Raw genomic sequence first — 57,671 nt, 5'->3', positions numbered from 1 at the left:
CGGCGGGGAACGGCGGCGGCTGCAGCTGCTGCGGCTGCTGGTCGGGGAGCCGAACGTGCTGATGCTGGACGAGCCCACCAACGACCTGGATACGGACACGCTGGCGGCCGTGGAGGACGTGCTCGACGGCTGGCCGGGCACGCTGGTGGTCGTCTCGCACGACCGCTACCTGCTGGAACGGGTGACCGACCACCAGGTGGCGCTGCTGGGCGACGGCAAGCTCCGCGGGCTGCCCGGGGGAGTGGACCAGTACCTCGAGCTCCGCGAAGCGGCGCTCGCCGGCAGGCCCGCGCCGTCCCCGGGCGGCGCAGGCGCCGCCGCACCATCCGCCGGCGCCGTGCACAGTGAAGCCGACAAGCGTCAGGCCAAGAAGGACCTCAACCGGATCGAGCGCCAACTGGGCAAACTGGGCCAGCAGGAGGACAAGCTCAAGGAGCAGATGCACAAGGCAGGTGCCAAGGCCGACGTCGACTTCGCCGGGCTCGCGGAGCTGAACCGCAAGCTGCAGGAAATCGCCGAGGAGAAGGAAGGCCTGGAGATGGAGTGGCTGGAGGTCTCCGAGATCCTGGAGTGATCCCTCGGCTCAGGACGACCTGCCGCTGTTCCCCCAGAGGCCCGCGTCGCGGATGGACTGCTGGATCTTGCTGGTTGCCGAGAGCAGCGCCTCGCGCTCCGCGGCCGAGAGCGGATCGAAGACGTTCTCGCGCACGAAGCTGACGTGGCCGGGGGCGGCCTGCCGGATGGCATCCCAGCCGGCGTCGGTCATCGAGATGTTGAAACCCCGCGCATCCGTGGCACAAGCCACCCGCTCCACCAGTCCGCGGGCTTCCATCCGCTTGAGCAGGTGGGACAGCCGGCTGCGCTCCCAGTCCAATTGCTGCGCGATGTCCCGGGCCCGCATGACGCCCTCGTCCGCCTCCGACAGGGACGCCAGGACCGAATACTCCACGCCGGACAGGTCGGAGTCGCGCAGCAGCTGGCGGTCCATGGCGGACTCGAAGCCCCAGAGCAATTCCCGGAAGGCGCGCCAGATCTCTTGCTCGTGATCGTCCAGCCAGCGGGTGTCGGAGTTCACGACTGTCACTTCCTCGTCTTTGGTTGACAATTCAAGTTTCCGCCCTGCATAATTGACGTGTCAACAAAACCATGACGTGTCAACAATGTTGGCACGTCGGGACCAGACCTCGAAGGGGTTATTTATGACCAAGATCGCTATCGTTACCGGCAGCACCCGTCCGGGTCGTGTCAACAAGCAGGTTGCCGATTGGGTTCTCGCCCAGGCCGCCGGCCGCACCGACGCCGAGTTCGAGGTCGTCGACATCGCCGACTTCAACCTGCCCCTGCTGGACGAAGCTTACCCGGCTGCCTACCAGAACTACCAGAACGACCACACCAAGGCGTTCTCGGCCAAGATCAGCGAGTTCGACGGCTTCATCTTCGTCACCGGCGAGTACAACCACACCGTTACGCCGGCCCTGACCAACGCCCTGTCCTACCTGAACGTCGAGTTCAACAACAAGGCCGCCGGCATCGTTTCCTACGGTTCCATGGGTGGCGCCCGTGCCGCCGAGCACCTGCGCAACATCCTGTCTGAACTGCAGATCGCCCACGTGCGCAACCAGGTCATGTTCTCGCTGTTCACCGATTTCGAGAACTTCGCCGACTTCAAGCCGACCGAGCAGAACGCCGGCACCCTGGCTCCGATGATCGACCAGCTCATCCCGTGGACCAAGGCCATGGAGTCCGTCCGCGCCGCTGCTGTCGCCGCCAACTAACCTGCAGCCCCGGCGGCATCGCGCCGCTTGACGCTCCTCATCGCAGGGCGCTCCGGTCTTCCCGTCAGGGAAGCCGGGGCGCCCTGCGCCGTTAAGGCGGGGACGGCCGGAACGGTGGCACCGGCGGGTAGGGTTTCGTTGGTACCGGGAGAGGGAGGGACACGTCGTGGACGCAGGAAACGCTGCGGCCGGCCTGCGGGGGAGGACCCACAGCCGCCGCCGGATGCTCGACCATCTTGAGCAGGCCGCCTCGGCAGCAGGCTTCCGCCTCGACGAAGACCAGCACCAGGCCGCCCGCCTGCTCGCCGAAGCCGTCGCGCCGCTCCGCGCCGGCCTGCCCGCGTTGCCGGGCTCGCGCCGCGGGCTGTACCTCTGGGGTCCCGTCGGGCGGGGCAAGAGCTGGTTGGCCCGGGCATTCTTCGAGGCCGTCGACGTGCCGGACAAGCAGCGCTGGCACTTCCACGACCTGTTCCGACAACTGCACGCCCTCCGCCGGGACGCGCAGGACCCGGAGGCCAGGCCGCCGGGCACCAGCGCCATCGAGGTGGCCATCGACGGCTTGCTGCGCGGCTGCGCCCTGCTGGTCCTGGATGAATTCCACGTCCACGATCCGGGGGACGGCCAGTTGCTGGCCCGGCTGCTGCGCGAGATCCACCGCCGCGGCATAGTGCTGGTCACCACCTCGAACTATCCGCCCGAGCGGTTGATGCCCGGCGAGGCCTTCCATGAGCTGTTCGAGCCCACCATCGCCCTGATCCGCCGCACCATGCACGTTGCCTCCGTCGCCGGGCCGGTCGACTACCGCACGCAGCCCGCCGGTCGGGCCGACGCCCGGTTCGACGACGGCGGTGCCCGCCCCGGCCGGTTCGACGACGGCGCCATGGTCGTTGCCCCGGATGGTCCCGGGGACCCGCGGATTGCCGAGGCAGGTCTTGACTGGCCGTCCGCGGCAGAAGCGCGCGAACTGCGGCCGGGGAGCTGGCCGCTGCCGGTCCTTCGGAGCACGCCGGCCGAATTGTGGTTCGATTTCCGCGACCTGTGCGAAGGCCCCACGGCCGCCTCCGACTATCTGGGCCTGCTGGCGCATGCCGCCCACTGGATTATTTCCGGTGTGCCGGCCCGGGAAGCGATCAGCATGAACGGCTGGCAGCGCTTCAGCAATATCGTGGACATCCTCTATGACGCCGACGTGCCGTTGACGGTCATCAGCGCGGAGCCGCTTGACCTGGCCCCCTCAGCCAGCCCGTCCGCCGTCGACATCTCCCGCATTGCCAGCCGGTTGGGCACGCTCGGCCGGGTGGGTGCCGAGCCCTGACTGCCTTTCCCGCCGGTCGCGCCGGCGGGACAGCGCTACGCCCAGCAGGCACACCCCGCCGCCGATGACGGCCAGCACGGTGGGCGTCTCGCTCAGGAACAGCCATCCCAACACGATGGTGACCGGAGGAACAAGGTAGGACGAAACGCTCAGTTGCCCGGCCGGCATCCGGGCCAGGGCATAGGCCCAGGTGCTGAAGGCCAGGGCCGTGGGCACCAAGCCCAGATACACCACGCCCAGGGTCGCTTCGGCCGGAGCGCTGCGCAGGTCCGCCAGGAGGTCACCGGCAAACGGCAGCGACGAGAGTGCACCGATGCTGCAGGCCAACCAGGTGACCTGCCCGGCGGGCACGCTGCCCAGGGCAGGCTTCTGGAGCAGCACCCCGGCGGAGTACGTCACCGCCGCTGCCAGCGCCCAGAGCAGCCCGACGCCGCCGGCGGCACCGCCACCGGTGCCGAAGCCGATCATGACGACTCCCGAGAAGGCGACGCCGGCGCCGATGGCCAGCCACCGGGGGATGCCTTCGCCCAGGAACAGTCCGGCGCCCAACGCCGTGAGCACGGGTGCGAGATTGACGATCATGGCGGTGGTGCCGCCGTCGAGCGTTTGCTCCGCGGTGTTGAGGGCGAAGTTGTAGACGCCGAACCACAGCAGGCCGCAGCCGACGATCAGCAACCACGCCCGGCGGCCCGGCCTCACCCACGGCCGCCCGACCAACAGCAGCGCCAGCGCGGCCGAGCCGATGGCGAGACGCATCAGGCTGAGCGGCCCGGGCCCGAAATGCGGCAGCACGCCGCGGATCACGACGAAGGCGCTGGCCCACGCCAGGACCGTCACGATGATGGCCGCAAGGACCGAAAGCGGGACGGCGGCGATCCGCGGGACGTGTGTCATGGTCGCAACGCTAACCCAAGCGGCAGTGCAGCGGCCGGGGCCGGAGCGGAATGTCCGCTTCCCGCGCGAGGTGTCGGGGCCGGCACCGGCCCTGCTGCGGCCAGGCGGGCGCGTCTCACCGGGTCTGCCGTTTGGTGGTCCGCACGCCGACGACCAGCCCAACCGCCGCGGTGAGCACCGCCGCGACCAGGCCCCACAGCGTGTCCGAGCCGATGGCGCCCGCGAACAACTCCCGCTCGGCATTGACCAGATAGGTGAGCGGATTGAACCGGCTGAGCACCTGCATCCAGCCGGGCCCGGCCTCTACGGGAAGCATGATGCCGGAGAGGATCATCAGCGGGAACAGCAGGGTCTGCTGCACGCCCCAGAACACCCATTCCGTCCCCTGCGTGACCAAGGCCAGCGTGTAGGAGAGCGCCCCGATGCCGACCCCGAAGATCCCGAGGATCAGCAGGCCCAGCAGGACCTGCAGCGGATGGAAAACGAACCCGAACGGGATGCAGACCACGGCGATGAGCAATCCCTGCGCCACCAGCGGCGCCCACTCTTTCAGCGCCCGTCCGATCATGAGCGAGGAGCGGGACAGCGGTGTCGCCAGGACCCGCTCATAGGAGCCGGTCATCAGTTCGTATTGCAGGTTGGAGCCGGTCATGGTGGTGCCGAACAGGGAAATCATGACGACGACGCCCGGGAGGAACCACTGGAGCGAGCTCTCCCCGCCGAAGGCCTCGGCCCCGACGGCCGCGCCGAGCAGGGGGCCGAAGAGGGCCAGGAAGATCAACGGCTGCAGCAGCGAGAAGATCAGCGAGAACGGATCCCGCAGCACCAGGAGCAGCTCGCGCCAAAAGACAAACTTGGTGTCCCGGACGACTTTACCCAGGCCGGGCTTGGTCACAGGGGCGCTCCCGCTGAGGTTTGCCGCGTCTGTCCGCTGCGGTTGCATCAGGCCTCGGATCCTTCCCGCAGGCTGCGCCCGGTCAGTTCCAGGAACACGTCGTCGAGGGTCGGCGGGTTGAGCTGGAGCGACGTCACCGGGGCGCCGGCATCGTCGAGCGCCTTGAGCAGCCCCGGAGCCAGCCGCGCGCCATCGGTGAGGCGGACGCGGAAGCGGGCGGCGCCGTCGTTGCTGCTTTCTTCGAAGTCGCCGTCCGCGGCAGCGCGGCCGAGGATGGCACGGGCGGACTGGGCGGAGTCCCGGGAAACCTCCACGGCCAGCAGGTCCCCGGCCAGGTTGGCTTTCAGCCGGGCCGCCGTATCGTCGGCAATGATGCGGCCGTGGTCAATGACGATCACCCGCTCGGACATGGAGTCCGCCTCGTCCAGATAGTGGGTGGTCAACACGATGGTGGTTCCGTGCTCGGCCCGCATCCGCATGATGTGCTCCCACAGGTTCGCCCGGTTCTGCGGATCCATCCCCGTCGATGGTTCGTCGAGGAACAGCAGTTGGGGCGAATGCATGAGCCCCAGGGCCACATCCATGCGGCGGCGCTGGCCGCCGGAGAGCTTGACGACCGTCCGCTTTTCCAGTTCCTGCAGGTCGAGCGTTCGCAACAGTTCGCGGGCGCGCGACCGGGCGTCGGCGGCGTTCATCCCGTAGAAACGGCCCTGCATGACCAGCTCGTCGATGACGCGAAAACTGTGCCCGCCGCCGTTGCCCTGCCCGATGTAGCCGATGCGTGAACGGACCCCTGCAGGGTCGGCCGTCACATCCACGCCGGCGACGGTGGCGCTGCCCGAGGTGGGCCAGAGCAACGTGGTCAGCATCCGCAGCGTGGTGGACTTGCCGGCGCCATTCGGGCCCAGGAAGGCCACCAGTTCGCCGGGCGACACGTCGATGTCGACGCCCTTGACCGCCTCCACCGTTTCCTTCTTGTTTTTGAAATGTTTGGTGAGTTTGTCCGTATGGATCACCGGGGGCTCCCAGTCGTTGCGATGGAAAAACGCTACGCCCGCCGAGAGCCTGGAGTCTACGGACACGAAGCCATCGCGGACAGCCTCGGTCCTGGAAGCACGCACCGGCCTTTCGGGGCCGGCTACGGGGGAGGGGGTGCGCGCCGGAGGCAGGACGGAACCTCCCGTCGTACCGGTGAGAGCACTGCTACTCTTCATTCATAACGTCGGGGGGCCGGGACGACGCCGGGCCGCGTTCAATGCAGGAGGAATGCAGTGCGGACCGTTGCAGGTGAGCCCGGGGCGGCAGCGCGCCCAACCGTACTGGTCGGCGCGGTGGACCCTGAGACCCGCGGGTTCCTGCGCAGCGTCCTGAGCGATGCCGGCATATCGGTCGCGGCGTTGACTTCCGCGGCCGAGGTGTTGGCCGAGGTGCAGCGCAACCCGCCCGACATCCTCTTGGTGGACGCCGCCGACATGTCCCTGGCAGGGATGGAAGCCGTGCGGCGGCTGTCGGACAGCCAGCCGGGCGCGCAGTGGCGGGTGATGCTCATGGCCACCGAGGACGAGCTGCACTTGGTGGAGCGCGGTTACGAGCTGGGCGTCTCCGACTACCTGATCAAGCCGCTCACGGCCGCCAGTGTGGTGAACCGTGTCCGCGTGACCCTCGCGAGATCGGAACACCGGCGACGGGAACGCAACGGGGTGGCCGTCCTGCGGGAGCGGATCCGGAATGTATCGGACGGCATTCGCAGTACGAACGACCCGGATGAAATGATCAACCTCGCGTTGTGTGGCATCGGCGAGGCCTTCGAAGCCGACCACGTCTGGGTGCGTACCCTGGCGGACGAACGGGTGCCGCATACCACCGCTCAATGGATCAGCGAATCCACCCAGGGCTCCATGCCCTACCGCAGCGACGAACAGGTGCTGGAGCTGTCCTCGGCGCTCTGGGCCAAGCACAGCGTGCTCACGTCGGCCGACGACGGCGGCATCGACATCGCCGCATATCCCCATGTGGCCGAATGGCTCGCCACCCCGCGGGGCAAATTGTCCCTGCTCGCGCCCTTGGGGCAGGGCCCGCAGGCTTTCGGCTTGCTGTGCCTGATCCGCACAGGGCAGCCGCGGCCATGGTCCCCGGCCGAGATTTCACTGCTCCAGCACGTAGCCGGCAACCTGGCCCACGGTCTGATCCAGGGGCACCTGATTACAGTTCAACAACAGGTCGTGGAAAAGCTCCGCGAGCTGGACCAAGCCAAGTCGAACTTCGTGGCAACGGTCAACCATGAGCTCCGGACTCCGTTGACCTCCATCGCCGGGTACCTGGAGCTGGTGCTGGACGGAGACGCCGGTGAGGTCCCGGAATCAGTGGCGCGGATGCTGAAGATCGTGGGTCGCAATGCCGCGCGGCTCCGCGAGTTGATCGAAGACATGCTCACCCTGTCCAGGATGGATTTCCAGAGCAGCGGGTTGAAGACGGAACCGGTGGACCTGCCACGCCTCCTGCGCACGGTTTCCACCGCGCTGGAGCCGGTGGCGCAGGCCAAGAACGTAAAGCTGGTCGGTGAGGGGCTGGACAGCCGGCTCGCCGCTGACGGCGATACCAAGATGTTGGAGCAAGTCTTCACCAACATCCTGTCCAATGCCGTCAAGTTCACGCCGCAGGACGGGGAGGTGCGGGTCACGGTCGGCCTCGGCGGCGAGAACGACGACGGCGTCCCCTGCGCCGTGGTCAAGGTCGCCGACAGCGGGATCGGCATCCCGGAAGAAGACCTGCCCCAGCTCTTCTCGCGTTTCTACCGGGCATCAAACGCCCATGCCATCCAGGGCACCGGCCTGGGCCTGGCCATCGTCAAGGGGATGGTCGACCAGCACCGCGGCGATATCTCCGTGGAGTCGAGGGTCGGCATCGGCACGACCTTCACGATTACACTGCCGCTGTATTCCGGACCGAAACAGCAACCCGCCGACGCTCCGGACGCAGTGGCTGTCTCTTAAGCCACAAAGGCCGTGGCACGCGTCCGAAGATGCATGCCACGGCCTGAGCGGCGAGCGGGAATCCCGCTCTATTTACTTACTTAGTGCGGCCAGTTGCCACTCTGGATAGAGTAGCCGCCAACGACCAGCGACGGCTTGCTATCAGCGGCTGAGGCAGCCGTGGCGCCGGTAACAGCCAAAACTGCTGCTAAAAGTACTGATGCCGTAATTTTCCTCATCGGGGCTCCCTCTTGGTTATGCACAGTTTTGCAAATCTATGCAGCGGTGGTGACATCGACAAGTGTACATTCATGGCTACCTATTCACCTAGGGGTTAAACGACACACAGGGTGTCTTCAGGCCGGCGGGGCGGCCCCCGGAATATGATCGTATGCGGGTGGGAGTACGAGCTATCGCCCGGCCATTAGCGTTTGGAGGATTCGCACATGGTGTCGGCCGATCCTGAGGGAAGCACAGTTTTTGCTCAACTGCGGGCTCGTGAGGCTTTCGCGCGCAGAGAATATGCGCAGGCGCTCAACCTCGCGAAGCAAGTATCTGCAAGGGCTCTAGCTGCCGGCGATGATTCTACGTGGTGGCAGATGACTATGTTCCAAGCTGATTGTCAGCGGGCAATGGGACTTAATCGCGCCTGCATTGATACGGCTGCGCTCTTGCTGGAACATCCACTAACGGTTGGGTCGGCCGAGCTTCAGTGTCGAGCACTAAACCTCTTGTCCGACGTTAGCCAAGCGGTGGGTGAACTTGAACAAGCGGTTGGATATGGTGTCAGGGCCGCCAGGATTGCTCGCGGCGGTGAGGTGCCGCAGGACCTGCGTATAGGTTCCTTGCTGGCACTCATTGCTGCCTTGGCGGAGAGCGACCAATTGGAACGCGCTTGGCAGGAAAGTCAGCAACTCATACGGCTGATTGACACCACCGTCGATACTCAAACGGCAGGAAAGTGTTATTGGGTCGCGGGGAACGTCGCTTTCCTTAGACAGCAGGCTGCCGATGGGGTGAAGTATCACAAGCTGGCGGCTGAGCATCTATCGCCTTCGAATGATCTCGCTCTTTGGGCATGGTTCAACCGCGCTTCGGCGGCTATGAGGTTGACGGCCGGTATCGCCGACACAGAAACGGCCGATTGCATGGAACGTGCTGAACTCGCGGCGACCATTATCGGTACGGATGACGGGGACCTCTTCAAAAACATGCTCAATCGTGCGCATTGGCACTTTCTTAACGGTGAATCGAGCAGCGCAATTGAGCTGCTGACGTCGATTTGTGCGCAGTCCTCGGCGATGGCACACCACACGGCGGGTGAAGCAAATATGTTGCTTGCCAAAGCCCTTCAGGAACAAGGTGATGGTGCATCGGCCCTACGCCATTTGAAGGACAGCCAAGCGTATTTCACCCAAGCCGGCGCCAAGGATCGGGCGGCGCAGGTCGCGGCTGCAATCGCCGAGTTTCCGAAGGCTTCGTAACATGCATTCTTCATCGTGTCATTGAGCGTGTCGTGAACTCCGTTCGTTTACGCTGTGAACAATTGGCAGTTCTGAAGCAGTAAGTTCTGGATTTGTTGGACGGGAGCGAAAGCTTCCACCGAATCGTTGGAGAGCGGATGCACGTGCTAGGTCATGGCTGGCCCGAGAGGGTTGCAGGAGCGGTATCCAATGACGACGCGGCCGCATGAGGCGCGTGGTTGACGCGGCCGATGCCGTTGCAGCCGATGTGATCTGTGCCGGCGACGGCATCATCAGCGTCGATCTTCCGCGCGGAGCAGCCTTCACCGACGAAGTCGCGGCCCGCACGTCAACGAAACTTCGCGTGCTTTCCGGCGGCCATCCTTGCCGCGTCCTGATGCGGATGACGGGCGTCACCTCGATTTCCCGCATGGCCCGGTCGATGCTGGGGCGGCAGACAAACGCATCCGCCATTGCCCTCGTGGGCGAGTCTCCGGTAGACCGCGTGATCGCCAACTTCGTGCTGGGAACCGAACCGTCCGAATGCCCGGTCCGCTACTTTGACTCCGAACCACAGGCCCTCGCGTGGCTGGAACGGGACAATGCCGCATAATCCCGATCCTCGGCTCCAGCAGTTGGTCGACGGGATGGTTCGCCTGGCCGGAGGCGATCTGACCACCAGGATCGCCCCCTCCCCGGCACGCGACGATATTGACGCCGTCATCACGGGCGTCAACCTCTTAGCCGAGGAACTGCAGCTCAGCTACATGGAATTGGAACAGCGCGTCGAGCAACGCACGGCCGAACTGCGTCAGGCCCATCGGGACATGAGCCGGATGGCCCTCACAGATGCCTTGACCGGGCTGGCGAACCGCACAGCCCTGGCCAAGGACATGGACGTAGCGCTCGATGATGCGCGGTCCGGCCAGCGCGCCCCGGCTTTGCTCCTGCTGGATTTGGATTCCTTCAAGCAGGTCAACGACAGTTTTGGCCACGACGCCGGCGACCGCGTACTCACCGTCGTGGCGAACAGGCTGAGGTCCGTCGTGCGCGATGGCGACACGGTGGCACGGCTGGGCGGTGACGAATTTGCTGTCCTTCTTCCGCGCGCGACGACGGACCTCGCGCTCCAAGTGGCCCAGCGGATTCTGGGCGTGCTCAATGACGAAATCCAACTGGACGAAGTCACCGTCTGGCCCCAGGCCAGCATTGGCGTCCGGGTGGCAGATGCGGGACAAACCGCGCAGAGCCTGCTGCTGGACGCGGACACGGCCATGTACGAGGCGAAAAAAGACTCTCAGAACCGCACCAAGGTCTTCCAGTCCCACATGCTCCAGGCGCGCCAACTGCACAATCAGATGGCGTCCGAACTCCGCGGCGCCATCGCGACCGGCGGTTTCGAGCTCGAGTACCAACCGGTGGTGGATCTGTGCACGGGCCTGCCGATCGGGGTGGAAGCGTTGATCCGGTGGAACCACCCGGTGCGTGGACGGGTGATGCCGACCGATTTCATCCCCATGGCGGAACAGACCGGCCTGATTGTTGACCTGGGCCGGTGGACATTGTCGGCGGCCGCACACCAGTTTGCCCAGTGGTCCGCCGATCTGAACCTGGACCCGGCGTTCCAGATCCGCGTAAACCTCTCGGTAGCCGAGCTCCAGCGCATCGACTTGGTGGAGCACGTTCGGGGCGTCTTGCGGGATTCCGGGATGCCGGCCGAGTCGCTGGTGCTGGAAATCACGGAGACCGGTTTGGTTACCGGGGGAGAAGTCGAGACCTACTCCTTGCTTGCCCTTCGCAAGCTCGGGATCGGCATTGAAATTGATGACTTCGGAACCGGCTACTCATCGATCAGCTACCTGCGCCGGTTGCCCGTTGACATGGTCAAGGTGGACCGGTCCATCATTGCTACGCATTCAGCCGACGGCTCCCAGCAGGACTTCATCGGTGCCGTACTTCAGCTCATTCGTGCTGCGGGGCTGGACGCGATCTTCGAGGGCATAGAGACGCGGGAACAGGCCGAACAATTGCGCGATCTTGGCTGTAGCGGTGGCCAGGGGTTCTACTTCAGCAAGCCGGTGTCGGCAGCACTCATGACCCGGCTGTTGCGCAGCGGTGCCAGCCTGCCGGCGGCCCTCGAGCCATCCTGTGAAGACGTACCAAGCCTGGCGACCGGGGCGGAGTGACCGGCACGGATCCCATGTGTCGGCGGCCCGTGCCGCCGAGTCGCATCGAGGTTGGCAAACGTGGCAAAATGGACACTTGTGCCACCGGGTCAGTGTTCTTGGTGGCACGGTCCGCCCTGGTGTAATGGCAGCACCCCGGCCTTTGGAGCCGTGGAGTATAGGTTCGAATCCTATGGGCGGAACGACCACCGGCCGGTAAACCGGAGGTGCCGCGGCAGGTAGGATGCCGTTAACCCAAATGCACCGGCCACACCGGAATCACCGCAGCGAGGAGTGCTACTTAGTGAGCCCCCAGGACGTCCCTGAACAAAACGTCACAAACGCTTCAACACCGGCAGCGGTCATCGTCCTGGCCGCGGGGGCGGGCACCCGGATGAAGTCCAAAAAGCCCAAGATCCTGCATGAGATCGGCGGCGTCTCCATGGTGGGCCACGCGCTCGCTGCGGCCCGCGGCCTGGCACCCGCGGTGCTCGCCGCCGTCGTACGCCACGAGCGTGACCAGGTGGCGGAACACATTACTTCGCTGGATCCGGACGTACTGATCGTCGACCAGGACGAGATCCCCGGTACCGGGCGCGCAGTGGAGGTGGCGCTGGAGGCCCTTCCCGCCCAGCCGGACGGACCCGTGGTGGTCACCTACGGCGATGTTCCGCTGCTGACCACGGCGCTGCTGAAGGAACTCGTGGCCGAACACGCCTCCAGTGGAAATGCCGTTACCGTGCTGACCGCGGTCCTCGATGACGCCGGCGGATACGGGCGGATCATCCGCGCCGACGACGGCAGTGTCCAGGGCATCGTCGAGCACAAGGACGCCACGGACGAACAGCGCGCGATCCGTGAGGTCAACTCCGGAATCTATGCCTTCGATGCCGGCGTCCTTCGCGCCGCCCTGTCCAGGATCACCACGGACAACGCCCAAGGCGAGAAGTACCTGACCGACGTGCTGTCGCTGGCCCGGGCCGACGGCGGCCGGGTAGCCGCCGTCGTCACCACCGACCGCTGGCAGGTGGAGGGGGCCAACGACCGGGTCCAGTTGGCTGCCCTGGGGGCGGAGCACAACCGGCGGGTCTTGGACGCGGCCATGCGGGCCGGCGTCAGCATCGTGGATCCCTCATCCACCTGGATCGACTCGACGGTGACGTTCGGCACCGACGTGACGCTGCTGCCCGGCACCCAACTGCACGGCGCCACGCACGTCGCCTCCGATGCCGTGGTGGGGCCGGACACGACCCTGACGAACGTGACCGTGGGCGAGGGCGCATCGGTCGTCAGGACGCACGGCACCGATTCCGAGATCGGGTCAGGCGCCACCGTTGGCCCGTTCACCTACCTGCGCCCCGGCACGGTGCTGGGCGAGAAGGGCAAGATTGGCGCGTTCTACGAGACCAAGAACGTGACCATCGGCAAGGGCGCCAAGCTGTCCCACCTGGGCTATGCCGGGGATGCGGAGATCGGTGAGTATGCCAACATTGGCTGTGGCAACATCACCGCCAATTACGACGGCGAAAAGAAGCACCGTACCGTCATCGGCTCGAACGTGCGCACCGGCTCGAACACCGTCTTTGTGGCTCCCGTGCACGTGGGTGACGGTGCCTACTCCGGCGCAGGCGCGGTGATCCGCAAGGATGTGCCGCCCGGAGCGCTCGCGGTCAGCGTCGCACCGCAACGGAACCTTGACGGCTGGGTGCAGAAGAACCGCCCCGGCAGCTCATCTGCAGAAGCTGCCACCCGAACTTCCTCCACGCAATCCCCAACTGCAGAAAGTGATCCTTCATGAGCGGTATCAAGGCACAGGGCGAAAAGAGGCTGGTGCTGGCCTCCGGACGCGCCCATCCGGAACTGGCGCGGGAGATCGCCAAAGAGTTGGAGATCGACCTCCTGCCGACGTCCGCCTACGACTTCGCAAACGGCGAGATCTACGTCCGGTTCGAGGAAAGCGTGCGCGGTACCGACGCCTTCGTGATCCAAGCGCACCCGGCTCCCATCAACGAATGGCTGATGGAGCACCTGATCATGGTGGACACGCTCAAGCGGGCCTCGGCCAAGCGCATCACCGTGGTCGCTCCGTTTTACCCGTATGCCCGTCAGGACAAGAAGCACCGCGGCCGGGAGCCGATCTCGGCCCGTCTGGTGGCCGATATGTACAAGACGGCCGGCGCGGACCGGCTGATGTCCGTCGACCTGCACACGGCGCAGATCCAGGGCTTCTTCGACGGTCCGGTCGACCACCTGATGGCCATCCCGCTTCTGGCCGAGTACGTGCGCACACGGGTGGACCTGGACAACGTGACCGTGGTGTCCCCGGACACCGGCCGCGTCCGCGTTGCCGAACAGTGGGCCGAGCGCCTGGGCGGGGCTCCGCTGGCCTTCGTGCACAAGTCCCGCGACGTGAACGCGCCCAACCAGGCCGTGTCGAAGCAGGTCGTCGGCTTGGTTGAGGGCCGCACTTGCGTGCTGATCGACGACATGATCGATACCGGAGGAACCATTTCCGGCGCCGTACAGGTCCTGAAGAACGCCGGCGCCAAGGACGTCATCATCGCGGCAACGCACGCCGTGTTCTCGGATCCCGCCGCCCGCCGGCTGTCCGAGAGCGGTGCCCGGGAAGTGGTGGTCACCAACACGCTGCCGATCCCGCCGGAGAAGAACTTCAAGGAGTTGACCGTCCTGTCGATTGCTCCGCTGATCGCCCGCGCGGTCCGCGAAGTCTTCGAAGACGGCTCGGTCACGAGCCTCTTCGACGGCAAGGCCTGACAGCGGCGGCCTGACTTAGTTTCAACCAATCTTCACAGGTTCCTGAGCGGGGCCGGCGACGGGGGTGACTGCCTACTCCCGTGGTCGGCTCCGTTCCCGTCTCAGGAGGCTTCCCGTCTCCAAAGCCCTGGCCGCGGGGTGGAGTAGTCCTTCGAGACCGGGACTATACCTTCGCCGTCGTAAATCATCTGCCGCTGCCGTTCCCGGCCCACCCGCGCCGCTACTCGTGTACAAGGCCGGACTCGCTGGCTATGGTTAATTTTACGTCCGATGGGGGTCGGGCGTTGGGGGCAGGGGAAGAAAGACGGTCTCGCCATGAAGGCTGACACTTTATTCAGTCATGCGCTTGTGCCCGGCCCGGACGCCGTTCTGATCGGCCGGGTGGAGGCGGCAGGAGCGGTTCTTGAAGCGCTGACGGACAGGGAATCCGCGGGCGCGGTCGTCGTCGCGCCCTCTGGATACGGGAAGACCCTGCTGGCACGGCATGTGGTTGAACATCTTGGGGAACGCGTCCTGGTCGTCCAACTGCGCGGCACCGAGTACGCGCGCAGCCGCTCCTACGGGGCGCTGACATACTTGCTGGCCGAGTTGGATGACTCGCAACTGACGCACCCGATGCTGGTTCTGGACGGATTGTCACAACAACTGAGCCAGGCAGCCGGCGGCAGAGACATCGTCCTGCTGATCGACAATGCGGAGCATATCGACGGCGACTCCGCGACACTGCTCGGCCAACTGGTCACGAGGGGAGACGTACGAACCATTATTCTCGCCCGGGATTTTTCGGCGGTTCCGCCGGCGTTCCTGAGCCTGGGCCACGACCCGCGAATGAGGCGGATCGACCTGCCTCCCCTGAACCAGTCGGAAGTTGGGCAGCTGGCTGCGACCGGGCTGGACGGACGGCTTTCACGCGAAGCGGCGCGGGTGCTGCAGGCGCATTCCGGCGGGAGTCCACGGCTGGTTCCGTTGCTGGTCAGGGATTACGCATCCTCAGGTGCTCTCCGGGAACGGAACGGTGTATGGGTCCACACCGGAAAACCGGTCCGGCTGGGGCCGCCCACGGTGAGCACTGTGTGCGCGAACCTGAGCGGTTTGAACGACGACGTTCTGGATCTCGCCCGCCAACTCGCGGAATCCGGCGGTCTTCCCCTGTCCGATCTGCAGGCGACCGGGCGCGGCGGTGCCTTGGACCAGCTTCAGTATCGCGGGATAGTTGGCATCGGTTACCGTCCGGCCCCAGTGGCCGAAATCGCTGACCGGCTCATGGCCGAGGCCCTCCGAGCTACGTCGCCCGACGGCCACTATCGGTCCCGGCCACCGGCCGTGACCCGGACGACCCTCCACAGCCACCCGGAACCAGTCCGGAATGGCTTGGTGCCGCCGCTGGATACGGCCCGGTCCATGGTCTTCCAGGGTGAGTACGCTGGCTCGGTAGACCTGCTTCGGCGCTGTGCAGAGGATCCCTTTGTCCCGACGTGGCAGAGGCTGCTCAGCCGGGCCCTGCTCTGCGAGTCCTTGGCAGCCACCGGGCGCAGCGACGATGCGCTGGCGGTTGCCGACGAGCCGTGGCCCGACCTTGCAACGGTGGCTGAAGAACGCCGCCTGGAGATCCACCAGCACCGCGCCGCAGCCTACTTGCTGTCCGGCTCCTGGCTGGACTCCGCCGGGCATATCCGCCAGTGCGGCCGCCGTGGTGATCCCGGCGGTACGTGGGAGGAACTTGTTGACGGCATCGTGCTGGCCTTGACCGGTGATCTGCACCGTGCAGCGGGCCTGCTGCGCTCTGCCCGCGCGCAGTTGTCGGAAGCGGATCCCGACGGATTGGCAGCTTTGGCCGAAGCGGCCTCGGCTTACTGCCGGGCCATGCTCAATGAAGCCGGCGGCGAGGCGGGAACAGAGCCACCCGGCGGCGGGGCAAGCCCCTGGCTCATTGGCCGCCTGGAAGGGCACTTTCGCGCCATGGCACGGGCGGCCAGCGGCGACGTCGAAGGTGCGCTGCGGCTGCTGCGGCAGCACGCGGCTGCGGACCGGTCGGCGGCGGTCGGCGCACTCGAGATGATGGCGCTGGCGGCCATGGTGCGTCTATCCGGGGTGGACGAGGATCAACGGCTGCTGGAACTTGCCACGCGGTGCCAAGGACCTTTCGCCAGTATCTGCGAAACGTATGGGAAGGGCCTCGCTGCCGGAAACGCCAGCCTGCTTCTCCAAGCGGCCGAGCAAGCGGCTCGAGCCGGTCAACTGACCTTTGCCCGCGACGTGGCCGGCCAGGCTGAGGCGGCCGCAGACAGATTGGGACGCGCCGATGTACTCCGCAGGGTCAGGCGCAAGGTTCGTACACTCCTTGAGGACGGGACGGAATCAGGCTACGAGGCTGCCTGGCGCGGGCGCCTCACGGCGCGTGAACAGGCTGTTGCCAGGTTTGTTGCCGAAGGCCGCAGCAATCACGCTGTTGCCCGGGAACTGGGTGTCTCGACCAGAACGGTCGAAGGCCACTTGTACCAGGTATTTTCCAAACTGCTCATTCGCAGCCGTCAAGAGTTGGCCGAGATGCTGGCTCCGGAGTCCCCTGGCTCAACCGCATGAGCGTGTCCGGCTTCGCGGGCGGGCGCCGGAACCTCGTCGACGCGGTGACCGTTTGCCTCGCCGGCCCGGCAACCGGCGGCGCGGTGCTTTACGGAGACGCCGGCATAGGGAAGTCCACTGTCGCGGATGAGGTTGTCCGGAACCTTGGGGACACGGTGCGGGTGCAGCGGGCACGGGCCGAACCAACCCTGGCACAGGTGCCCTACGGCGCGCTCTTTCCTTATCTGAGGGGAGTGACCCCCGCGGAGTTGGAATCTCCGCTGGCAGTCCTGCGGACGGTGCGCTCCTCCCTTGCCAAGGGCCCCGCAGGCGAGGCTCGTCCCCTGTTGCTGATTGTCGACGATGTCCATGATCTGGACGACGCGAGCAGCCATCTGCTGGCGCAACTGGTCATGGCGCGCTCGCTCAAGATCCTTGCGCTCTGTAGAAGCTGGAGCACGCAGCCGCGGGAGCTCCTTGAATTGTGCCAGGACGGGATCCTGGAAGCCTTCGAAGTGTCGCCGCTCACGACGGCGGAAGTCCGCAACACCCTTGAACAGATGTTCGGAGGGACCGTAGCAGGCGGGACGGTGCTGATGCTGCAGCACAAGTCTTTGGGAAATCCGCACCTCCTGAAGGCCCTGGCCGGCCATGCTGCTGCAGCCGGCAATGTGGTGCAGCACCACGGAGTGTGGCGGATGATCCGGGAACCCACTGGCCTGGATCCAGGTACCACTGATCTGTTCAAGGGACTGGTTAACGGGCTGGAGGCATCTCAGCGGCGTGTGGTGGACATCGCGGCGTTGGCCGGCTCCGTGCCCGCTGCAGCGGCCGGTGCCCTCTTCGACAGTACGGCGATCCGATCCTTGGAGGAGATGGGGCTGTTGGCGGATATGCGCACCGGAAACCTCGCCGTGCGGCTTCGGTTCCCGCCGTACGCGGACGTTATCCGATCCATGGTGCCCGCAGGCTGCAGTGGGGAACTTCTCAACCAATTTTTGGACGTCATGAACCGTCTGGAACCTGCGCCTGAGAGAGCCAGGGTGGAGCTGGTGCGCTGGCAGGTTGACGCCGGCCGGCCGCCGTCACCTGAAGAATCACTGCGTGCCGCGTGTGCCGCCAATGACGAGTGTGACCATCCGCTGGCCTTGAGGCTTGCCGATGCCGGCACGAACGGCCAGCCTGCCGCTCTGGTGGAACGAGCGCGCGCTCATTGGGGGCTGGGTGATAGCTCGGAGGCCAAAACGGCACTGGACCTGATCCATGAGAACGTGGACCATCGGACAATCGCGGCCGCAGCGCTGCTCCGGGCGTCCCTCGTGGAGCCGGAAGCCGGCTACCGGGCCCAGCTTGAAAAGATTTCCTCCGGTTGGATGGAAGCAGCGGGGGCGCAACCCTCGACGGCCCCGGGCGACGCTCCGGTCGCAGCGGCCGCCTGCCTGGATGCAGCAACCGGTGCTTGGTTGCTGCAGGCTTATGCGCACATGTTGGAAGGAGACTTCGGGACGGCCCTTGATCGGCTGGCGAACGCCCCTGCCCCTGGGCCTGAGGATGCTGGAGTTACCCGGCTGCTTGCCGGTACCGTCAAGGCGCTTTGCCTGGCGGAAACCGGCCGCTTCCGGCAGGCGGCGGAAGCCGGGACAGAGGCCCTGAAGTTGGTCGCGGCAACTCCCTCGCTGCGGGCCTTCTATCCCTTTGTCTTCTCCCGGAATTTGGAGTCCCTGTTGATCGCCGGCCGCTACCAGGAGGCCGAACGCGCCCTGGATGAATACAGCAGGACCGCGCCGTGCCGGCACCGTTGGTTTTCAGGCAATGAATCCGCTCTGCGGGGACTGCTTCTCTTTCGAAGGGGCCGGATGAAGCCCGCGGTCCAATCGTTGGCGGAAGGTATCGGCCCGCTGCGCCATGAGGATCAGGGGATGCTGCTTCCCTCCGTGCTCGGAGCTGCAGCAGCCGGCGCGGCTCTGTTGGGCAACGGCGGGCAAGCCAAGGACTTCCGGATTGGCCTGCAGGAAGAAGCGGGCGCCGGGAGCCGCCCGCGCCTGCTTGTAGCCTCTGCCTACGCTGCGGCTGCTGCAATAAACCGCGAGGGCCCGCCGGGAACGGCAGGCCCGAATCCTGTTTTTCTACTGGACGAACTTCAAGCCGCCGCGGCAACGGCCAGTGCCGCGGGATGGGTCAGCGCAGAGAAGGAGATCCTGGAGCATCAGCTCCTGCTAGGGGACGGTAGCGGGGCGGCCCGTCTCGCGGAACTGTGCGCCCCGTTGGACGGACCCGAAACCCAGGCTTTGGCGGCTGTCGCGTCCAGCAGGGCCTCATCGGATCCGGGGGGTTTGATGGCAGCAGCCGAGGTGGCAACGCGGGCAGGCAAAGATCTTCTAGCGGCCACGGCGATGTCCTGGGCATCGGGCATCTACGAGCGGCAAGGGCTTCAACGCCAGCACAACGGTGCACTGCACCAATTGCGGGTAGCCCTGCGCCGACTCGACGGCGTCACGACTCCTGCGACCGAGCGTGCCCGGGGGAGTGCACCGGCATTGACCGCGCGGGAGCAACAAATTGTCCTTTTAGTGCGCCGGGGCGCCAGCAACAAGCAGATCGCGGAGTCCTTGACGCTCTCTCCCCGGACCGCCGAGGGACACCTGTACCGGATATACCGCAAACTCGGGGTCGAGAACCGCCAGCAGTTGATCCGGTATGCCGAAGTACTTGATCAGTGAGGGCCAACAGCGAGTATCTGACGCGCGGATCCAAGTACCGCCCGCGAAGCAGCAAGTAGGCCGTCGGTCATGCCGGGGCAGGAATCGGCCGGATTGTCGCTCCAAGTCGAGTGTCGGCTACTTGGGCATACAACGTAGCCGCTTCCTAGGCTGAAACTGTCGAAAGCTTCGGTAGAAACCAAGGGGGCGTGAGGCTTTCGACGGTTATCGGTTCCGGGACAGTCCGCGGGCATGCGTCGGCGGGCTGTGACATCCATCCCGGCAGCCGTATTGGGGTACGGGCCTCGTTTGGGACACGGGCAGCATCGCGCATCCCCGCAGGAGCACAGCGCGCGCTGGTCGATCGCAGAATCCGTCTGGCGGAACGGATTGGGGACCCGGTTGAACAGATTGGGGAATCGTCATGATCGAAGAACTCGTCAAGGTCTCGAGGGCCTGCCACACGCATGGTTACACATGCGGAGGTCCCGCACGGTCCGAGGCAGCAGGACGGGACGCCGGGGTTGTCCGCGCCTGCATCCCGGCACTCACACGCTCCCCTCGCCCGGAGGAGACGTGCCCGGGGCGGCGGCCCACGACAGCTAAGGCAGGCAACTGATGGATATTTTTACCTCTCTGGAGTCGGAGGTCCGCAGCTACTGCCGGACCTGGGATACCGTTTTCGACCACGCCGCCGGGGACACGCTGCATAGCGAGGACGGCAGGGAGTACCTGGATTTCTTTTCGGGCGCAGGAGCACTTAATTACGGGCACAATAATCCGCTTCTGCTGGAGCCGCTGATCACTTACCTGCGCTCCGGGTCGGTCATTCATTCACTTGATATGAAGACGACGGCGAAGCGGCGATTCTTAGAGACGTTCCTGGAACTAATCCTGGCACCGCGCGGTCTCGACTATAAGGTCATGTTCACCGGCCCCACCGGGACGAACAGCGTCGAAGCAGCGTTGAAGCTGGCGCGCAAGGTTACCGGCCGTCACCAGGTGTTGGGCTTCACCAATGCGTTTCACGGGATGACCCTCGGTGCCCTGGCGGTAACGGGGAATTCACTAAAACGCCAAGGCGCGGGAGTTCCGCTCAATAACGCCTCCAGCTTCCCTTACGACGGCTACTTCGACCAGCCCACGGAAGATTTCCTGTGGCTGCAGCATGCGTTGGAGGACAGCGGGTCCGGACTGGACAAACCCGCCGCAGTCATAGTCGAGACGGTTCAGGGCGAGGGAGGATTGAGGGCGGCCAGTGGAAGGTGGCTGCGGCGACTCTCTGATCTCTGTCACGAGCACGGCGTGCTTCTGATCGTCGATGATGTCCAGGCCGGTTGTGGGCGTACCGGCACGTTCTTCAGCTTTGAGGAAGCAGGTATCCAACCCGATATTGTCTGCCTGTCGAAATCGCTGTCCGGTTTCGGGCTGCCGCTTGCCGTCATGCTGTTAAAGCCCGAATTGGACATCTGGAAGCCCGGGGAGCACAACGGCACCTTCCGCGGCCACAACCCGGCCTTCGTGACCGGGACCGCGGCCCTGGAGCACTTCTGGAACGGCCGGGGATTCGAACGCGACATCGCGGCACGGTCAGCACAGTTGCATGCAGCTCTGGCAACGATGGCGGCCGGCATCGAAGGCGCCCTTGTGCGTGGTCGAGGGCTCTTGGCCGGCGTGTATTTTCCGGACCAGACAATGGCACGAAAAGTTGCCGCCGAGTCCTTCGCCCGTGGCCTGCTGGTGGAAACCTCCGGGCCGGAGGGAGAAGTGCTCAAGGCCATGCCTGCCTTGACTATCAGCGCGGAAAACATGACGCGCGGGCTTGACCTGCTGGCAGAGGCAGTCCGGTCGGTCGCCGGTGAACGGCACGTCGAAGTGCCGGGAAACCGTGGTGGGGACGTGCCAAGGCCACGGGCGGCCAGCTCGGCGCTGCTGCAGGCAGCGGGCACACCGGGCCGGGCAAACATTGGCAAATAGGCGGATTGCTCTGGACGGGCGCAGCAGGGCAAGCCGGACTTGTGGCGGGGCGGCGACCGCACCCGAGGTGCAGCGGCAGCCCAGCAGGATTGGGGGTCAGGGTGAAAAACTTCAAGCGCATAGATGAAGCCATGGATGAAGCTGCTGTCCGCATGGCGCAGGACTCATTCGAGCTGCCGCGCAGCGCCCCGACGATCGGCGGGCCGCTGCCGTGGGGCGAACGACCGGCGGCGGCGGTCGCGGCGGGACGACCAGCGGACATCATAGTGCAGAAGTTCGGCGGTTCGTCGGTAGCGAATGCGGACGGAATTCGACGCGCCGCTCAACGCGTGGCTGAGACACAGGCATCCGGATATCACGTCGTTGCGGTCGTCTCCGCGATGGGCGACACCACCGACGAGTTGTTGGATCTCGCGGCCAGTGTCTCGCCGCATCCCCCGGCCCGCGAACTCGACACCCTGCTGATGACCGGCGAACTCGTTTCCGCGGCCTTGCTGGCGATCGCCTTGGCCGATCTCGGCGTCGATGTCCGGACCTTCACCGGCAGCGAGGCGGGCCTCATCACCGACGACTGCCATGGCAACGCACGCATTATCGATGTCGATCCGCGCCGAATACGTACCTGCCTGAAGAACGATGAGGTCGCCGTCGTGGCAGGGTTCCAGGGCAAAAGCCGCAAAGGGAAGACGGTCACCACTCTTGGGAGGGGAGGTTCGGACCTGACCGCCGTGGCGCTCGCGGCAGCCTTGGGTGCAAGCGTCTGCGAGATCTACACGGACGTCGACGGTATTTATACGGCAGATCCGCGGATCGTCCCCAATGCCCGCAAGATCGACGTGCTCGCCAGCGAGGAAATGCTTGAGTTCGCAGCCGCCGGGGCAAAAGTTCTCCACCTCCGATGCATCGAATACGCTCGCCGCTTCGGTGTTCCGATTCATGTCCGATCTTCGTTCGTGCAGAAGCGGGGCACCATGATCCTGCCCGGCCTCGACCAGCCCCGTTCGGATGCGCACGCAGGCGAACAGACTCTGGTTTCGGGCGTGGCAAGCGTTAACTCCGCGGCACAAGTCACGGTCGCCGGTATCCCGGCCTGCTCGAGGACAGCCTCACGACTCCTTCAGGAACTCGCCGGATCGGGTCTGAACATCGAAATGATCGCCCAAAATCCGCGGGATGCGGGGACCGAAATTGCCGATATCACCTTCACCCTCCCGTCCACGGAGGCCTCGGCAGCCCTTGCCGCCCTGGACGCGGCCCGGAGCCGCATCGGATTCGAAGCCCTGTATCACAGGGGAGAAGTGGGCAAGGTCTTGCTCACCGGACTCGGGATGCGCTCTTCGCCCACTACCCTCAGCACCTTCTTCAGGGCGCTTTCGGACGCCGGGATCAGTCCCGAAATGATCTCCATCTCGGAGCTGTGCATTGCGGCCGTGGCACGCGCCGATGAGCTTGCGGATGCTGTTCGCGCGCTCCAGAACGCCTTCGGCCTCGGGCCGCCGGAACAGGAAGCAGTGAGGGACCGTACGCCAGACACGCTTCCGCAGTTCGGGGTTCAGGCGCTCGCCGCTACGCAACCAGGATCTTCCGCATGATACCTGCCGGAAAGGAAAAGTCCGAGGTTAGGTGCCGTGCCGGCCTAAGAACTTCAGCTTTTTGTCCCAGCGAGCAGGGACTGGCCCCAGTGACCCCTTACACCCACGTGCACCGCCGAAACGGGAGGCACCAATGGCTCCAGCCGAGAACTCGTACCCTGGATCAGAGGACACGACCATGCTGGTCAGGCAGTCCCACGCACGGAGACCGTCGGCCGGGGCGCATAAGGAGGCGCCCAAAGAATTAGTCGCGCTGGCTGCTCCAAGGGACCATGCCCCGGCAGGAGCCAACGAGCGGGCCGACAGCACAATCACTCCCGCCACCGGAGTGTACTCAGGGGGGCCTGCCCCGATCCCTCGAACTTTGCTGGACATTCTCTTTGGCACCGTGGACGAGTACCCGGACGCGGTAGCGGTGGATGACGGCACCACCTCATTGAGTTACCTGGCGCTGCTGAATCGGATCGAGTCCCTGGCCCTGGACCTGCGCGAACGCGGGATCAGTGCCGGAGACCGGGTCGGAATCCTGATGACCCCTGGTACGGTCGACCTCTACATCGCCGTGCTGGCCGTACTCGTTCGCGGAGCGGCATGCGTCCCTGTCGATCCTGACGAGCTCGGTGACCGGGCCGCGTTGGTATGGCAAGAGGCTGAAGTATGCGCGGTAGTCGGACCCGGGCTTCGGGTCCGTCCCGTCATCGGAGCGCCCGCCCATGGGGAAGCCCGCCCGCCCACCGCCGACGACGATGCATGGGTCACCGTCAGCTCAGGCTCAACCGGCCGATTCAAGGCAATCGCCGTGTCGCACCGGTCGGCGGCCGCCTTCGTGGACGCTGAAGCGTCGGTCTTCTGCGCCGAGGACCCGCTCGGGCCCCGCGATCGTGTGCTGGCCGGTCTCTTCGGCAGGTCCGGCCTGTGCGACGAAATGTGGCTGGCATGGCGGCACGGCGCCTGCTTGGTGCCGGCACCTCCCGAAGTCATCCGCTCCGGCGAAGACTTGGGCCCGTGGCTGGTGTCACGGGGTATCACCGTAGTCCCAACTGTGCCTGCCCTGGCTGCACTATGGCAGGCGGAACAGCTGCAAGACGTCCGGTTGCTGATCTTCGGCGAGGAATGCCCACCGGATCTTGCGGCGAGGCTGGCTGCCCCCGGCAGGGAAGTATGGACCACGTACCGTCCCATCGAGGCCGCCGTCGCCTGTGCTCCGGCCCATGGGGCGACCCCGGCACCCATCGGCCGGCCGCTTCCCGGCTGGCAACTGGCCGTCGTGGACAGGAACGACCAGCCTGTCGCCTGGGGCGAAGAAGGAGAGCTGGTCATCGGCGGGGTCGGCCTGGGCCGGTGCCTCGATCCCGGTGATGATGCCGAGAGATATGCCCCCCTGGACACCCTCGGCTGGCCCCGGGCATACCGCACTGGAGACCTTGTCCGCGCCGATTTCGAAGGCCCGGTATTTGTCGGCGGCACCGGCGGACATGCCGGACCCGCCGGACGCCGAGCCGGGCGCCCCGAGACGGGGCTCACCGCAGCGCCGCACGAGGTTCGCTCGGAGGATCCGGCACGAGCGGCTGACCTTATCCAGGAAGCGATGACAGCCACTTTGAACCCGTTGCTGTTGCAGTCCCCGCACCACCAGAGCGTGCGGTGGTCTCCGGGGGAGCGGCTGGAAGCGCTCTTCGAGAGCCGCTGCGACTCGTTGCGCCGCGAAGGCCGGGCAGGCCAGTTGGCCGTCGACTCCGAAGACTCGACCTTGACCTACGATCAGCTTGACGCACGGGCCAATCAGCTGGCCCGGTACCTGCTCGCCGACGGAGCCCACGCCGGCGACCGCATCGCGCTGCTGTTCGACCACGCGGTTTGGTCCTACGTCTCAATACTGGCGGTGCTGAAGATTCAAGCGGCGTATGTACCGCTGGACGCCGGATTTCCGCCGGACCGGCTGGGCTACATCATGGAGGACTCCGGGGCCAGCCGCGTGCTGACCCTGAGCCACCTGGCCGGTCTCTTGCCGGAGGACTGCCCGCACGCCCTGAGTTTGGACACGGCCGCCACGGACATTGCCTCCCTGTCCGGCTCCGGGCTCACAGACAGTGAGAAGCCCGCCCCTGTCGAGAACTTGGCCTACGTCATCTACACCTCGGGGTCCACGGGCCGCCCCAAAGGGGTGGCCATTGAACACACCAGCATCTGCAACTTCGTCCGGGTCGCCGCCGAGGTCTACGGATATCAGAGCGACGACCGCGTCTATCAGGGACTGACGATCGCCTTCGACTTTTCTGTCGAGGAGATGTGGGTGCCGTGGATGGTCGGCGCGACCTTGGTGCCCAAGCCGAGTTCGAAGAGCCTGCTCGGGGCCGACCTGGAACGGTTCGTGATCGACAACCGTGTCACAGCGATGTGTTGCGTACCCACCCTGTTGGCCACACTGGAGCATGAGCTCCCCGACCTGCGTTTTCTGCTGGTCTCCGGGGAGGCCTGCCCGCGCGATCTGGCCGAGCGCTGGCACCGGCCGGGCCGGAGATTCCTTAATGTGTATGGGCCTACCGAAGCGACCGTGACCGCCACGTGGGACGTTATGCATCCCGACAAACCGATCACCCTCGGCCAGCCTCTACCGACCTACACGGTCATGATCCTGGACCCCGAGGAACCGCGGGCCCTGCCGCGGGGCGAAATGGGGGAGATCGGCATCGCCGGGATCGGGCTGGCCGTGGGTTACGTGAATCATCCCGAGAAGACAGATTCAGTCTTTATCCCCGACTTTCTGGGCATCCCGAACAACCCTTCGGGACGCATCTACCGCAGCGGAGATCTTGGGCGCATCACCGACGACGGGCTGATCGAGTACTACGGCCGGATCGATACCCAGGTCAAGATCCGCGGCTACCGGATCGAGCTGTCCGAGATCGAATCTGTGCTTCTGCAAATCCCGGGGATCGCGCAGGCAGTAGTCGAAACGCACGAATCAGCACCGGGGATGACCGAGCTTGCCGCGTTCTATACGTTGCGCAACGGCGTCTCCGCCCTCGCGCCCGAGGAGATCAGGGAGGAGCTCCGCGACCGACTGCCAAGCTACATGATCCCGGCCTTCTACGAGCAGCTTGAGACCATGCCGATGCTGCCCAGCGACAAGGCCGACCGGAAGAACCTGCCGACGCCCAGCAACCGGGTGAGCGCTTCGTCCGACGCCGAGTACTGCGAGCCGACGACGGACACCGAGGCCGCTCTGGCCGAGCAGCTTGCCGCCGTGCTGGGATTGGGTCGCGTCTCCGTCGAGGCTCACGTGTTCGACAACCTTGGGGCCAACTCCCTGTTAGTCGCGCGCTTCTCCGCCGCGCTGCGCACAAACACCGACCTGCCGCCGGTCGACCTGCAGGTCATCTACGAGCATCCGACGATCCGGGCGCTCGCCGCGGCGATCACTGCTCCGGCCGCCGCGGACGCGTGGGCGGAACAGGAACCGGACCCGCGGCCCAGACGAGGGCGGATCGCCACATTCGACATCGCGCTTTGCGGTTTCCTGCAGGCGACGCTCGCCATCGGTTACTCCTATGCTTTCATCACGGCGATCGTGGTCGGCTACACCTGGGTCATAGCAGGGGCCGGCATCCTGGAGATATGGGGACGTGCGGTCGTCGTCGGGGTCAGTTTCTTTCTGGCCCTCAGCATCGTGCCAATCGTGCTCAAATGGCTGATCCTGGGACGGTGGAAAGAGCAGAACATCCGCATCTGGTCGCTGGCCTACGTCAGGTTCTGGTTTGTCCGTGCACTGGTCAGGCTCAACCCGCTGGCCTACTTCGTCGGCACCCCGATTCTTCCCTTCTACCTGCGTTTGATGGGGGCAAAGGTCGGCGCCAACGTCACCATCCTCACGCCCATCACTCCGGTGTGCACCGACCTGTTGACGATCGGCAGCGGGACGGTGATCAACAGGGATACGTTCTACCTGTGTTACCGGGCCCACAACGGCTGGATCCAGACCGGCCGGGTCACGCTTGGCCAGGACGTCTTAATCAGCGAGAGGTGCGTGCTGGACATCGGCACTTCGATGGGTGACGGAGCGCAACTGGGCCACTCGTCGTCGCTGCAGAGACAGCAGTCCGTCCCCGCCGGCGAAAGCTGGCACGGATCCCCCGCGGTCCCGACCGACGTGAACTACCGGCTGGTCGAGCCGCTGAGGTGCAGCCGGGTGCGGCGGGTCATTTACAGTGCCTTCCTCCTGGTCAGTAACACGGTCCTGTTCGGCCCGCTGCTTCTACTGGCCATCGCGCTGCTTTTGCCGGCCTACGTGGGAAGCGGCCATTTGAACCATGCCAACCCGGGGTTCTACCTGGACCTGGCCTTCGCTTCTTTCGTCGTGCTGTTCGGGGGCATGCTCGCCGTTCTGGCGGCAATGTCGACGGTTCCTCGAGTGCTTAACCTCTTCCTCAAACCGGGGCGGGCCTATCCGCTGTACGGTCTGCGCTATGCGGCCCACCGACTCATCTTCCGGATGACCAATGTCTTCCAGTTCATGCACATCTGCGGGGACAGCTCCCTGATAGTGCACTACCTCCGTTTGTTGGGTTACAAACAGCCCAACCTGGAGCAGACCGGATCGAACTTCGGGACGGAACTCGACCACGACAACCCGTACCTGACCACTGTGGGATCCGGGACCATCATTTCCGACGGCGTGTCGATCATCAACGCAAACTACTCAAGTACGTCCTTCCAAGTTTCCGAGGTAAAAATCGGGGCAAAGAACTTCTTCGGTAACGACATTCCGTATCCCGCCGACGCCCGTGTGGGCGACAACGTTCTGTTCGGCAGCAAGGTCATGATTCCCATCGACGGCGAGGTCCGGCAAAACGTCGGCCTGCTCGGTTCACCTGCATTCGAGATTCCCCGGTCGGTCGATCGGGACACAGCGTTCCTCAGGATCGACCGCCGGGAGGAAATCGTCCGCCGGCTGCCGGCCAAGAACCGGCACAATGCACTGTCGATTGGGCTGTACCTCGCCAGCCGCTGGGTCCTCGTCCTCACCGGAATGCTGGCGTTCTCCTTCGCCATCATCCTCTTCCCGGGTGTTCCGGGCCTCGGCCTCTACATGGGCACCGTCTGCTTTGGCGCCTTCATGATCGCCTTCTTCATCGTGCTCGAGCGTGCCGCGCAGGGGTTTAAAGCGATGGTCCCGACCGTATGCTCGATTTATGACGTGCAATTCTGGCGACACGAGCGGTTCTGGAAGTTCATCACGTATCCGCTCTATTTCTTCGACGGGACCCCGTTCAAGCCCTTGTTCTGGCGCCTGCATGGCGTCCGGATGGGCAAGCGGGTCTTTGACGACGGGTGCGTCATCCCGGAGAAGACGTTGGTGGCCATCGGGGACGACACGACTCTCAATACCGCCAGCGTCGTCCAGTGCCACTCCATGGAGGACGGCGTCTTCAAACTCGACACCATCACCGTCGGTCGGGGAGTCACCTTGGGGGTCGGCGCCTATCTGCTCTACGACGTCGTCATGGGCGACGGTTCGGTGCTGGAGGCCGATTCCTTTTTGATGAAGGGCAGCCAAGTGCCGGAAGGCACGCGGTATGGCGGCAACCCCGCACGGGAAATTGTCTAGGCACCGGAAGACAAGGACGACGATGGGCGCTATCCAGGACAGCCAGGGTCGCGACGTCGACCCTGCAGGCGCTCAGGCGATGCAGAACCGGAGGCGGCTGGCCGGCATCGACGCGGCCCGCGGACTGGCCCTTCTCGGGATGATCGCCATTCACATCTTGCCGGACGCGAACGAGGACACCGGCGAGCCGACCCTGGCGTGGATCCTGTTCGCCGGGGACTCCGCCGCGCTGTTCGCCCTCCTCGCCGGAGTAGGCTTGGCCCTGGCCTCGGGCGGGTACAGACCGCACACCGGGCGAAGGATGGCGGGGGACCGGCTGGGACTGGCCGTGAGGGCGGTCCTGATCGGGGTGATAGCCCTGGCGATCGCGCCCTTCTTGCAGCAGGAGGATCCTCCCGCCTACGGCATCTTGATCTACTACTCGGTGTTCTTCCTGCTCGCCATTCCTTTCCTCCACCTGCGGCCAAGGACATTGTTCATCAGTGCGGCCGTCTTCGGCATCGTCTCGCCGATCCTGCTGCAGAAGCTGGATCCAATGCTCCCGACATCGTCCACGTTCAACCCCACCGTGGGGCATCTCTTCTTCGAACCGACCGGCGTCGCCTCGGATTTACTACTGACCGGCTCCTATCCGGCCCTGCCGTACATGTGCTACATCCTGACCGGTATCGGGATCGGACGACTGGATCTGCGAAGGCCCAGAGTGCAGGGATACATCGCCGGTATCGGTGCAGGCCTGACAATCTTCGCCAACGCAGCCTCAGCCATCCTGCTGTACGCCATGGGAGGCTTCGAGCAGTTGCTCGCCACCAGCGGGATGACGGAGGAAGAGCTGGACTATGGTCTCGTTTTTGGGCCGGGGATCATTCCGGACACCTCCGCATGGTGGCTCGCCATCGCGACACCGCACTCCAACATGCCGCTGGCAATCGCCAGCAGCCTGGGTCTCGGCCTGTTGGTGACCGGCCTGTTCCTCCTGACCGAGCGGGCGGACGCACGCGTGCTGAAACCCCTTGCCGCGATGGGCGCGATGACACTGACCCTCTATTCCGCGCACCTGCTCGCACTCAGCCCCGAGGTGCACTACGAGGCACCCTTCGTGTGGTTTATTGTGCATCTAACGGTCGCCGTGGCGTTCGGCTTGGTGTGGCGCCGCTGGATGGGGCAAGGCCCCTTGGAGAGACCGATTGCCGCGGCCACCAAAAACGTCGGACAGATCATGGACGACGGACCGTCCGGCTCCACGGCGGCCTCAGGAACGGCTCCCCGCTGAGCCGGGACCTCCTGCCTACCGGGGGAGCTTTGGGCTGCGCCGACCCTTTGGTAGCCGATTTATTTTCGGGCCCCGGTTCACCTCGGGGCACCCTTTCATCCCCGCCCATCCCGACTACTCCAAACCTGCCATCGGACATTGCCTGGCCGACGGAGTCGGCAGCTAGAATGCTGTGGTGATGTTGCACACATGAGGACGACATGAAACTGCACTGGCCCCGGCGCCGGAGATCCCTTGTCGTCGTCGCGGCGCTCGGGCTGGTTGTTCTCCTCGCCGCGCTTGTCCTGGCCTCTGTGCGGGCGGAGCAATCCGGGCCGCAGGCGCAGGCTTCCACGGTGTACGAGCACTTGGAAGAGTTTCAAGCAATTGCCGATGACCACGGCGACCGAGCCATCGGCAGCGACGGATATGAGGCCGCGGCTCAGTACGTAGAACGGCAACTCGAGAGTGCAGGTTATCAAAGCACGCGCCAGTACTTTACGTTCGAAACCCGTGGCGAAAGCTACGAGTCGTTCAACATCATTGCCGAGACGGCTGGCGGCAGGGCCGACAACGTGATCATGCTTGGCGCCCACCTCGACGGGGTGCGGAACAGTCCGGCAATCAATGACAACGCCTCCGGTGCGGCAGCTCTTTTGGAGGCCGCGCAAGAACTCAGTCAACGGGGTGAACCCAACAATAAAGTGCGCTTCGCGTGGTGGGGGGCGGAAGAATTTCCGGAGGCGTTCGGTTCCAAGCATTACGTCGAGGACTTGGCGGAGCACGACAGCGGTGAGCTCGACCACATCGCCGCCTATCTGAACATCGACATGGTGGCTTCACCCAACTACGTCATCGCCGTCTACGACCCTCGGGAATCCGATGACGACTCCTGGTGGGACGTACCCGACGGTTCGGTGGAGATCATGGAGTTCTTCACAAATTACTTCGACTCCCAAGCCCAACCCTGGGTGCCCACGGGATGGGACTTCTATTCCGATCAAGTGGCGTTCATCGAGGAAGATATTCCTGTGGGCGGTCTCTTCACCGGCAGCAACGAAAAGAAGTCGGTCCGGGAGTCTATTCTCTTCGGCGGCGCTGCACGGCAACCACGCGATCCGAACTACCACAAGCCGGGCGATGACATCAGCAACGTCGACCTGGAGGCGTTAAGCATCATGACCGACGCGATCATACATGCCGCCACCAGCCTGGCTGAAGACAGCAGCGCCCTGGAGTAACTGGCTGCAGGATTCGGGCCGGCGGCCTTACCCTGATAAACTTCTGGCATTGCCTAGGCGAGGGAGGACCGGAACCGGTCCTCCGTTATCGACGGTGGCTAGCAGCTTCGTTTCTCTGCACTGGTATCGGTGCGGCGGGTCGGTCTCTAGGCACCCGCCTCAAAACCACCCAGCACAAGGAGAACATCATGTCCGATCAGAAGCTTGCAGCTGAAGTCCGCAGCGAATTCGGCAAGGGCGCGGCCCGCCGGGCCCGCCGCAACGCCCAGATCCCCGCCGTCATCTACGGCCACGGGGCCGAGCCGCTTCACGTGCTGCTCCCGCAGAAGGCCACCACGCTGGCGCTGCGTACCTCCAACGCGCTGCTGACCCTGGACGTTGACGGGAACGAGCACCTGGCCCTGGCCAAGGACATCCAGCGCGATCCCATCGCCCAGATCATCGAGCACGTTGACCTGCTCACCGTCCGCAAGGGCGAGAAGGTCCACGTCGACGTCAACATCCATGTTGAGGGCGAAGTCGCCCCGGGCGCTATCTTGGACCTGGAAGAGTTCACCGTTCTGGTCGAGGCCGATGCGACCGCTCTGCCGGAGGCGCTGACCATCAACGTTGAAGGCCGCGAGGTTGGCGAGCACGTTCACGCCACCGACATTCAGCTGCCCGCCGGCGTCAGCCTGCTGATCCCCGAGGACACCGTGATCGCCGCTGTTTCCGCTCCGACCGTGGCCGAGCCTGAAACCGCTGAAGAGGGCGCAGCCGCCGAGCCCGCTGCCGAAACTCCGGCCGAGTAACGACGACGCCTTCAAAGCCCCCGGCGATGCCTTCGCGCATTCGCCGGGGGCTTTGGTCTATCCCTAGGATGATCTTGAATCCTTTGCATCTACCGTCCGAGGAGCACCCGTCTACGTGAGCACCGACACCTGGCTGATCATCGGTTTAGGCAACCCGGGCCCCGGCTACAGCGGCAATCGGCACAACGTCGGCCAAATGGCCCTCGACGAGCTGGCCGGCCGGGTCGGCGGTTCGTTTAGGTCACACAAGGCGCACGCACAGGTCTTGGAAGGGCGTCTGGGAATTGGCGGGCCCAGGGTCGTGCTCGCCAAGCCACTGACGTTCATGAATCTGTCCGGGGGGCCGACGTCGGCGCTGTGCCGGTTCTTTTCGATTGAACCGGACCACGTGGTCGCCTTGCACGACGAGATCGACATCCCCTTCAATACGATCAAACTCAAGATCGGCGGGGGAGAGGGCGGGCACAACGGCCTCCGCGACATGTCCAAGGCGTTGGCGACCAAGGACTACTACCGGGTCCGCATAGGCGTTGGCCGCCCGCCCGGCCGAATGGACACGGCGGACTATGTGCTGCGTGATTTCTCAGGTGCGGAGAAGAAAGACCTGCCCTTCCTCCTGGACGATGCAGCAGACGCCGTCGAACTGCTCTTGGTAGACGGGCTCCTGGCCGCGCAGCAAAAGTTCCACGCCAATGCCAAGCAGGGGTGAGTGTCAGGAGACCGCTGGGGTATCCCGCAATTCATAGGCGCAGCAACCTGGCCTAAGAACGAGTGGCGACTACTCGTGTCAGCTCACCCTCGCCTCTTTACGCTGGGAAAGTGGTGCTGCGCCGCCAAGGCGGTGCCGCCATACCGTGCGCATGGGGCTCAAGTCCCGTGCGCATCCAGCGGACCGGCGGGGTTGGTGAAAGCCAGAGGAACCGCGCAGGCGGAACCTTCCCCCCAGGCCCCGTCGGTCCTTGCTGGATAACCAAGACAAGCGGGCTCGAAAGAGAGACGGTCAGATGCGGGAGCAACAGGGATCGCCGTAGCGGACGTCAGCTGCGCCGCCGTCGAGCACAGTCTGCGATGGTGGGCAGGGCCCCCCGCGGGCGTCACGCAACCGTCGACTGGCATGTCGGCGCCAACCGTGCATAAAATCGTTTCAGCCTGAGTGGCTCCCTGAGCGGGGCCGACGATGGGCGGCCTCCGAGACTGGGCCACCCCCATCCCATCGTCGGCCCCTTTTTCATGGCCATTCCGATGCAGGCGTGCCGCTGGCAAACATCGGCGCGGGCAAACCTCGGGTTGCGCTGCGTCGGGGGCATTTAACGCAGCGCAACCCTTTGGTCGGGGATTCTGCCCGCCTGCGCAGGGCGGGCTCGTCCCCGTCTAGTGGGACTACGGCAGTTCCGGCTCGATCCGGACTGCCGCAGGCCTAGTTTTGGACGACGCGGGGAGTTTTCGCCCCCGCGTGTGGGTGAACCTCCTTCTGCCGCAGCGCCAGAAGCTGCCGGATACGGCGAAGGGCAATGGGCCCTGTGGGTGTCTTCTCCAGCCGTTCGACTGCCGCGCTGAGTCGTTCGGCAGCCTCGGCTGCCAAAGAAACGCGCGGCGTTGTACGAACAGACGAGGGGTCGAGCAGCGCCTTCTCGAGTTCGGCGGCCAATGACCGCTGGTCCTGCGCGAGGATCGCGTCGCCGTGCTGAGCCATCGTCTCGGTAAACGCGATCTGGTGCCCGTCGACGACCTCCCGCAGTTCCGGCCGCCGGGGCACCGCGATCGGCAAGTGGCCGGCTTCACGGGCGTCCAGGATGGACCCTGGCCCGCCCTGGACGACGACGACGGTGGCAGTTCGATACAGTGCCAGCAAGTCCTCGCGCGGCATCCTGGTGACCCCGTCGGCGTGGCGGGGCGCACGGCTGGCTCCGTGCTGCACCAGGCACGACGGCGGATCGGGAACACCGGCCAGCCACTCGTCGATCCAGTCGACCAAGCGGTCGAACGTGTGATGGTCCGTTCCCAAAGAGACCACGATCTGCGGAGCGGGGTGCGCGCCGTTCACAGGACCGGTCCAATGTTCACGGCTTCGGGATAGAAGCGCCGCTGTTCTTCCCACTGAATGCAGAAGAGCTCGGATAACGGGTAGCAGAGGCGGCCGCTCAGGGTCGGCATGGTAATCCGGTCGAAGCACTCTATGTACACCGTGTGGATGCCGAGCAGGCGGGCGACCAGGAAGAACGGGACACTCACGCCGGCGCCAACGGAAACTACCACGTCGGGGCGCTCCCGGCGGAGCGTCGGCCAGGCCAGCAGCAGGTTTCTGATGGCATTGCGGACATTCCGGGTGGTGGGATAAAAGCACCAGGTGACGTTTTCGTTGTGCAAAGCAGCCTCGACCTCGGGCCGCTGGAACGTCACCCAACTGCGGGCGTGCTGGCTCCACCACTTATCCAACGGCAGCAGCTGGGCCAAATGCCCGCCCGCCGATGTCACGAACATGATTTTCATGCGCGATCCTCCCCCTACCGGGATGCGCCCCAAGGCACCCCGGATCACCGACCTCTGCGGTGATGAAGCGAGCCTATTGACCGGTGGCGGCGGATACACGAGTGGTGCTTACCGGGATCCAGGAGCTGCGCCGGCCGGGGCCGTTTCCGCTACCGGGTTTGCCGGTCAATGGGTCCGGGAAAACACGTTGCTTCCCCGGAGCAGGGCGGCAAGACACTCATCTTTACGGTGACTGCTACGGGCATTACCTGACCACGGCGCATCATTGCTACCTGCAGGTTGCACAAACGGAGGCGCTCCCTCCGTAGACGCCGCATGAAATCGGCTTTAGACTGTGGACCACACCGGCTGGGGATCGGGCCTTGCGGACCTTGGGGGAACGCGGCTTGGGCCGGTGCGAAGGCATGGCCGGTAGTAACGTACCGCCGTGCCTGAGCGACTTTGGGGGGAGACGCTGATGACTGCTGTAGTTAATGGGCCGATGAGTGGCCCGCTTACCGACTCTATCTCGCAGGGGCGCCGCCGCCTTGCAGAGGACATCTTCGCGGCACTGAAACCCGGACACCAGGGAGTGCTGCTGATCGGTGCTGCCGGCATGGGGAAATCCACCATCGCCCAGCAAGTGCTGAAAATGTTCGGCCCGGAGACGCACCTCGAATTTGTCCGGGGGAGCCACGCCTCGTCGCGCACCCGTTATGCCCCGTTGGGAATCCTGCTCGGGGGCGTGGGCGAAGACGGACTGGAGCACCCGGCGCTCGTGCTCGAGGGAATCGCCGCCACGCTGCTGAACCGTGCCAAGGGCAAACGGATTGTCCTGTTTGTGGACAACGCTGAGAACCTGGACGCATTCACTTCAGCTGCCCTGGCCCAATTGGCACGCGCCGGAGTCGTCACCCTTTTGGTGGCCAGCCAGGGCGTCGCCGCCGGCGACGGCGCCTTCATGCAGCTGTGGATCGATGGAGATCTCCGCCGATTCGACGTTGCGCCGCTGGATCCGGCAGACAGTGAGGCGCTGCTGACCGAGATTCTCGGAGGCAACATATCTTCCGTTGCTGCACGCTCGTTGTGGCGGAACACCGGTGGAAATCCCCGCTATCTGCGGGTCTTGGCCCAAGACCAGGTGGCAGCACGGACTTTGGTTGAGCAGGACGGGACATGGGTGCTGGCGCAGCCGCTCGTGTTCACCGGCGACATTGCAGACGTGATACGACCGCGGCTGCAACAACTGCCTCCCGGGCACCGCCGGCTGGTCGAGCAACTGGCATTGGCAGGCGGCATCACGCTCTCGGCTCTGCAGCGGTTGGCCGATCCGCTGGCTCTCGAACACCTGGAGGCCCGCGGTGTCATTACGGTCGACCTGGGCGTCGACCCGCTGGTGCGGGTGGGCGGACATTTCCTGGGCGGAGTCGTCAAGAGCACGCTCACCCCCGGCCGGACGCGTGAACTGTGGGATGAGGTGGCGCACGTCCTGCACCCGGGGGAAGCGCCGGAGCGCTACCTGCCGGATCTCGGCCTCTGGGCGTTGGCAGGAGGCGCCGCGCTGAGTCCGGCAGAGACCCTGCGGGCTGCTGCTGCCGCCAACGACGAACTGGAGCCGGGGCGCGCCCTGCAGTTGGTCAGGGCGCTGGGCCGGCAACAGCGCGGCGCGGCCGGCCTCCGGGAAGAAGTCCGGGCCCTGCTCCTGCTGGGAAAACCGGGCCAGGCCGCTGCCCTGCTCGCATCCTCCGGTCCGCAGGACCGCAAGGAACCCGCGGCCGCCCTGGCCGCGCTGGCCGGCGAACGCCTCGCCGTTTCGCGGGCCACGGGCGGAACCGTAGACGACGGATTGGAGGATCTGAAGCGCCTGCGCGAAAGGCTCAGCGCGGAAGTGCGCACGTTGGCGGTGGCCGACGACGGCGGCCAGGCACTCGGTGCTGCCGCCCGGACGAAGGACATACTGGAAACCGCGTTCGATGAATCCTTGCTGATCGAAGCAGAGCAGGCCGCTTTCGACGGCCGCTACGGCCGAGTCCACGAGCTAATCCAGCTGCTGCGCGACGACTGGGATAAGCCTCCGCAGATCAGGCTCCGCGCCGGAGCCCTTCTCTGCGAAGCCTTGGCGGTCATGGGCCGGCAAACGGATGCCCTCAGCCTGGGAAACATGCTGATGGCAGAGCTGGCGGATCAGCGCTTGCCCAAGGGGCTGCGCAACTTCGTGGGGACCCGGGTTTTCGCGTCGCTCATCGTGGCAGGCCAGCTTGATGCGTGCCTGGACTATTGCCAAACCGCCGCGGCGCAGGAGGGGGCGTCCCTGTACGGCGACGGGAGCGAGCTCGCCTTGGGGCTCGTCCACGCCCGCGCCGGCCGGGCCGAAAAGGCACTTGCTGCCCTGTTGCCGGCCATCAGCCAGCTGAAGGTCGCCGGTAACAGCGGCGGCGCCGGCCTTGCCAACGCCGCGGCCGCCTACGCCTACTCGCTGCTGGCGGACGAGAACAATACCCGGCGCCACCTGGCCGCTGCCGCTGCTTCACCGGCAGGTTCACGCCGGCTGGCGCGGCGCGCCACCGAATACTTCAGCATCCTTGCGTCCCAGCGGCTGCGGCGGGGGGACGACGCAGCAGCGGTGCTGGATCAGACCGGAGCCGAGGAACTGGCCGCCGGAAATTCTGCCGCGGCCATGATTTTCCATGCGGCAGCCGCGCGGGTCGGCGGCAGATCCTATGCACGGAAGCTACAGACATCAGCCGCCGCCTGTGACGGCGAAGCCGCACGGCTCTGCAGTGAGTACAGCGAGGGCCTGATGTCCCAGAACCCCGAGATACTGCTTAAGGCGGCCGATGCCGCGGCCGCCCTGGGCGACATCCTTTTCAGCTACGACGCTGCGCGAGCCGCCCAAAGCGCCGCGGTCACCGGAGGCGACCGCGCGGCGGCCCGCAAGGCACGCGCCATGGAAAACGCGGGATACCGCATGCTCCGGGACAGCAGCACCATCGTTGCGATGCTGGCGTCCCTGAGTCCCTTCGAGCTGACCTTGGCGCAGTTGGCCGCCGAAGGCAGCAGCAGCGCGGCACTGGGCCGAAGGCTGCACTTGTCGCCGCGGACCGTTGACTGGCACTTGGGCAAGATGTTTGCCAGGCTTCATATCTCCGGCCGCGCCGACTTACGCGACTTGCTGGGAGCGGCGGGTTCGGCGTCATGATTGATGCAGGTCAAGGACGCCGGCTAGTGGGGCGGGACGCCGATGTCATGGCTGCCGCCGAGAACATCCGCAGTGGCAACGGGACCTGGATCGTTGCTGAATCCGGACTCGGCAAGAGCGCCCTTGCGACCGCCGTACTGCAGGAATTGGCGGACGACGTACGGCCGTTTCGCGTCCACGCCAGCCGGACCTTTTCCGCGGTCCCGTACGGCGCCTTGGCGCCGCTGCTCACAAACTTGACCGCGCAACAACTGGGCTCGCATTTTTCCACCATGCGCACGCTGACGGAGCGGCTGCAGGCTGACACAACCGGCTTGCAGCCAGCCCTGCTGGTGGTCGACGATGCCCACGACCTGGACGCGGGAAGCGCGGAAATTCTCGGCCAGCTAGTCGCCTCGATGCAGGTCAAAGCGCTGCTGCTCAGTCGACCGAGCCTGGCCGAACCGCCCACGGTCCTGGGAGAGGCGGTCGAGGGGCTGCTGCACCGCCGGTCGTTGGAGCCGCTCAGCGAGAGGCAAGTGCACCAACTGTGCAACCAGGTCCTGGGCGGGGAAACCGCGGCCAGTGCCAGTGCCATCCTTGCCCGGGCGAGCGGCGGTAACCCGCTCTTCCTGCTAAGCCTGCTGGATCAGGCCCGGCAGGCTGGGCGCTTGGTACAGACCCGCGGCATTTGGCTCGTGCGCGATGTGCTCCCGGAGGCGGACGTCCACCTCTCGGAGCTGATCGAACGGGAGCTGCGCGAATTGAGCGCCGACGAGCGCGAAGTATTGGATTTCGTGGCTCTGCTCGGGGCCGTCCCCCTGACCATAATGTTCGAATGCGGGAACGTGCAGGCCATCGACCGGCTGATGGAAAACGGACTCATCGAGATCTCGCCGCCGCCCGAACCTCGGGTTTGGTTGCGCAACCCGGTTCACGCCCGGGCACTGCCGGCTTTGGTTCCGGTGTTCCGAAGGCTGCGGCTGTACCGGAAGATGGAGGCGGTCCTACAGGACCGCGGGTCGGGCGAGATGCTGTTCCGGCGTGCAAAGTGGGCGCTCGACAGTGGTGTACAGCTGCCCGATGATGAGCTGGTGCAGGCGGCAATAACCTCCAACAACGCGGGCGAAACAGAGCTTGCCGTACGGTCGGCCGGCGCCGTGCTGACAGTTGAGTTCCGCTGGGCGGCACAGCTGCAGCGGGCCAGGGCGATGTGCCCTTCCGATCCCACGTCCGGGCCCCTCATCGAGGAGTTGGTTGCCGCGGCCGGTAATGCGGAGCAGGCCCGGGAGGCAGCACTGCTGGCAGCACAAGGGCCGCATCCCCTCCACCAGTGGGCGCACCGCAGCCTCAAGGCCTGGTCGGACGGGGCAAAGGGTGCGCCAACCCGCTCCGATTCAGCGCCTGGTATGGAGCAGGCCGGGATGCTTGACCGGAGCCTCCGGCTGCTCGAGTTGCGCGGTCTGATGGCCGACGGCGGATATACGGCCGCGAGCGGCCCCCTGGCGGCGCTCGTTGCGGAGGCGTCCACCGCCCAGGATCTGGAGTGCCAGGTGGTGGCCGGCGCGCTGTTGGCACAGGTCTATACGGTCACCGGACGAGCGGAGAGCGCGGTAGGGGAAACGACCAAAGCGCTCCAGTCGCTCCAGTTGCATGAGCCGCGGGTAGCAAGCCGGGAATTTGTCGTTGCCCGGCACATCACTGCGCTGTTGACGGCGGGGCGCTGGGACGACGCCGCGGAAGCAGTAGCTAAATTTCGGGTTACAAGGCCGAACGGGCTGGTCCATTACGGCGGAACGGTCGACCTGGTGGCCGCGATCATCCGCGGACGCCGGGGCGACTATGCCGACGCTTACCGCACGCTGGCCGGGGCTGCGGGGGAACTGGAACACCACGACCCGTTGTTCCTGCGCCCGGTGGCGCTCGCCGTCGGCGGGTATCTCGCGATGTTGAACGGGCAGGATGAGCAGGCCGGGCGGTACTTGTCCGATTACGCGATGGCGGAGAACGGCAGCGCTACTCCTTCCGGCCTTTTCAGCGCCGGAATGGCTGCTGCCGCCCGGTTGCTGCAGTTTCCCGGCACCAAGGCGCTGTCCGAACTGCAATCCCTGGCAGAGAGTGCGGGGAATCAGGGGTGGAGTTCCCTCGAACTCGCCTTGAGGTTCCTGGCCATTCAGCTGGGCGACATGGGCAGGATCGGCCAAATCGGCACGTTGGCCGCTTCCATTGAGGGGAGTGAAGCCGAGTTGGCAGCCCTTTACTGCGAGGCGGCGGACGCAGGCGGACTGGAGCAAATGGTGCACACGGCCGAGGAGGTGCATTCATCAGGGCTGGTCTCCCTTGGGCTCCACACCTTGTCCGAGGCGCTGCGGATTGCCAAGGCGGAACGCAACCGGCCCGCCCAAAGGCGCATCAACGCACTGCTGGCGCAGTGGCAGGAGGCGGCACCCGTCGCCCGGGAGGTCCCGCCCTCTACGTCGCTGACACGACGGGAACGAGACATCGCGGCATTGGTCATCGCGGGCAAACGCAATGCGGAGATCGCGGAAGCGCTCTCGCTGTCGGTACGCACCGTCGAAGGCCACATCTACCGAATGTTCGAGAAGCTGGGCATCAACCGCCGGGAGCAACTGGGGCGCGAACACCTGTAGCCGCAGCCCGAGGGGACGACCACTGCCAGAGACAAGTACGCCGCCGGTAGTGGTCGTTCCATGTGCAGGTATCCGGCGTCCCGATACCGGCAAAGGCCCCCTCTTCGCGCCCACTGCCGCTCCCTGCGCCGCAGAATTGGAGGCAGAAACGTGAGTAGCGCCGCAGAGAATCCGGTAGCCGATACGCGCACGCCCTCAGGTGAGCTTCCGTAGGCTTCTGAGGGTACGGAAACACCGGCCCTGCAAGGGCGCCGGGAGTCCGCGGATTGTCGGGGGGGCGTTACCCGTACAGGTATAAAGGACGGCTGCGGCATCCGCTGCCGGACAAGAGTGGGAAGTGCATTTCTGGGGGGAGATGTGCCATGGGGGATTCTGCGACTCGTGTGCTGCTGGTGGCTGCCGGAGGACTGGCCCGGGAAGTCCTGTCTTTGATGCGCTCTGCAGGTGGTTGGGACGTCGTCGGCATGATCGACGAGGACCCGGGCCTCCACGGTCGTTACCTGGACGGTGTGCAAGTCATCGGACCTGCCGAAGCGGTGCGCCGGTATCCGGATTGCCGGCTCCTGGTATGCCACGAATCACCGACCATCCGCCAGCGATTGGTGGACCGGCTGGCGGAGTGTGGAGCCGGCTCGGAACGTTACGCCACCTTCATAGGCCTCCAAGCACCTCTTGCGGCCGGCGTACGGGTAGGCGCAGGCACCCTTGTTCTGGCGGAAAGCGTTGTGGCCGCGGGAGTGACCCTTGGAGAGCACGTCGTCGTGATGCCGCGGGTGTCGCTGGCGCACGATGTCGTAGTGTCGGCATTTGCCACCGTGGGGGCGGGGGCCGCCCTGGCCGGCCAGGTGGAAGTTGGACGCGGTGCTTGGCTAGAGATGCGTTGTAGTGTCGCCTCCGGTGTTGCCATCGGCCGGGGTGCCACGGTGGGCATGGGGTCGGCGGTTTTGGACGACGTGCCGCACGAAGAATGCTGGGCGGGAGTGCCCGCACGCCCGATAGCGGGCTCCGGAAACCGGCGGGCCCCACGGGAACTCTCGTATGGCGGGGGACCGCAGGATGCCACGTCCGGCCGAAGCGCGCAGGGAAGCGTCCGCCGCTCGGCTTTCGAACGACTGGCTGCGGCGGCAGCTCTGCAGAGGGCGTTATGAGAGCGGCAAAAACATCGGTTCTTTCCGAGGTCGCCGGCACGCCGACTCTGGCCGCCGCCGCTCCTTTCCGTACCGGTCCACGACAAACACGCCGGACTTTCCGGCTGGTGAAGGGAAACGCTAGCCATGCATGATGCCCAGGTGTCCGCGGACGGCTACCTGCAACGCACGGTCGCCCCACTCGTGGGTGTCGCCGCGGAAACGTTCGGGTTCGAGACACCGGTCACGCCCAAACTCGCCATCCCCACGCTCCCGAAGCCGGTTCTGCCACGCCTCGGCATCCGCGATGGCACGTCCAAGCCGTGGGCCCGTCGCTACCAGGCCAAACTGCTGGCAACGGACACGGCCATCATCCTGCTGTCGGTGGGGATGGCCCTGCTGCTCGCCGGTGAGCAGGTGACCAGGGGGGGTGCGGCCCTGGCCCTGGCCACCGGTGCAGTCATTGCGTGTGCCCTTGCAGTGGGCAAGACCCGGGACCTGCGGGTGATCGGTGTCGGAGCCAGCGAATACAAAAAGGTGATCAGGGCAAGCTCCGGTGCCTTCGGCATGCTCGCAGTCGTGCTCCTGGCCCTGCAAGCCGACGAGTTGGCCCCACTATTCGTGACGGGGGTACCCGTGGGCGTCGTCGCGCTGCTGGCGGGACGCTGGGGCTGGCGGCGGTGGCTGACGAGGCAGCGGGAGAACGGGCACTATCTCTCGAAGGTCGTCGTCTTGGGTGCCTACGACGACGTGGTGTACGTCATCGACCAGATCGCGAAGAAATCCGGCGCCGTGTATCAGGTGGTGGGGGCAGCGCTGGACGGCGTTCCGGCCGACGGCAACGCCCTCGCGGCTCGGCAAGTCCCCGTAGTGGCCGGCCTGGACGACGTCGAACGAGCCGTGGGAATCCTGGGCGCAGACGCGGTCATCGTGGCCGGGCAGGTGGGGCAGCGCAGCGGCTACCTGCGGGAACTGGGCTGGCGGCTGGAGGAGAGCGCCACCGAACTGGTGGTCGCGCTGTCGCTGACCAACGTCGCAGGCCCCCGGATCCAGATGCGTCCGGTGGAGGGCCTGCCGCTGATGCATGTCGAGATGCCACAGTTCTCCGGGTACCGGTACCTGCTCAAGCGGATCGTCGACGTCGTGGTTTCCGCCACCGCGCTTGTTATCCTGCTCCCGCTCTTCGCGGTGCTCGCCGGCCTGATTCGCTGGGACACGCCCGGCAGTGTCATCTTCAAGCAACGCCGGGTGTGCCGCAGCGGACAGACGTTTGAGATGCTCAAGTTCCGGTCCATGACCGTTGACGCCGAAGCGCAACTTGAAAGCCTGAAGGCATTGAACGAAGGCAGCGGGCCGCTGTTCAAGCTCCGCTCCGACCCTCGTGTCACCAGGGTCGGTGCCTGGATGCGCAAGTACTCGCTGGATGAACTCCCGCAATTCCTCAATGTCCTGCGGGGCGAAATGTCCTTGGTCGGCCCCCGGCCGCCGCTGCCATCGGAGGTGGCGGGCTACGAGGGACATGTCGGCCGCCGACTCTACATCAAGCCCGGGCTGACGGGGCTCTGGCAGATCAACGGCCGGTCCGACTTGAGCTGGGACGAAAGCGTCAGGCTCGACCTCTACTACGTGGAGAACTGGTCCCTGACCGGGGACCTCATGATCATGTGGCGCACGTTGAAGGTGATGGTGAATCCAACCGGGGCGTATTGAGGGCCCGCTGTCCATGCGATGAGCGCTCGCTGCAAGCAGGAAAAAGCGGACCAAACGGTGAAGGGGGAAACGATGGGGGCGGAGATACAAGCGGTCAACCGCTTGGATTTGGGACGGTATGTCCCGGATACCGCGCTGGCGCCGGAGCTGGCGGGCAGGGCCGGGACCATGCTGCGGCAACTGCAATGGGACGCCGCGGCCCGGGGGTGGACAGCCGAGCGGCTGAAAACAGAAGGTGATGCCCGCTCGCATGATCTGCTGGCCGCAGCGCTTCGGCGGTCCCGGCCGGAGGACATGGTGCTCTCGGAAGAAGGCGAGGACGATCCGGCGCGCTTGGGGGCTGAGCGGGTCTGGATTATCGATCCGCTGGACGGCACCCGCGAATTCTCCGAAGGACGCCGGGACTGGGCGGTCCACGTGGCCTTGTGGTGCAGGGGAAGCCTGCGCGCGGGGGCCGTCGCGCTGCCGGGACTTTCCATGACCCTGGATACTTCGGACCCTGCAGTCCGGTTGAAACCGTCCCGCTTCCCGCCGGCTCGCCGGTTGCGGATCGCAGTATCGCGGACCAGGCCTCCCGCTGTCATTGGCCGGCTGGTGGAGGAAACGGGCGCGGCAGTGTTGCCGATGGGCTCTGCGGGCTACAAGATCGCCGCTGTTATCCGCGGCGAGGCGGACGCATACCTGCACAGCGGCGGTCAATATGAATGGGATTCGGCGGCACCTGTAGCCGTGGCCCGTAGCCGGGGCCTGCATGCCAGCAGACTGGACGGCTCGCCGCTGCTCTACAACCAGCCGGGTGCGTTCCTGCCCGATCTGCTGGTCTGCCGGCAGGAACTGGCGGGCGACCTGTTGCAGCGGCTCAGCCTAGTGTCCCGGACCTAGCCCGCGGCGTACCGGCTGCCACGAACAAAAAGGGGGAAGAAAGAAATGAACGATTCGACTGTTAAACCGCACTATATGGTGAGCCACCTCAAGCTCCTCGAGTCGGAGGCCATCTACATCATCCGTGAAGTCGCGGCCGAACTCGAAAAACCGGCGCTTATGTTCTCCGGCGGCAAGGATTCGATCGTCATGCTGCATCTCGCGGCGAGGGCTTTCGCGCCGGCGCCGATACCGTTCCCGGTAGTGCACATCGATACCGGCCATAATTTCGACGAGGTCTTGCAGTTCCGCGACTCCTTGGTTGCCGAACTCGGCGTGAACCTGGTGGTGGGCTCGGTGCAGGATGCCATCGACCGGGGGCTGGTGCAGGAGGAGCCCAACGGGTCCCGCAACCGCATCCAGACAGCGGTCCTGCTGGAGACTGCCGAAAAATACGGCTTCAACGCACTCATGGGCGGGGCGCGCCGTGACGAGGAAAAAGCCAGGGCCAAGGAACGGGTTTTTTCGTTCCGTGACGAATTCGGCCAGTGGGATCCCAAGAACCAGCGTCCGGAATTGTGGGGCCTGTATAACCCCCGAATCCACCTAGGCGAGAGCATCCGCGTGTTCCCCATTTCGAACTGGACGGAACTCGACATCTGGAGCTACATCGCGCACGAGCAGATCACGGTCCCGCCGATCTACTACGCACATGAGCGGGAAGTTTTCGAACGCAACGGGATGCTCTTCGGGGTGCATCGCTTCTGTCAGCCGCGAGGCAACGAGCGGACCTTCAAGGAGACGGTGCGCTACCGCACCGTCGGCGACGCCACCCTCACCGCCGCTGTCCGCTCCACCGCAACGACGGCTGCGGACGTGATCTCCGAGGTGGCGGCGACCCGCATCACCGAGCGCGGCGCCACCCGTGGGGACGACCAGGTAAGCGAAGCGGCCATGGAAGACCGCAAGAAGGAAGGGTATTTCTGATGGATCTGTTGCGCTTTGCCACTGCGGGTTCGGTAGACGACGGCAAGAGCACCCTGATCGGACGCCTGCTCTACGACTCGAAATCCATTTTCAGTGACCAGATGGAAGCCATCGAACGCACCAGCCGGGAACGGGGCGACGAGTACACAGACCTGGCATTGCTGACCGATGGGCTGCGCGCCGAACGGGAACAAGGGATAACGATCGACGTTGCCTACCGGTATTTCGCGACGCCGAAGCGCAAGTTCATCATTGCCGACACCCCGGGTCATTTGCAGTACACCCGCAACATGGTGACCGGCGCCTCCACGGCGGACGTCGCGATCGTCCTGGTGGACGCCCGAAAGGGGTTGGTCGAACAAAGCCGGCGCCACGCCTTCCTCGTGTCGCTGCTGCAGGTGCCGCACCTGGTGCTGGCCGTCAACAAGATGGACCTGGTGGACTGGTCGCAGGAAGTGTTTGAGCAGATCCGCGAGGAGTTCACCGGATTTGCCAGCAAGCTGGAAATCACCGACCTCTCGATCATCCCGGTATCCGCGCTGCAGGGCGACAACGTTGTCTCACGGTCGCAGAACATGCCGTGGTTTGAGGGGCCGTCGCTGCTGCACCATCTTGAGAACCTGCACATCGCGAGTGACCGCAATCTCGTGGACGTGCGCTTTCCGGTGCAGTACGTGATCCGGCCACACCAGAACCGCCACCACGACTATCGCGGCTATGCCGGCCAGGTCTCCGGTGGCGTCATGAGGGTCGGCGACGACGTGATCGTCTTGCCCAGCGGCCTGCCCTCGCGTATTTCCGCCATCGATACGCCGGACGGGCCGGTGGACGAGGCCTTCGCTCCCATGTCGGTTACCGTGCGGCTCGAAGACGACTTGGACATCTCCCGCGGCGACATGATCTGCCGGCCAAACAACAAGCCTGCCGTGGCGCAGGACATCGAGGCGATGGTGTGCTGGATGAGTGACAAGCCGCTGCAGCGGGGGCAGAAGCTTGCCGTCAAACACACCACCCGCAGTGCGCGGGCCTTGGTCAAGGACCTGCAGTACGGGCTGGACATTAACAGCCTGCATCGCCGGCCCGACCCCGACTCGCTCAGCCTCAACGAAATCGGCCGGATCAGGATGCGGACCACATCGCCGTTGCTCGCGGACGAGTACAGGAGGAACAGGCAGACCGGCGGTTTCATCCTGATCGACGAGGCCACCAATGCGACGGTCGGTGCCGGGATGATCGTTGCCACGGCCTGATACCGGCGCCTGCACCAGCAGCCCTGTCCGTGGACTCCAGCCACGGGCAGGGTTGCAGGCATCGTGGCCTGAACTCGAAGCCCTGTCGAAGGCCGGCGGGGGGGGGGCGCTAGCCGTTGGAGGCAGTAGCCGGCATCTTCCCGGATACGACCAGGTTGAGGAGCTCCGTGACCGTCTCCTCGACGTCGACCCGGGAGGTGTCTACCGCGTAATCGGCGTCTTGCGGCGTCTCGTAGGGTGAACTGATGCCGGTGAAATCGGGAATGAGGCCGGCCCGCGCCTTCGCGTACAGCCCCTTCCTGTCGCGGGCCTCACAGATCTGAAGGGGGGTCGAGACGTGCACCAAAAGGTAACCGCCTGCCTCCCGGGCCATGGCCGCAACCTCCCGGCGTGTAGCTTCGAAGGGCGCAATCGGGGCGCAGACCGCTATGCCCCCGGCCCGTGAAATCTGTGCCGCCACCCAACCGATCCGGCGGACGTTCAGCTCACGATCGGCAGGCGAGAAGCCCAGTCCCGCCGACAACATCCGGCGCATTTCGTCACCGTCCAGCAGGATGGCTTCGCGTTCATCTACACTTTGCAGACGTTCGGCGAACCGGCGGGCCAAGGTCGACTTGCCGGAGCCGGAGAGCCCCGTGAACAACACCACCAGGCCCTCCCGCCGCGCTGCAGCCGCAGGGGCGGCGAGCCGCGCGGGTGAGGTGCCGGGCACAGCATCCGCAGCAAAATCAAGGACAGCCGCGGCGCCGAGCCGTCCCAGCGCATGGCTCCGCAGCAGGGAATGGTCCTCTGCATCCGGTATGACCAGCAAACGCACCACGGCGCCGGAAACTTCCTGGGCACACGCGTCCAGGCCGTCCAGCAGGTTCCTCAGTCTCCCTGTGGCGGAGGCGGAGCTGCTGACCACGGCTGTCAGTAACAGGCGGCAATCGGCCTCATATGCGGCGGCCACCGCCTTGGCGATCTGTCCCGGCTCCGGCAATACGCCGAACGCTGCAACCAGGGAGGGGCCGTCCGCCCCCGACAGGGGAGCGGTCAAGCGGAGTCTCCGCGCCGGCGGGTGCTCTGCCGGCTGTAACGGCTTCAGTGTTCCGCTCACATAGAGGACACCGTTGCCGCCCGGGCACGCCGCCTCCGCATCCGGCTGTCCGTGGCTGACGCATTCAACAACAGTGAGCCGGGCAAGCGGCGTACCTTCCGGATCAGACAGGAGAAGGGCGCCTTGGGCGGCGGCTTGCCGGGCGATATTGGACGGCACGGGCAATGTGAACTCGTGGGGCCAGCCGTCCGGTTTGTTGCCCGGCCGGCAGTAGCCGTCCGCCGGCGCATACAAGCCGCCCGTGAGCAGCTCGAGCTCGTCAAGCCTGGCGCCGGACAGCGCGAAAACCGGTTCATGCAGGGATGCGGACCAGTCTCTCACTGCGCCACCTCCGGCGCCGGCTGGCCGGCGGCCGCGCGGGCGCGTTCGTGTTTCTCGGTCCAGGCCAGGGCAGGGAAGCCCCGTCGCCGGCGGATGTGCATCCAGGTCAGCGGTGCCACCAGCAAGACGGCGACCAGGATGAATCCCGTGGTGGTGTTGTCTACGCCGAGCATCTTCAGCGAGGAGGCCAGGAGGACGAAGGCCAGGGCCCGCCTGACGAAACCCCCGCTGAGCCGGGACGACATCTGGGCCCCGACCCAGACGCCCGGGATACCGCCCAGAATGAGAGGCAGGGCAATTCCCAGGTCCAGCGAACCGAACAGCATATGACCGACGGCAGCGGCCACGACCAGCGGTACGGCTTGCACCAAATCCGTGCCCACCAGCTGGGAAGCCTTGAGCCCCGGATAGATCATCATGAGACCGATGATGATGATCGAACCGGACCCGACGGACGTCAGGCCGACAATCATGCCGCCAACGACGCCGAGCAGCACCGTCGGCAGGATGCGTGCGGCTACTTCCGGTTTATCCAGCGGCAGCTTCGCGCCCTGCCCGTCGCGTGATTTGGCTCGTTCGACCAACCGGATGTAGGCACGGACGACCAACAGCACGGCGGTGAGCATCAGGGCGCAGCCCAAGGCGAGCTTGATTCCGTCTTGGACCCGGGCGTCGTCGCCGAGCGCCTTGAGTATCAGGACCCCGCAGAAAGCCGAAGGAACTGCTCCGATAGCCAGCCACTTAACCAGCTGCAGGTTGACGGTCTTCCGGCGCAGGTGGACCGCCGATCCGACCGGCTTCATGACTGCGCTGGCCAGGAGATCACTGGAGACGGCCGTCAGCGGCGGAACATTGAAGAAGAGCACCAGCATCGGTGTCATCAAAGCGCCGCCGCCCATGCCGGTCAGCCCGACGACTATGCCGATGCCGAACGCGGCGAAGCCGATAGTAACGTCCATGAAACGATATTCTCGCAGCCCTGCCGCCGGGGAAATAGAGTATTTTCCCGTGCCGCTACTGGAGTAGCTACCCCAATTCCCGCGGCAGGAAAATGGGCCTGAATATCACACGCGTCCCATTGTTATTCACCCCGCAAGCCCGCGCCGCTGACGATTCAATCGTGCGCCAGACGGCACGCAGAAGGAGAATTCAGGACGTCTTCGCCGACGAATTCGCGAAAAGCGGCCAAATCGTCCGGATGTGAGTCGATGGATGTGTCTCCCACCGCGAAATGGTCTTCCTGTGTGGGGCCGGAATAGTTCCAGTAAATCAACGCGCGCAGCTTCGGCAATTCAGCCAGGTCATCGGCTGCGCTCCGGAAGAAGTCGGCCTTGGCGCCGGCCGGTGGCAGGTCGGCGGCAACACCCCACTCGGCGAGCATCTGTGGCTTGTCCGGGTAATGCTCGGCCGCCCAGTCATAGAAACCGGGCCAGGCCCCGCCACTTGAGCGGTTGACGAGCCCCGCCAGGTCGGTGGTGCCGGATTCGGCATAGGCGTAGGGATCCTGCGCAATCCAGTCGACCACGTCGTCGCCGGGGTACAGGTCGCCGAACCAGTCTTTCAGGGCCCACTTTTCGGCACCGGTGTAGTTCATCACCGTCACCACGTTGTCCGCGCCGTTGGTACGCAGTGTCGACACGACATGGCGGAAGAACCGACGGAAATCATCGGCAGTCTGGCCGGAAACCGGGTCCCTGTCCACCTCGTCTTCCATCTCCGCATTCAGCGACAGGAAAAACGGCTGATCCGAATGCGCGGCCAAGCGGCGGGCCAACCGGACAAGGTAATGATCGGCGTCGCCGTCGGCAACCTCGCGCCACGTGAGCCCGTCTGGTTTCCAGTTGTAAAAAAGTATCCTGTTTCGACCAGGTTCGCTGCTGCGTGCGAGCTCGATCTCGTCGGGAAACAACTTCTCCTGGCCTCGTTTGTAATAGCGCACCAGGTCCACATTCCGTCCGGCCGCTGCTTCAAAATCCGTCAGGGCGGCATCCCAGTCCTGGCCCGGCAGGGGGTTGGGGGCCACACCGAGCAGGATGTTGCAGGCCGGCTGCGCCCGCCGATCCATCTGCGGAAAGTGCAGCGAGCAGGAGGCGAGGGACACCACGGCAGCAACGGATGCGACCAACACACGTCGTCTCATCTGCAATCCTCCTCCGGCGTGGGCATTCACAACGGATGAGTGGCAGCCTCCGCCGGGCTGACCGGGCTGACCGGGCTGACCGGGCCGCTCCGGCCGCCCGCGGGAGTGCCGGCCGGTCCGGCAGGGGCCTCCGGAACTTCCCGCAGCCGCGTCCCGTTCAGCAGGGACGCCCGGCGCCGCCAGACCGCCGCCGCATAAAGCACCGCGGCTGCCGCCAGCACCGCCACCTGGGCCGCCGTCGGCCAGACCAGCAGATGTGCGGCCAGCCACGGGGCCGCACCGAAGACCAGCAGCAGGAAGGCAGCCATCACCACGACCTCCCGCGAGGTCGGCACCAGGTGCAGCGTCCGGTGCACCTGGATCAGGCACAGCACATTCTTGAGCACGATCGCCGAGGCCCACGCTGCCGCCGCACCGAAGATTCCAAGCACCGGGACCAGCAACAGGCAGAGCACCACATCGGCAGCCAGCGCGAGCGAGATGTTGATCAGCGACAGGCTGCTCCGGCCGGCCATCAACAGCAACACGTCCAGCGGACCCATGGCCGCGCCGATGAGCATGGCGCAGGCCAGCACTTGCAGGCTTCCGGCCGCGACGGCGAAGGACGAACCGAACAACAGCTCCAGGAGCCATTCGGCATACGCGATGATCAAGAGGTACACCGGCCAGGTCAACATCACCGCCCACAGGGTCATCTTCCGTGCCACCATCTTGGCCTGGTCCAGTTGTCCGCGCGCCAGGAGCCGCGCCAGCTGCGGTTCACTGACCTGTTGCATCGCGCTGGTGGCCATCTGGCCCATGACCAAAAATCGCGTCACCGCGGTGTACAGTGCGGCGGCGGATGGACCGGCGAGCACCGTTACCAGCGCGATGTCCGCACGCTGCAGCCCGACCTGCGCCAGCCGGGCCAGGCCGCGGGGGACGGTAAACTTCCAAAACGCGGCGCGTGCTGCGTTGGCCTCGACGGGGTGGTCGACGACGGCCGTTCCCGACGGGGCGCCGGTCAGCAAGCCCGGCGTCACCCGCAGGATCCGCAGCAGCCCGGCCGCCGCCAGAACCAGGCCCAGCAGGTAGGGTGCCGTCCACGCCAGGGCCAGCCCCACGGCGTCGGCACCTGAGACGCCTGCCAGCAGGACGCAGGCAAGCTGCAGGCAGGGGCGCAGCAGGCGCTCGACGACGATCGTCGGCCGCATGTGCGCCAGTCCCCGTGAGACGGCCAACAGGAGCTCGTACGTTGCGCCGATAGGCAGCGCGGCCGCGAACACCACAATCACGTTCTGTATCGCCGGCGCGCCACCGAGCAACTGTCCGAGTGGGCCGGCCAGCAACATGCCGGCGGCCATCACGACCAGGCTGGCGGCCAGCGCGGCCAGCAGGCCCTCCACAACCAGCCGCCGGTTGTGCCTGCTCTCGTCGCGGGCGTTGTTCCACGCGATGAACCGGATGAGCCCCTGGTCCACGCCGAGCTGGCACAATGCCAAGGCAATCAGGAACAGCGACGTCACGGCGAACAGGGAACCGGCGGTCTCCAGGTCCCAGAGCCGGGAGATCAGGACGATGAGCACAAAGTTCGTCCCGGCAGAGACCCCGCTGCCCAGGATGTTCACGCTGCCGGAGCGTGCTATCCGGCGGACTGCAGCCTGGCCGTCGTCGTCATCCTGCCGGACGGGCCCGTTTCCCTTGGCGAACACGGATGACGCCACCGGGTCAGCTGCGGGAGAGCGGCCGGGACCGCTCACCGGTCTCGGTTGTGCCTGGTTCGTCGGACATGCTCCCATCGGCGTCGGATCCGCCGACCGCTACCGGTTCGGGGCCGGCAGCTTCCTGGCGCTGAAGCGAGGGCTGGGGCGGCGTGGCTTTGCGTCGCCGGGAACTCCGGCGGAGGAGCACCGACCCAAGCATTGCGGCACCACCGTTGCCCAGCAGTTCGCGGGCAGCCGCAGCTTCCATGGCCGTGGACCGGCCCAGTGCCGCGATCAACACCGCCTCACGGCAAGCGCGCATCAGCGAGCCGCCGGTGGCCGAGTCGACCGCCGGTCCAACAACGAGCACCAAATCCGAGGCGTCCTGCAGCGTGGCCAGCACCGTGGCCAGGGCACGGTGCTGGACCAGAGCCGACAGGCGCTGCGGCTCCCGCCCCGTTTCCAGCACAGACACGTGCTCGGAGACCTGCACCAGCAGCGTCCGGGCCTCGGTGGGCGGAAGTTGGCCATTCAGGAGCTCGCTCAGGCCATTTCTTGCCGAGCCGCCACCGTGGGCGGAAGCGGCCCGCTTGCCATCGATCAGTGCCGTGCCGTCCGCCATCACGACCACGGTGCGGAGACCGGCCTCCTCGAACGCCTGCGCCAGCCCTTCGGAGACCTGCCGCGCCGCCGTTCCTTCCGTGAGACCGGCCAGCAGAACAGTGTTGTTCGGCAGGAACGTCACCCGCTGCAACGCGTTGCTCAGCCGGCGATAGTCGTCCAGGGCGGCCTCCGCATTACCCTCTGCCGCGAGGGGTTCCACCGTGCCGAGCACCGGGCCTATTCCTGCGGCAACCAGATCCGGTCCGTCAAGAATCCGCTGATGAAGGTGCTCGCGCCACATAGCGAGCCCGATGCCCGTTGCCACGGCCAGGAGGACTATCCCCCCGGCAATCAGCAGCGGGTCCACGCCGTCAGGCACGGTGGGAAGGCTGGCCGGGTCGATAATGTCTCCGGGGTCCAAGGATCCCGCCTGCGCGTCCGAAGCCTCGAGCCTTATCTCCGCCAGTTGGTTGGCGTACAGGGAGACCTGCTGCTCGAGATCCAGGACGGCTGCTTGGTCTGGTTTTTCTGCGGTCCGCGCGGTGTTCAGGGCGGCGGAGGCCTGGTTTAGCAGTTGCGTCGCAGACGCGATCTGCTCGTCGTGCATCGCCGACCGGGCCTCCAGCACGTCAGCGGCCCGCTCGCTGCGGTACTGCAGGTAGGCCTCGGCCAACGCCCCGGCCACGGTCCGGGCCTGAGCCGGTGAGTCGGCGGTGTAGGTGATGTGCACTACCTGTGAATTGGACGGCACCTCCGTGGCGATGAGCTGCCCGGCGTCGTCGCCGAGCGCGTCGCCGACCGATTCCCTGGCGAGTTCAACCACGGCCTGCGTGTGGACCAACCCGGCCTCGGTGGTCAACGCGGCCAGCTGCTCGTTTCGCGTGGGCGGCGTCGCCGGCGAGAACGGGTTGCCCGCCAGCGGTTCCAGGAAGACAACGCTGGTCGATGAATATTTGGGCACGCTGCCCGCGACATATGCCCCGGCGCCAAGCAGCCCCAGCAGCACCACAGCCAGCAGCAACAGCCAATGCCGGCGCATGGAACGGCCAAAGAATGCTGGGCGCGCCGATGAATCGTCCATGATCAAACCCCCAACTTTTGCCGACAGGCTTTCGCCTCCGGCATCCCCAAAGTTTTCCCCACAAAGCGCCCGCCACCTGCCCCCAAGCGATGCGTGTGGCCCAGTCTTGCACACAACCACAGAGTGCGGAATAGCCCGCGGCGGCAAAAATTAACGCTTTCATCAAGAGCTCCTTGGTTTTCCCGAAATCCTTGACAGGAATCCGTGCCCCGGTGAGTATGGGCAATCTGGGGGCGAACGGACGGTGCATTCCCGTGCCGCGGGGGAACGGCTTCCAGCCATGGGGGAGTCGTGATGGGGATCAACATGCCAAGCGGTCGACCGGCCGTTAGGCCGCGGACGGCTGACGCGGCAAAGCCGGGGGGCGCCGGAGCGCCCCGCACGGAGCCCGCTACGCGGGGGAAGCACGCCGGCGCGCTGCAACGGCGGCAACGTCCGGCGGTCCTGATGCTCGGCGGATTCGGCCGCAGCGGGTCCACCCTGCTGGAACGTTGCCTGGCGGAATGCCCGGATGCCGTCGGCGTGGGCGAAGTGCTCCACCTCTGGGAGCGGGGGCTGCGCGACGACGAACTCTGCGGCTGCGGCCTGCCGTTCAGCGAGTGCGGGTTCTGGCAGCAGGTAGGCGAGGCTGCCTACGGCGGCTGGACGCGGGTGGACTCCGGTCGGGCAATCCAGGACCGCTTCGCGGTCGTGCGGAACCGCTTCCTGCCGGAACTGGCCTCCGGGTTACAGTTGCCCGGACACAGGAAGCCCAGGGAACGCCTCCTGCATCGGCTCGACTCGCTGTACGGGGCGATTGCCCAGGTCAGCGGTGCCCGTCTCATCATCGACTCCAGCAAACATCCCGCCTATGCATACTTGCTTCGGGCCGCCAATATCCGGCTCCGGTGCGTGCTGGTGGTCCGTGACCCGCGCGGGGTGGCGTACTCATGGGCCAAGACCGTGAGGCGTCCCGAGAGCACCGGCGCGGATGCGCTCATGCCCCGGTACTCGACGGCGGCCGCGGTCACCCGCTGGACCCTTTACGGGGTCCTTTTCCACGCCCTCACGCTGCTGCGGGTTCCGGTCATGACGGTCCACTATGAGGATTTCATGGCCAAGCCTCGCGAAACAGTTCAGGATGTCCTCCGATTCGCCGGCGTAAATCCTGGCGCGGACATGGAGCGCATCACGCCGGGAGAGGTGCAGCTCGCTGCCCACCACACGGTGGCCGGCAACCCGATGCGCTTCCGCACCGGCGCGCTGCCGATCCGACTGGATGAGGCCTGGCGGCGGCAGATGCCGGTCCGGGACCGGCGGATCGCCGGTGTGCTCAGCGCCCCGCTGCGCGCCGCCTATGCCGCGGCGCGCACCAGCACGATCCTCAAATCCCGCGGCCGCGGGCGTTGAGTGCCCGGACCACCGCCGGCGCCTTGACCAGCTTCAGCACCAGCGCCAGCGCAAGGTAGGCCCGCGGTTCCAGCAGGCTGCCGGCCAATGAACCGGCCGCCGTGCGCAGGGCATCCCTGCGGTTCCCCTGCGCGGCCAGCGCGAAGGCCCTCTGCCCCTGCATCCATGCCCGGCCGCGGCGGTCTGCCACGATCGCCGGGTGTTTGGCCATCAGATACTCCAAGCCGTCCGCCATCGCGTCCCAGCGGCGGGAAAAATATGAACCGTCGGGGTGCCACAGGACGTCGGCTCCCACCTGCCCGAGCACCGCCACCTTGCCGTGCTGGGCGGCGCGCAGCAGCAGGTCGTAGTCCTCGCCGTAGCCATACGGCAGGTCCTCGTCCACCAGCCCGACTCTCTCGAGGAGGTGCTCGCGCAGCAGGAGATAGGTCGACGGATGTGCCCCGGTCAACCTGCTGCCGGTGAGCTGACCGGCCGTGATCTCCCGGACGTTTGGCATGCGGACCAACCGTTTGTCCCCGTAATGGACTTCGATGCCGGTTACACAGGCCGTGGCGGCCCGCTCGACCATGGTCTGAACCTGCTGCCTCAGTTTGTCCGGGCGCCAGGCGTCGTCGTCGTCGCAAAACGCCACCAACGGTGCGTCCGCGGCGAGCAGGCCGGTGTTGCGTGAGCCGGCCAAGCCTGGAGTGCGCCGGTTGGACATGACCCTGACGTGGCGACGGGGTTCGGTGCTGGCCAGGGCCGGGTCCTCAGCGCAACGGTCGTGGACCACGGTCACGCGGATGTCACCGGGATAATCCTGGGCGATGACGCTGCCGATCGCCTGGCGGAGCAGTTCCGGTCGGTTGTGCGTGGCGATGATGACGTCGACGGCTGCATCGACCCGCAGCCCGGTAGGTGTGTTCATGATGTCCTTCCCTCATGCGGCCGGGACCGCTGTTCGTGCCGGCGTTGGCTGCGTGCGGCCACGGCCGCGGCCAGGGCCAGACCGGCCGCCAGGCTGGACCCGATCGCGGTGGAAAGCCCCAGGCGCTTGCTGCGGTCGGGCAACAGGGCCGGCCGGGAGATATAGCCGGGTTCCGGGTCGTGGACGCTCAGGGCAGTCAGTTCTGCCTCAAGTTGCGCGTGTTGGCGGCTGAGCGTGTTGCCCCGGACAGCGACGTTCGAAGCGGCCGTGATCGACCGGTCCCGCATGCTGCGTTCGATGACCCGCTTCTGGGCGGCGATTGTTTCCGCCCGGTCCCGAGTGGTCGCCGCGAGCGATTCGCTGCGCACCTCAAGAAAGTTTTCGGACAGTGCGGCAACCGCACGGTACGCAGTCCGCGCCTCGGGCGCCGAGACGTAGAGCTGGAGGATCCGCGAGTTGACCACGGGCGACACCGTGACGTCATCCAGCAGCGCGGCAGCACCTCCCGGGTAGTCCAGGCTGCGGGCAGTCCGCCCCAAGACCCGATCGGAGAGCAGTAACTGTACGGCCGAGTCGATGGAAACATCCACCACGAGGGCATCGCTGAGGGCCAGGTCCGAGACCGCCACGACCACGACGTCGGTGCGGGCGGTGTATTCGGGTTCCTTGGCCAGATGGAGTCCCAACCCGGCCGCCAGCGTGGCGGCAAGCACGGCGCTGCCGGCCCTCCAGTTGGCGCGTATCAGGCCGCGGTATTTTGATCCATGTCCACCGTCCGGCTGCCGGCCCGGTGCCTGCCGATGCGGGGGTCTGCCCTGAAGCTTCATCTCGGCCACTGCTATCTGCGCCAGCTGGGAGTGAAGCCCAGCAGCCGGGCGAGCCGTTCGTCGTCGTCGGCGAAATCGTCGCGGAGTCGGCGGCGCAACCGCTCCGGCATCGGCTGGCTGGGACGGGAATTGGAACGCACAGTCGTGGGCGGGCGCCCCTCGGGCAGCCCCAGATGCTCCAGCAACCGGCCCCACTGCGGCAGCCCCGGCTGGAAAAAGTCGTCGGCGTCCAGCACCAGTACGTGCTCCCGCCCGACGGCGTCGAACATGCGTTCCAGCTGTGCCGCATACCGGCCGCGGGCGCGGTAGGCGTGGTGCTGGTGCGCGAACGACTGATAGCCCGGGTCGGCGACGATCCGTTCTTCTTCACCGGCCAGGCGCCCCGGTTCGGCTGCCAGCGCTTCGGCGAAACCGAGGGCCTCGAATCCCCGGCCGTACTCTTGCTTGTAGGCGGAGAACGCCCGCTCGGCCGGGTCGCGGAGCAGTACGATAATTTTCACCGGTCCAAGCACCTGCGCGATCCGCCCGGGCGCCAAGGGGTGGAACAGGTAGTACGGGCTGGCTTCGCCGGTGATCTCCCGCCCGCGCCCGCGGCGCAGGGGAAAATGCCCGGCGTAGAACCGCGTCCCGCGCCGGAACCGGTCCGCCGTGTCGAAGAAGTGAATGCCCTTGTTCAACAGCGGCGGACGCACCTGGGGGTGCTGGGCCACCATGCGGAACAGGCTGGTGGTGGCGCAACGTTGGGCGCCGGCGATCAAGAATGATGGACGCATCCGGAAATCGGCGCTGAGCTGGCCCACCGACGTGGCCGCCGTGCGGGCCGCAGCGCGGGCGGGACTGCTTAGCCGTTCGGTCAAGGTCATCGATCTCTCATTTCTTGCCGAAGGTGATGAGGGCGGGATGCTCCAGCCGGTCTGCCAGCACCCGCTGATGCCAGCGCGCCAAGGGGCGGACTGCGGACCCGTCCCCGGTCAGGCTGTCGAGGGTGAACCGGGCGGTCATCGTCAGCAGGTAGCCCAGTACCAGCGCGTCCAGTACCGCCGGGTCGCGGGCGGCGTCCCGTCCCGCGCTGCGGCAGATTGCTTGGGCCAGCACCGGGCGGCAGCCGGAACCCAAAGATCGGCGTGCGGCGGCCAGATCGTCCACCGCCCGCAAGGCCGGGTGGGCCAGGTAATGGACCACGTCGCTGCCCAACGGGACGTCCCGGGCGTACCGTTCCCAGTCCCAGACCAGGGGTGGCCCGGCGGTGGCAGCCAGGTTCCAGGCGCCGAAGTCGCCGTGCCACGCGCCAAAGGGAACGTCCAAGCCGGCGAAGCGCTCGCCGTAGGCCTCGGCCAGCTCCGGCAGCACGCTCTCGCCCGTGCCGTGCAGCGTCGTCAGTTGCCGCCGCAGCTGGGTGAACCAGGACCC

At 65.8% G+C, this 57,671-nt stretch carries 41 protein-coding genes and 1 tRNA gene (2 of these 42 cut by a window edge); 27 read left to right on the top strand and 15 right to left on the bottom strand.

The genetic code is table 11. The features are described from left to right. A protein-coding gene (locus AC5RUP_RS13750) for an ABC-F family ATP-binding cassette domain-containing protein (protein WP_494158657.1) crosses the window boundary here: on the top strand, positions 1-574 show its 3' end. It extends 1,259 nt beyond the left edge of the window; the window shows 574 of its 1,833 coding nt (coding positions 1,260-1,833); its start codon lies off the left edge, out of view; its stop codon occupies positions 572-574. Between the two features lie 9 nt (positions 575-583). Here the strand turns inward: AC5RUP_RS13750 and AC5RUP_RS13745 are convergent, their stop codons facing one another. Then, the gene (locus tag AC5RUP_RS13745; protein WP_494068179.1) at positions 584-1,075 is read right to left on the bottom strand and encodes a MarR family winged helix-turn-helix transcriptional regulator; all 492 of its coding nucleotides are present in this window, start codon (positions 1,073-1,075) and stop codon (positions 584-586) included. Between the two features lie 124 nt (positions 1,076-1,199). Here AC5RUP_RS13745 and AC5RUP_RS13740 point away from each other — a divergent pair, with 124 nt between their 5' ends. Both AC5RUP_RS13740 and zapE read left to right on the top strand, forming a co-directional pair. Next, positions 1,200-1,775: an NADPH-dependent FMN reductase gene (locus tag AC5RUP_RS13740; protein ID WP_493978714.1), complete on the top strand. Its 576-nt coding sequence runs from the start codon at positions 1,200-1,202 to the stop codon at positions 1,773-1,775. Between the two features lie 166 nt (positions 1,776-1,941). Then, on the top strand, positions 1,942-3,090 hold the full coding sequence (gene zapE, locus AC5RUP_RS13735; RefSeq protein WP_494158656.1) for a cell division protein ZapE: 1,149 nt from the start codon (positions 1,942-1,944) through the stop codon (positions 3,088-3,090). On the opposite strand, the gene AC5RUP_RS13730 is transcribed toward zapE, so the two are convergent. The 3 genes from AC5RUP_RS13730 to AC5RUP_RS13720 form a co-directional block, all read right to left on the bottom strand. After that, positions 3,010-3,984, bottom strand: a complete 975-nt coding sequence (locus AC5RUP_RS13730; protein WP_494158655.1) for a DMT family transporter — start codon at positions 3,982-3,984, stop codon at positions 3,010-3,012. The genes zapE and AC5RUP_RS13730 overlap by 81 nt on opposite strands. A gap of 115 nt (positions 3,985-4,099) precedes the next feature. Continuing rightward, the gene (locus AC5RUP_RS13725) at positions 4,100-4,927 is read right to left on the bottom strand and encodes an ABC transporter permease (protein ID WP_494153207.1); all 828 of its coding nucleotides are present in this window, start codon (positions 4,925-4,927) and stop codon (positions 4,100-4,102) included. Continuing rightward, on the bottom strand, positions 4,927-5,895 hold the full coding sequence (locus tag AC5RUP_RS13720) for an ATP-binding cassette domain-containing protein (protein ID WP_494153230.1): 969 nt from the start codon (positions 5,893-5,895) through the stop codon (positions 4,927-4,929). The genes AC5RUP_RS13725 and AC5RUP_RS13720 overlap by 1 nt, the downstream gene beginning before the upstream one ends. A 255-nt stretch (positions 5,896-6,150) precedes the next feature. Between AC5RUP_RS13720 and AC5RUP_RS13715 the strand changes: the two genes are divergently transcribed. The 16 genes from AC5RUP_RS13715 to pth all read left to right on the top strand — a co-directional run bounded on the left by AC5RUP_RS13715 (position 6,151) and on the right by pth (position 32,685). After that, positions 6,151-7,872: an ATP-binding response regulator gene (locus AC5RUP_RS13715; RefSeq protein WP_494153208.1), complete on the top strand. Its 1,722-nt coding sequence runs from the start codon at positions 6,151-6,153 to the stop codon at positions 7,870-7,872. Between the two features lie 425 nt (positions 7,873-8,297). Beyond that, positions 8,298-9,335, top strand: a complete 1,038-nt coding sequence (locus AC5RUP_RS13710) for a hypothetical protein (protein WP_494153209.1) — start codon at positions 8,298-8,300, stop codon at positions 9,333-9,335. Between the two features lie 205 nt (positions 9,336-9,540). Beyond that, the gene (locus AC5RUP_RS13705) at positions 9,541-9,927 is read left to right on the top strand and encodes a SpoIIAA family protein (RefSeq protein WP_494133394.1); all 387 of its coding nucleotides are present in this window, start codon (positions 9,541-9,543) and stop codon (positions 9,925-9,927) included. Further along, positions 9,917-11,500, top strand: a complete 1,584-nt coding sequence (locus AC5RUP_RS13700; protein WP_494133393.1) for a putative bifunctional diguanylate cyclase/phosphodiesterase — start codon at positions 9,917-9,919, stop codon at positions 11,498-11,500. Before AC5RUP_RS13705 ends, AC5RUP_RS13700 begins: the two co-directional genes overlap by 11 nt. Positions 11,501-11,610: 110 nt before the next feature. Further along, positions 11,611-11,682, top strand: a tRNA-Gln gene (locus tag AC5RUP_RS13695). A 56-nt stretch (positions 11,683-11,738) separates the two neighbouring features. Further along, positions 11,739-13,277 carry a bifunctional UDP-N-acetylglucosamine diphosphorylase/glucosamine-1-phosphate N-acetyltransferase GlmU gene (glmU, locus tag AC5RUP_RS13690; protein WP_494153210.1) on the top strand — a complete coding sequence of 513 codons (1,539 nt, stop codon included), beginning with the start codon at positions 11,739-11,741 and terminating at the stop codon, positions 13,275-13,277. After that, the gene (locus AC5RUP_RS13685; protein ID WP_494068170.1) at positions 13,274-14,254 is read left to right on the top strand and encodes a ribose-phosphate diphosphokinase; all 981 of its coding nucleotides are present in this window, start codon (positions 13,274-13,276) and stop codon (positions 14,252-14,254) included. The genes glmU and AC5RUP_RS13685 overlap by 4 nt, the downstream gene beginning before the upstream one ends. Positions 14,255-14,569: 315 nt before the next feature. Beyond that, positions 14,570-16,837 (top strand): LuxR C-terminal-related transcriptional regulator, encoded by a 2,268-nt coding sequence (locus tag AC5RUP_RS13680; RefSeq protein ID WP_494153211.1) that lies wholly within the window; start codon positions 14,570-14,572, stop codon positions 16,835-16,837. Beyond that, entirely contained in the window at positions 16,834-19,536 is a 2,703-nt protein-coding gene (locus tag AC5RUP_RS13675) for a helix-turn-helix transcriptional regulator (RefSeq protein ID WP_494153212.1), read from the top strand. The genes AC5RUP_RS13680 and AC5RUP_RS13675 overlap by 4 nt, the downstream gene beginning before the upstream one ends. A 597-nt stretch (positions 19,537-20,133) precedes the next feature. Further along, positions 20,134-21,492 carry a diaminobutyrate--2-oxoglutarate transaminase gene (ectB, locus tag AC5RUP_RS13670; RefSeq protein WP_494153213.1) on the top strand — a complete coding sequence of 453 codons (1,359 nt, stop codon included), beginning with the start codon at positions 20,134-20,136 and terminating at the stop codon, positions 21,490-21,492. 101 nt (positions 21,493-21,593) lie between these two features. After that, positions 21,594-23,084, top strand: a complete 1,491-nt coding sequence (locus AC5RUP_RS13665; protein WP_494153214.1) for an aspartate kinase — start codon at positions 21,594-21,596, stop codon at positions 23,082-23,084. Positions 23,085-23,448: 364 nt separating this feature from the next. Continuing rightward, positions 23,449-28,692, top strand: a complete 5,244-nt coding sequence (locus AC5RUP_RS13660) for a Pls/PosA family non-ribosomal peptide synthetase (protein WP_494153215.1) — start codon at positions 23,449-23,451, stop codon at positions 28,690-28,692. Next, a complete protein-coding gene (locus AC5RUP_RS13655; protein ID WP_494158654.1) occupies positions 28,661-29,965 on the top strand; it encodes a heparan-alpha-glucosaminide N-acetyltransferase domain-containing protein in 1,305 nt (434 codons plus the stop codon). Before AC5RUP_RS13660 ends, AC5RUP_RS13655 begins: the two co-directional genes overlap by 32 nt. A 200-nt stretch (positions 29,966-30,165) precedes the next feature. Then, positions 30,166-31,185 carry a M28 family peptidase gene (locus AC5RUP_RS13650; RefSeq protein ID WP_494153217.1) on the top strand — a complete coding sequence of 340 codons (1,020 nt, stop codon included), beginning with the start codon at positions 30,166-30,168 and terminating at the stop codon, positions 31,183-31,185. Positions 31,186-31,373: 188 nt separating this feature from the next. Beyond that, entirely contained in the window at positions 31,374-31,976 is a 603-nt protein-coding gene (locus AC5RUP_RS13645) for a 50S ribosomal protein L25/general stress protein Ctc (protein WP_494068162.1), read from the top strand. 115 nt (positions 31,977-32,091) lie between these two features. Further along, positions 32,092-32,685: an aminoacyl-tRNA hydrolase gene (pth, locus tag AC5RUP_RS13640; protein WP_494153218.1), complete on the top strand. Its 594-nt coding sequence runs from the start codon at positions 32,092-32,094 to the stop codon at positions 32,683-32,685. Between the two features lie 708 nt (positions 32,686-33,393). Here pth and AC5RUP_RS13635 read toward each other — a convergent pair. Beyond that, entirely contained in the window at positions 33,394-34,020 is a 627-nt protein-coding gene (locus AC5RUP_RS13635; protein WP_494153219.1) for a glycosyltransferase, read from the bottom strand. Beyond that, positions 34,017-34,466, bottom strand: coding sequence for a PssD/Cps14F family polysaccharide biosynthesis glycosyltransferase (gene pssD, locus AC5RUP_RS13630; RefSeq protein WP_494001403.1), 450 nt, complete (start codon positions 34,464-34,466; stop codon positions 34,017-34,019). The genes AC5RUP_RS13635 and pssD overlap by 4 nt, the downstream gene beginning before the upstream one ends. 481 nt (positions 34,467-34,947) lie before the next feature. On the opposite strand from pssD, the gene AC5RUP_RS13625 reads away from it, so the two are divergent. The 7 genes from AC5RUP_RS13625 to cysN all read left to right on the top strand — a co-directional run bounded on the left by AC5RUP_RS13625 (position 34,948) and on the right by cysN (position 46,209). Next, positions 34,948-37,644, top strand: a complete 2,697-nt coding sequence (locus AC5RUP_RS13625; RefSeq protein ID WP_494153220.1) for a helix-turn-helix transcriptional regulator — start codon at positions 34,948-34,950, stop codon at positions 37,642-37,644. A 26-nt stretch (positions 37,645-37,670) separates the two neighbouring features. After that, positions 37,671-40,274, top strand: coding sequence for a helix-turn-helix transcriptional regulator (locus AC5RUP_RS13620; protein ID WP_494153221.1), 2,604 nt, complete (start codon positions 37,671-37,673; stop codon positions 40,272-40,274). 362 nt (positions 40,275-40,636) lie between these two features. Next, the gene (locus tag AC5RUP_RS13615; protein WP_494153222.1) at positions 40,637-41,422 is read left to right on the top strand and encodes a NeuD/PglB/VioB family sugar acetyltransferase; all 786 of its coding nucleotides are present in this window, start codon (positions 40,637-40,639) and stop codon (positions 41,420-41,422) included. 126 nt (positions 41,423-41,548) lie between these two features. Then, on the top strand, positions 41,549-43,111 hold the full coding sequence (locus tag AC5RUP_RS13610) for a sugar transferase (protein WP_494153223.1): 1,563 nt from the start codon (positions 41,549-41,551) through the stop codon (positions 43,109-43,111). Positions 43,112-43,183: 72 nt separating this feature from the next. Further along, complete coding sequence (locus tag AC5RUP_RS13605; RefSeq protein WP_494153224.1) at positions 43,184-43,993, top strand: 3'(2'),5'-bisphosphate nucleotidase CysQ; 810 nt, start codon at positions 43,184-43,186, stop codon at positions 43,991-43,993. A 45-nt stretch (positions 43,994-44,038) separates the two neighbouring features. Beyond that, positions 44,039-44,959 carry a sulfate adenylyltransferase subunit CysD gene (gene cysD, locus AC5RUP_RS13600; RefSeq protein ID WP_494153225.1) on the top strand — a complete coding sequence of 307 codons (921 nt, stop codon included), beginning with the start codon at positions 44,039-44,041 and terminating at the stop codon, positions 44,957-44,959. Next, positions 44,959-46,209 carry a sulfate adenylyltransferase subunit CysN gene (cysN, locus tag AC5RUP_RS13595; protein ID WP_494153226.1) on the top strand — a complete coding sequence of 417 codons (1,251 nt, stop codon included), beginning with the start codon at positions 44,959-44,961 and terminating at the stop codon, positions 46,207-46,209. Before cysD ends, cysN begins: the two co-directional genes overlap by 1 nt. Positions 46,210-46,318: 109 nt before the next feature. Here cysN and cysC read toward each other — a convergent pair whose 3' ends face one another. From cysC to AC5RUP_RS13570, 5 genes are all read right to left on the bottom strand, one after another. Beyond that, positions 46,319-47,467 carry an adenylyl-sulfate kinase gene (gene cysC, locus AC5RUP_RS13590; protein WP_494158653.1) on the bottom strand — a complete coding sequence of 383 codons (1,149 nt, stop codon included), beginning with the start codon at positions 47,465-47,467 and terminating at the stop codon, positions 46,319-46,321. A gap of 158 nt (positions 47,468-47,625) precedes the next feature. Further along, positions 47,626-48,588: a sulfite exporter TauE/SafE family protein gene (locus tag AC5RUP_RS13585; protein WP_494153228.1), complete on the bottom strand. Its 963-nt coding sequence runs from the start codon at positions 48,586-48,588 to the stop codon at positions 47,626-47,628. A 155-nt stretch (positions 48,589-48,743) separates the two neighbouring features. Beyond that, on the bottom strand, positions 48,744-49,769 hold the full coding sequence (locus tag AC5RUP_RS13580) for a glycoside hydrolase family 26 protein (RefSeq protein WP_494153229.1): 1,026 nt from the start codon (positions 49,767-49,769) through the stop codon (positions 48,744-48,746). Positions 49,770-49,795: 26 nt separating this feature from the next. Further along, on the bottom strand, positions 49,796-51,460 hold the full coding sequence (locus tag AC5RUP_RS13575) for a lipopolysaccharide biosynthesis protein (protein ID WP_494158652.1): 1,665 nt from the start codon (positions 51,458-51,460) through the stop codon (positions 49,796-49,798). Positions 51,461-51,476: 16 nt separating this feature from the next. Further along, entirely contained in the window at positions 51,477-53,135 is a 1,659-nt protein-coding gene (locus tag AC5RUP_RS13570; RefSeq protein ID WP_494153117.1) for a GumC domain-containing protein, read from the bottom strand. A gap of 447 nt (positions 53,136-53,582) precedes the next feature. Here AC5RUP_RS13570 and AC5RUP_RS13565 point away from each other — a divergent pair, with 447 nt between their 5' ends. Next, entirely contained in the window at positions 53,583-54,524 is a 942-nt protein-coding gene (locus AC5RUP_RS13565; protein WP_494158651.1) for a sulfotransferase, read from the top strand. Here AC5RUP_RS13565 and AC5RUP_RS13560 read toward each other — a convergent pair. From AC5RUP_RS13560 to AC5RUP_RS13545, 4 genes are all read right to left on the bottom strand, one after another. Beyond that, entirely contained in the window at positions 54,499-55,434 is a 936-nt protein-coding gene (locus AC5RUP_RS13560; protein ID WP_494158650.1) for a glycosyltransferase family 2 protein, read from the bottom strand. The genes AC5RUP_RS13565 and AC5RUP_RS13560 overlap by 26 nt on opposite strands. Continuing rightward, entirely contained in the window at positions 55,431-56,147 is a 717-nt protein-coding gene (locus AC5RUP_RS13555; RefSeq protein ID WP_494154662.1) for a YveK family protein, read from the bottom strand. The genes AC5RUP_RS13560 and AC5RUP_RS13555 overlap by 4 nt, the downstream gene beginning before the upstream one ends. A gap of 125 nt (positions 56,148-56,272) precedes the next feature. After that, complete coding sequence (locus AC5RUP_RS13550) at positions 56,273-57,124, bottom strand: sulfotransferase family protein (protein ID WP_494154663.1); 852 nt, start codon at positions 57,122-57,124, stop codon at positions 56,273-56,275. 7 nt (positions 57,125-57,131) lie between these two features. Beyond that, positions 57,132-57,671: the end of a hypothetical protein gene (locus AC5RUP_RS13545; RefSeq protein WP_494158649.1), read on the bottom strand. 699 nt of this gene lie beyond the right edge of the window; the window shows 540 of its 1,239 coding nt (coding positions 700-1,239); the start codon falls outside the window, past its right edge; the stop codon is at positions 57,132-57,134.

This window comes from Arthrobacter sp. Y3223151, assembly GCF_059091125.1.
Note: the sequence above shows the minus strand (reverse complement) of the source record. Positions and strands in the feature narration are given on the sequence as shown.

Excerpts from the sequence above, each read along its gene's own strand:
- AC5RUP_RS13605 (WP_494153224.1), top strand. The coding sequence starts at position 43,184 with ATGGGGGCGGAGATACAAGCGGTCAACCGCTTGGATTTGGGACGGTAT.
- AC5RUP_RS13675 (WP_494153212.1), top strand. The coding sequence starts at position 16,834 with ATGAGCGTGTCCGGCTTCGCGGGCGGGCGCCGGAACCTCGTCGACGCG.
- AC5RUP_RS13580 (WP_494153229.1), bottom strand. The coding sequence starts at position 49,769 with ATGAGACGACGTGTGTTGGTCGCATCCGTTGCTGCCGTGGTGTCCCTC.
- AC5RUP_RS13625 (WP_494153220.1), top strand. The coding sequence starts at position 34,948 with ATGAGTGGCCCGCTTACCGACTCTATCTCGCAGGGGCGCCGCCGCCTT.
- AC5RUP_RS13585 (WP_494153228.1), bottom strand. The coding sequence starts at position 48,588 with ATGGACGTTACTATCGGCTTCGCCGCGTTCGGCATCGGCATAGTCGTC.
- AC5RUP_RS13565 (WP_494158651.1), top strand. The coding sequence starts at position 53,583 with ATGCTCGGCGGATTCGGCCGCAGCGGGTCCACCCTGCTGGAACGTTGC.
- AC5RUP_RS13685 (WP_494068170.1), top strand. The coding sequence starts at position 13,274 with ATGAGCGGTATCAAGGCACAGGGCGAAAAGAGGCTGGTGCTGGCCTCC.
- pssD (WP_494001403.1), bottom strand. The coding sequence starts at position 34,466 with ATGAAAATCATGTTCGTGACATCGGCGGGCGGGCATTTGGCCCAGCTG.
- AC5RUP_RS13610 (WP_494153223.1), top strand. The coding sequence starts at position 41,549 with ATGCATGATGCCCAGGTGTCCGCGGACGGCTACCTGCAACGCACGGTC.
- AC5RUP_RS13655 (WP_494158654.1), top strand. The coding sequence starts at position 28,661 with ATGGCGGCAACCCCGCACGGGAAATTGTCTAGGCACCGGAAGACAAGG.
- AC5RUP_RS13570 (WP_494153117.1), bottom strand. The coding sequence starts at position 53,135 with ATGGACGATTCATCGGCGCGCCCAGCATTCTTTGGCCGTTCCATGCGC.
- AC5RUP_RS13645 (WP_494068162.1), top strand. The coding sequence starts at position 31,374 with ATGTCCGATCAGAAGCTTGCAGCTGAAGTCCGCAGCGAATTCGGCAAG.
- cysD (WP_494153225.1), top strand. The coding sequence starts at position 44,039 with ATGAACGATTCGACTGTTAAACCGCACTATATGGTGAGCCACCTCAAG.
- AC5RUP_RS13730 (WP_494158655.1), bottom strand. The coding sequence starts at position 3,984 with ATGACACACGTCCCGCGGATCGCCGCCGTCCCGCTTTCGGTCCTTGCG.
- AC5RUP_RS13740 (WP_493978714.1), top strand. The coding sequence starts at position 1,200 with ATGACCAAGATCGCTATCGTTACCGGCAGCACCCGTCCGGGTCGTGTC.
- AC5RUP_RS13650 (WP_494153217.1), top strand. The coding sequence starts at position 30,166 with ATGAAACTGCACTGGCCCCGGCGCCGGAGATCCCTTGTCGTCGTCGCG.
- glmU (WP_494153210.1), top strand. The coding sequence starts at position 11,739 with ATGCACCGGCCACACCGGAATCACCGCAGCGAGGAGTGCTACTTAGTG.
- cysN (WP_494153226.1), top strand. The coding sequence starts at position 44,959 with ATGGATCTGTTGCGCTTTGCCACTGCGGGTTCGGTAGACGACGGCAAG.
- AC5RUP_RS13725 (WP_494153207.1), bottom strand. The coding sequence starts at position 4,927 with ATGCAACCGCAGCGGACAGACGCGGCAAACCTCAGCGGGAGCGCCCCT.
- AC5RUP_RS13560 (WP_494158650.1), bottom strand. The coding sequence starts at position 55,434 with ATGAACACACCTACCGGGCTGCGGGTCGATGCAGCCGTCGACGTCATC.
- AC5RUP_RS13710 (WP_494153209.1), top strand. The coding sequence starts at position 8,298 with ATGGTGTCGGCCGATCCTGAGGGAAGCACAGTTTTTGCTCAACTGCGG.
- AC5RUP_RS13680 (WP_494153211.1), top strand. The coding sequence starts at position 14,570 with ATGAAGGCTGACACTTTATTCAGTCATGCGCTTGTGCCCGGCCCGGAC.
- AC5RUP_RS13705 (WP_494133394.1), top strand. The coding sequence starts at position 9,541 with ATGAGGCGCGTGGTTGACGCGGCCGATGCCGTTGCAGCCGATGTGATC.
- AC5RUP_RS13615 (WP_494153222.1), top strand. The coding sequence starts at position 40,637 with ATGGGGGATTCTGCGACTCGTGTGCTGCTGGTGGCTGCCGGAGGACTG.
- ectB (WP_494153213.1), top strand. The coding sequence starts at position 20,134 with ATGGATATTTTTACCTCTCTGGAGTCGGAGGTCCGCAGCTACTGCCGG.
- AC5RUP_RS13700 (WP_494133393.1), top strand. The coding sequence starts at position 9,917 with ATGCCGCATAATCCCGATCCTCGGCTCCAGCAGTTGGTCGACGGGATG.
- AC5RUP_RS13550 (WP_494154663.1), bottom strand. The coding sequence starts at position 57,124 with ATGACCTTGACCGAACGGCTAAGCAGTCCCGCCCGCGCTGCGGCCCGC.